Source organism: Streptomyces sp. NPDC020681 (genome assembly GCF_044334895.1).
In the GTDB taxonomy this organism is placed as follows: domain Bacteria; phylum Actinomycetota; class Actinomycetes; order Streptomycetales; family Streptomycetaceae; genus Streptomyces.
Genome location: NZ_JBIRTX010000020.1, coordinates 1 through 57,671, shown reverse-complemented (window position 1 = coordinate 57,671; position 57,671 = coordinate 1). Strand labels below are relative to the sequence as shown.

50 protein-coding genes (1 of these 50 running past the window's edge) are annotated in these 57,671 nt (G+C 69.6%); 36 read left to right on the top strand and 14 right to left on the bottom strand.

The window, feature by feature from the left end:
- From uvrB to ACH4YL_RS33250, 4 genes are all read left to right on the top strand, one after another.
- Positions 1-1,693, top strand: the 3' portion of a protein-coding gene (uvrB, locus tag ACH4YL_RS33265) for an excinuclease ABC subunit UvrB (protein WP_398511225.1). It extends 428 nt beyond the left edge of the window; only the last 1,693 of its 2,121 coding nucleotides appear in the window; its start codon lies off the left edge, out of view; the stop codon is at positions 1,691-1,693.
- Positions 1,694-1,829: 136 nt separating this feature from the next.
- Positions 1,830-2,408, top strand: coding sequence for a TerD family protein (locus ACH4YL_RS33260; RefSeq protein ID WP_398511224.1), 579 nt, complete (start codon positions 1,830-1,832; stop codon positions 2,406-2,408).
- Between the two features lie 109 nt (positions 2,409-2,517).
- On the top strand, positions 2,518-4,491 hold the full coding sequence (locus tag ACH4YL_RS33255) for a TerD family protein (RefSeq protein WP_398511223.1): 1,974 nt from the start codon (positions 2,518-2,520) through the stop codon (positions 4,489-4,491).
- A gap of 221 nt (positions 4,492-4,712) precedes the next feature.
- Positions 4,713-5,762 (top strand): TerC/Alx family metal homeostasis membrane protein, encoded by a 1,050-nt coding sequence (locus tag ACH4YL_RS33250; RefSeq protein ID WP_398511286.1) that lies wholly within the window; start codon positions 4,713-4,715, stop codon positions 5,760-5,762.
- Between the two features lie 64 nt (positions 5,763-5,826).
- Here the strand turns inward: ACH4YL_RS33250 and ACH4YL_RS33245 are convergent, their stop codons facing one another.
- Positions 5,827-6,873, bottom strand: coding sequence for a S66 peptidase family protein (locus ACH4YL_RS33245; RefSeq protein WP_398511222.1), 1,047 nt, complete (start codon positions 6,871-6,873; stop codon positions 5,827-5,829).
- A gap of 71 nt (positions 6,874-6,944) precedes the next feature.
- On the opposite strand from ACH4YL_RS33245, the gene ACH4YL_RS33240 reads away from it, so the two are divergent.
- Positions 6,945-7,694, top strand: coding sequence for an alpha/beta hydrolase (locus tag ACH4YL_RS33240; protein ID WP_398511221.1), 750 nt, complete (start codon positions 6,945-6,947; stop codon positions 7,692-7,694).
- Between the two features lie 29 nt (positions 7,695-7,723).
- On the opposite strand, the gene ACH4YL_RS33235 is transcribed toward ACH4YL_RS33240, so the two are convergent.
- Both ACH4YL_RS33235 and ACH4YL_RS33230 read right to left on the bottom strand, forming a co-directional pair.
- Entirely contained in the window at positions 7,724-8,380 is a 657-nt protein-coding gene (locus ACH4YL_RS33235; RefSeq protein ID WP_398511220.1) for an MBL fold metallo-hydrolase, read from the bottom strand.
- A gap of 9 nt (positions 8,381-8,389) precedes the next feature.
- Positions 8,390-9,097: a maleylpyruvate isomerase family mycothiol-dependent enzyme gene (locus ACH4YL_RS33230; RefSeq protein ID WP_398511219.1), complete on the bottom strand. Its 708-nt coding sequence runs from the start codon at positions 9,095-9,097 to the stop codon at positions 8,390-8,392.
- Positions 9,098-9,345: 248 nt separating this feature from the next.
- Between ACH4YL_RS33230 and uvrA the strand changes: the two genes are divergently transcribed.
- Positions 9,346-12,342: an excinuclease ABC subunit UvrA gene (gene uvrA, locus ACH4YL_RS33225; protein WP_398511218.1), complete on the top strand. Its 2,997-nt coding sequence runs from the start codon at positions 9,346-9,348 to the stop codon at positions 12,340-12,342.
- 12 nt (positions 12,343-12,354) lie between these two features.
- On the opposite strand, the gene ACH4YL_RS33220 is transcribed toward uvrA, so the two are convergent.
- Positions 12,355-13,299, bottom strand: a complete 945-nt coding sequence (locus ACH4YL_RS33220; RefSeq protein ID WP_398511285.1) for a carbohydrate kinase — start codon at positions 13,297-13,299, stop codon at positions 12,355-12,357.
- A gap of 151 nt (positions 13,300-13,450) precedes the next feature.
- Here ACH4YL_RS33220 and ACH4YL_RS33215 point away from each other — a divergent pair, with 151 nt between their 5' ends.
- The gene (locus ACH4YL_RS33215; RefSeq protein ID WP_398511217.1) at positions 13,451-13,882 is read left to right on the top strand and encodes a Rieske (2Fe-2S) protein; all 432 of its coding nucleotides are present in this window, start codon (positions 13,451-13,453) and stop codon (positions 13,880-13,882) included.
- Between the two features lie 29 nt (positions 13,883-13,911).
- On the opposite strand, the gene ACH4YL_RS33210 is transcribed toward ACH4YL_RS33215, so the two are convergent.
- On the bottom strand, positions 13,912-14,841 hold the full coding sequence (locus ACH4YL_RS33210) for a hypothetical protein (RefSeq protein ID WP_398511216.1): 930 nt from the start codon (positions 14,839-14,841) through the stop codon (positions 13,912-13,914).
- Positions 14,842-15,112: 271 nt separating this feature from the next.
- Here ACH4YL_RS33210 and ACH4YL_RS33205 point away from each other — a divergent pair, with 271 nt between their 5' ends.
- The 16 genes from ACH4YL_RS33205 (at position 15,113) to ACH4YL_RS33130 (ending at position 33,094) form a co-directional block, all read left to right on the top strand.
- Positions 15,113-15,703 carry a papain-like cysteine protease family protein gene (locus ACH4YL_RS33205; RefSeq protein WP_398511215.1) on the top strand — a complete coding sequence of 197 codons (591 nt, stop codon included), beginning with the start codon at positions 15,113-15,115 and terminating at the stop codon, positions 15,701-15,703.
- 5 nt (positions 15,704-15,708) lie between these two features.
- Positions 15,709-16,509: a hypothetical protein gene (locus tag ACH4YL_RS33200; protein ID WP_398511284.1), complete on the top strand. Its 801-nt coding sequence runs from the start codon at positions 15,709-15,711 to the stop codon at positions 16,507-16,509.
- Between the two features lie 98 nt (positions 16,510-16,607).
- Entirely contained in the window at positions 16,608-18,578 is a 1,971-nt protein-coding gene (uvrC, locus tag ACH4YL_RS33195; protein WP_398511214.1) for an excinuclease ABC subunit UvrC, read from the top strand.
- Entirely contained in the window at positions 18,575-19,513 is a 939-nt protein-coding gene (rapZ, locus tag ACH4YL_RS33190; protein WP_398511213.1) for an RNase adapter RapZ, read from the top strand. Before uvrC ends, rapZ begins: the two co-directional genes overlap by 4 nt.
- Entirely contained in the window at positions 19,510-20,544 is a 1,035-nt protein-coding gene (gene yvcK / locus ACH4YL_RS33185) for a uridine diphosphate-N-acetylglucosamine-binding protein YvcK (protein ID WP_398511212.1), read from the top strand. Before rapZ ends, yvcK begins: the two co-directional genes overlap by 4 nt.
- Positions 20,535-21,524, top strand: a complete 990-nt coding sequence (whiA, locus tag ACH4YL_RS33180) for a DNA-binding protein WhiA (RefSeq protein ID WP_398511211.1) — start codon at positions 20,535-20,537, stop codon at positions 21,522-21,524. The genes yvcK and whiA overlap by 10 nt, the downstream gene beginning before the upstream one ends.
- Before the next feature lie 166 nt (positions 21,525-21,690).
- Positions 21,691-24,636 (top strand): M14 family zinc carboxypeptidase, encoded by a 2,946-nt coding sequence (locus ACH4YL_RS33175; RefSeq protein ID WP_398511210.1) that lies wholly within the window; start codon positions 21,691-21,693, stop codon positions 24,634-24,636.
- A gap of 181 nt (positions 24,637-24,817) precedes the next feature.
- Positions 24,818-25,825, top strand: coding sequence for a type I glyceraldehyde-3-phosphate dehydrogenase (gene gap, locus ACH4YL_RS33170; protein WP_398511209.1), 1,008 nt, complete (start codon positions 24,818-24,820; stop codon positions 25,823-25,825).
- Between the two features lie 113 nt (positions 25,826-25,938).
- Entirely contained in the window at positions 25,939-27,150 is a 1,212-nt protein-coding gene (locus ACH4YL_RS33165; protein WP_398511208.1) for a phosphoglycerate kinase, read from the top strand.
- A 7-nt stretch (positions 27,151-27,157) separates the two neighbouring features.
- Positions 27,158-27,946, top strand: coding sequence for a triose-phosphate isomerase (gene tpiA, locus ACH4YL_RS33160; RefSeq protein ID WP_398511207.1), 789 nt, complete (start codon positions 27,158-27,160; stop codon positions 27,944-27,946).
- A gap of 131 nt (positions 27,947-28,077) precedes the next feature.
- Complete coding sequence (gene secG, locus ACH4YL_RS33155; RefSeq protein WP_398511283.1) at positions 28,078-28,308, top strand: preprotein translocase subunit SecG; 231 nt, start codon at positions 28,078-28,080, stop codon at positions 28,306-28,308.
- 134 nt (positions 28,309-28,442) lie between these two features.
- Positions 28,443-28,778, top strand: coding sequence for an RNA polymerase-binding protein RbpA (locus tag ACH4YL_RS33150; protein WP_078947476.1), 336 nt, complete (start codon positions 28,443-28,445; stop codon positions 28,776-28,778).
- A gap of 162 nt (positions 28,779-28,940) precedes the next feature.
- A complete protein-coding gene (gene pgi, locus ACH4YL_RS33145; protein WP_398511282.1) occupies positions 28,941-30,617 on the top strand; it encodes a glucose-6-phosphate isomerase in 1,677 nt (558 codons plus the stop codon).
- Positions 30,618-30,621: 4 nt separating this feature from the next.
- Positions 30,622-31,143, top strand: coding sequence for a PH domain-containing protein (locus tag ACH4YL_RS33140; protein WP_398511206.1), 522 nt, complete (start codon positions 30,622-30,624; stop codon positions 31,141-31,143).
- Positions 31,140-32,678, top strand: a complete 1,539-nt coding sequence (locus ACH4YL_RS33135) for a PH domain-containing protein (RefSeq protein WP_398511205.1) — start codon at positions 31,140-31,142, stop codon at positions 32,676-32,678. The genes ACH4YL_RS33140 and ACH4YL_RS33135 overlap by 4 nt, the downstream gene beginning before the upstream one ends.
- Positions 32,675-33,094 carry a DUF3052 domain-containing protein gene (locus ACH4YL_RS33130; RefSeq protein WP_398511204.1) on the top strand — a complete coding sequence of 140 codons (420 nt, stop codon included), beginning with the start codon at positions 32,675-32,677 and terminating at the stop codon, positions 33,092-33,094. The genes ACH4YL_RS33135 and ACH4YL_RS33130 overlap by 4 nt, the downstream gene beginning before the upstream one ends.
- Positions 33,095-33,178: 84 nt before the next feature.
- On the opposite strand, the gene pgl is transcribed toward ACH4YL_RS33130, so the two are convergent.
- From pgl to tkt, 5 genes are read right to left on the bottom strand one after another with little or no spacing between them, the layout of a single operon-like run.
- Complete coding sequence (gene pgl, locus ACH4YL_RS33125) at positions 33,179-33,961, bottom strand: 6-phosphogluconolactonase (protein WP_398511203.1); 783 nt, start codon at positions 33,959-33,961, stop codon at positions 33,179-33,181.
- Complete coding sequence (gene opcA, locus ACH4YL_RS33120; protein WP_398511202.1) at positions 33,958-34,983, bottom strand: glucose-6-phosphate dehydrogenase assembly protein OpcA; 1,026 nt, start codon at positions 34,981-34,983, stop codon at positions 33,958-33,960. The genes pgl and opcA overlap by 4 nt, the downstream gene beginning before the upstream one ends.
- A complete protein-coding gene (zwf, locus tag ACH4YL_RS33115) occupies positions 34,980-36,503 on the bottom strand; it encodes a glucose-6-phosphate dehydrogenase (protein ID WP_398511281.1) in 1,524 nt (507 codons plus the stop codon). Before zwf ends, opcA begins: the two co-directional genes overlap by 4 nt.
- Before the next feature lie 14 nt (positions 36,504-36,517).
- Positions 36,518-37,636 (bottom strand): transaldolase, encoded by a 1,119-nt coding sequence (gene tal / locus ACH4YL_RS33110; protein ID WP_398511201.1) that lies wholly within the window; start codon positions 37,634-37,636, stop codon positions 36,518-36,520.
- A gap of 34 nt (positions 37,637-37,670) precedes the next feature.
- Positions 37,671-39,758: a transketolase gene (gene tkt, locus ACH4YL_RS33105; RefSeq protein ID WP_398511200.1), complete on the bottom strand. Its 2,088-nt coding sequence runs from the start codon at positions 39,756-39,758 to the stop codon at positions 37,671-37,673.
- A 374-nt stretch (positions 39,759-40,132) separates the two neighbouring features.
- Here tkt and ACH4YL_RS33100 point away from each other — a divergent pair, with 374 nt between their 5' ends.
- From ACH4YL_RS33100 to ACH4YL_RS33090, 3 genes are all read left to right on the top strand, one after another.
- The gene (locus ACH4YL_RS33100; RefSeq protein ID WP_398511199.1) at positions 40,133-41,080 is read left to right on the top strand and encodes a heme o synthase; all 948 of its coding nucleotides are present in this window, start codon (positions 40,133-40,135) and stop codon (positions 41,078-41,080) included.
- A 44-nt stretch (positions 41,081-41,124) separates the two neighbouring features.
- Positions 41,125-41,463: a hypothetical protein gene (locus tag ACH4YL_RS33095; RefSeq protein WP_398511198.1), complete on the top strand. Its 339-nt coding sequence runs from the start codon at positions 41,125-41,127 to the stop codon at positions 41,461-41,463.
- 65 nt (positions 41,464-41,528) lie between these two features.
- Positions 41,529-42,632 (top strand): amidohydrolase family protein, encoded by a 1,104-nt coding sequence (locus ACH4YL_RS33090; RefSeq protein WP_398511197.1) that lies wholly within the window; start codon positions 41,529-41,531, stop codon positions 42,630-42,632.
- Here the strand turns inward: ACH4YL_RS33090 and ACH4YL_RS33085 are convergent.
- The 4 genes from ACH4YL_RS33085 to ACH4YL_RS33070 all read right to left on the bottom strand — a co-directional run bounded on the left by ACH4YL_RS33085 (position 42,618) and on the right by ACH4YL_RS33070 (position 46,637).
- Positions 42,618-43,607 (bottom strand): heme A synthase, encoded by a 990-nt coding sequence (locus ACH4YL_RS33085; protein WP_398511196.1) that lies wholly within the window; start codon positions 43,605-43,607, stop codon positions 42,618-42,620. The genes ACH4YL_RS33090 and ACH4YL_RS33085 overlap by 15 nt on opposite strands.
- A 51-nt stretch (positions 43,608-43,658) precedes the next feature.
- The gene (locus ACH4YL_RS33080) at positions 43,659-44,780 is read right to left on the bottom strand and encodes a hypothetical protein (protein ID WP_398511195.1); all 1,122 of its coding nucleotides are present in this window, start codon (positions 44,778-44,780) and stop codon (positions 43,659-43,661) included.
- Positions 44,781-44,928: 148 nt separating this feature from the next.
- Entirely contained in the window at positions 44,929-45,714 is a 786-nt protein-coding gene (locus ACH4YL_RS33075; protein ID WP_398511194.1) for an ABC transporter permease, read from the bottom strand.
- Positions 45,714-46,637, bottom strand: coding sequence for an ABC transporter ATP-binding protein (locus ACH4YL_RS33070; protein ID WP_398511193.1), 924 nt, complete (start codon positions 46,635-46,637; stop codon positions 45,714-45,716). The genes ACH4YL_RS33075 and ACH4YL_RS33070 overlap by 1 nt, the downstream gene beginning before the upstream one ends.
- A gap of 191 nt (positions 46,638-46,828) precedes the next feature.
- On the opposite strand from ACH4YL_RS33070, the gene ACH4YL_RS33065 reads away from it, so the two are divergent.
- From ACH4YL_RS33065 to ACH4YL_RS33020, 10 genes are all read left to right on the top strand, one after another.
- On the top strand, positions 46,829-50,380 hold the full coding sequence (locus ACH4YL_RS33065; RefSeq protein ID WP_398511192.1) for a S8 family serine peptidase: 3,552 nt from the start codon (positions 46,829-46,831) through the stop codon (positions 50,378-50,380).
- 142 nt (positions 50,381-50,522) lie between these two features.
- The gene (locus ACH4YL_RS33060) at positions 50,523-51,263 is read left to right on the top strand and encodes a helix-turn-helix transcriptional regulator (RefSeq protein WP_398511191.1); all 741 of its coding nucleotides are present in this window, start codon (positions 50,523-50,525) and stop codon (positions 51,261-51,263) included.
- Positions 51,260-52,681 (top strand): Fe-S cluster assembly protein SufB, encoded by a 1,422-nt coding sequence (sufB, locus tag ACH4YL_RS33055; RefSeq protein WP_398511190.1) that lies wholly within the window; start codon positions 51,260-51,262, stop codon positions 52,679-52,681. The genes ACH4YL_RS33060 and sufB overlap by 4 nt, the downstream gene beginning before the upstream one ends.
- A 95-nt stretch (positions 52,682-52,776) precedes the next feature.
- Positions 52,777-53,955, top strand: a complete 1,179-nt coding sequence (gene sufD / locus ACH4YL_RS33050) for a Fe-S cluster assembly protein SufD (RefSeq protein ID WP_398511189.1) — start codon at positions 52,777-52,779, stop codon at positions 53,953-53,955.
- Positions 53,955-54,272, top strand: a complete 318-nt coding sequence (locus ACH4YL_RS33045) for a bifunctional 3-phenylpropionate/cinnamic acid dioxygenase ferredoxin subunit (protein ID WP_398511188.1) — start codon at positions 53,955-53,957, stop codon at positions 54,270-54,272. The genes sufD and ACH4YL_RS33045 overlap by 1 nt, the downstream gene beginning before the upstream one ends.
- 7 nt (positions 54,273-54,279) lie before the next feature.
- Positions 54,280-55,044 carry a Fe-S cluster assembly ATPase SufC gene (gene sufC, locus ACH4YL_RS33040; protein ID WP_398511187.1) on the top strand — a complete coding sequence of 255 codons (765 nt, stop codon included), beginning with the start codon at positions 54,280-54,282 and terminating at the stop codon, positions 55,042-55,044.
- A complete protein-coding gene (locus ACH4YL_RS33035) occupies positions 55,041-56,312 on the top strand; it encodes a cysteine desulfurase (RefSeq protein WP_398511186.1) in 1,272 nt (423 codons plus the stop codon). Before sufC ends, ACH4YL_RS33035 begins: the two co-directional genes overlap by 4 nt.
- Before the next feature lie 9 nt (positions 56,313-56,321).
- Entirely contained in the window at positions 56,322-56,777 is a 456-nt protein-coding gene (gene sufU / locus ACH4YL_RS33030) for a Fe-S cluster assembly sulfur transfer protein SufU (RefSeq protein WP_398511185.1), read from the top strand.
- Positions 56,774-57,112, top strand: coding sequence for a metal-sulfur cluster assembly factor (locus tag ACH4YL_RS33025; RefSeq protein WP_398511184.1), 339 nt, complete (start codon positions 56,774-56,776; stop codon positions 57,110-57,112). The genes sufU and ACH4YL_RS33025 overlap by 4 nt, the downstream gene beginning before the upstream one ends.
- A 50-nt stretch (positions 57,113-57,162) precedes the next feature.
- Complete coding sequence (locus ACH4YL_RS33020) at positions 57,163-57,528, top strand: VOC family protein (RefSeq protein ID WP_398511183.1); 366 nt, start codon at positions 57,163-57,165, stop codon at positions 57,526-57,528.
- Positions 57,529-57,671 lie beyond the last annotated feature (143 nt).

Below are 57,671 nucleotides of genomic sequence, written 5' to 3'. Positions count from 1 at the left end.
CGACGTGATCGTGGTCGCCTCCGTCTCGTGTATCTACGGCCTCGGCACGCCGCAGGAGTACGTCGACCGGATGGTCCCGCTCAAGGTCGGCGACGAGATCGACCGCGACCAGTTGCTGCGCCGCTTCGTCGACATCCAGTACACGCGCAACGACGTGGCGTTCGCCCGCGGCACCTTCCGGGTCCGCGGCGACACCATCGAGATCTTCCCGGTCTACGAGGAACTCGCCGTCCGCATCGAGATGTTCGGCGACGAGATCGAGGCGCTGTCCACCCTGCACCCGCTCACCGGCGAGATCATCAGCGACGACCAGTCGCTGTACGTCTTCCCGGCCAGCCACTATGTGGCAGGCCCCGAGCGCATGGAGAAGGCGGTCAACGGCATCGAGGCGGAGCTGGAGCAGCGCCTCGCCGAGCTCGACAAGCAGGGCAAGCTGCTGGAGTCGCAGCGGCTGCGCATGCGCACGACGTACGACATCGAGATGATGCGCCAGATCGGCTCCTGCTCCGGCATCGAGAACTACTCGATGCACTTCGACGACCGCGAGCCCGGCTCTCCGCCCAACACACTCCTCGACTACTTCCCCGAGGACTTCCTCCTCGTCATCGACGAGTCGCATGTCACCGTCCCGCAGATCGGCGCGATGTACGAGGGCGACGCATCGCGCAAGCGGACCCTGGTCGAGCACGGCTTCCGGCTGCCGTCCGCACTCGACAACCGCCCGCTGAAGTGGGAGGAGTTCAAGGAGCGCATCGGCCAGAGTGTCTATCTGTCGGCGACCCCGGGTACGTACGAACTCTCCCGCGGCGACGGTTTCGTGGAGCAGATCATCCGCCCGACCGGCCTGGTCGACCCGGAGGTCGTCGTCAAGCCCACCGAGGGCCAGATCGACGACCTGGTGCACGAGATCCGGCTGCGCGCCGAGAAGGACGAGCGGGTCCTGGTCACCACGCTCACCAAGAAGATGGCCGAGGACCTGACGGACTACTTCCTCGAACTGGGCATCCAGGTGCGGTATCTGCACAGCGACGTCGACACACTGCGCCGGGTCGAGCTGCTGCGGGAACTGCGCGCCGGCGAGTACGACGTGCTGGTCGGCATCAACCTTCTGCGGGAAGGCCTCGACCTTCCCGAGGTGTCCCTGGTGGCGATCCTCGACGCCGACAAGGAAGGCTTCCTGCGCTCCGGCACCTCGCTGATCCAGACCATCGGCCGGGCGGCGCGCAATGTCTCCGGTCAGGTCCATATGTACGCGGACAAGATCACCGCGGCGATGGAGAAGGCCATCGAGGAGACCAACCGCCGCCGTGAGAAGCAGATTGCGTACAACACGGAGAAGGGCATCGACCCGCAGCCGCTCCGTAAGAAGATCAACGACATCGTCGCCACCATCGCGCGCGAGGAGGTCGACACCGAGGAGCTGCTCGGCAGCGGCTACCGGCAGACGAAGGCGGAGAAACCGGGCAAGGGCGCGAAGGCGCCGGTCCCCGCGCTAGGCGGCAAGGCGGGCAAGAAGGGCGAGGTGCTGACCGACCGGCCCGCCGCCCAACTGGCCGGAATCATCGAGGAGATGACCGACCGGATGCGGGCGGCGGCCGCCGACCTCCAGTTCGAGGTGGCTGCGCGCTTGCGTGACGAGGTGAGCGAACTGAAGAAGGAGTTGCGCCAGATGAAAGAGGCGGGTCTCGCCTGAGGCCCCCTCCCACCTGGTGTGTGTCTCAAGACCGACACAAAAACGAGCCAATTGTGCTGCATCGTTGACGCAACTGCGTAGGGTGCAGGGCAGCCGCACACATGGGCGGTGGCACTCAGGGAGAAGGGGACAGCGCGTGACGGTCAACATGACCAAGGGTCAGGCCATCAGCCTGCAGAAGAGCGACGGGGGCACCCTCACGTCGGTGCGGATGGGCCTCGGCTGGCAGGCCGCACCGCGCCGCGGTCTGTTCGGCTCGCGCACCAAGGAGATCGACCTGGACGCCTCGGCGGTGCTGTTCGCCGACAAGCAGCCGGTGGACGTGGTCTTCTTCCGTCACCTCGTCAGCGACGACGGCTCTGTGAAGCACACCGGCGACAACCTGGTCGGCGGGGCGGGCTCGGGCGGTGACGACGAGGCGATCCTCGTCGACCTGCAGCGCGTGCCGGTCCACATCGACCAGATCGTCTTCACGGTGAACTCCTTCACGGGCCAGACGTTCCAGGAAGTGCAGAACGCCTTCTGCCGCATCGTCGACGAGGCCAACGGCCAGGAGCTCGCCCGCTACACGCTCGACGGCGGCGGCCAGTACACCGCGCAGATCATGGCGAAGGTGCACCGCGTCGGCGGCGGCTGGAACATGACGGCCCTCGGCAACCCGGCCAACGGCCGTACGTTCCAGGACCTGATGCCGTCGATCCTGCCGCACCTGTAGGCACGGCTCGACCGATGGACACGCAGCTCCCGGAAGGCAACAGGCCGCCGGGAGCTGCACCGCTTACCACCACCGCAAGCACCGAGCAGAGCACCGAGGGGACAAGGCGATGACGGCCGAGCTGGTCCGGGGGCAGAACCATCCGCTGCCCCACACCCGTCTGGAGATACGGGTGTCGGCCGGCCATCCGGTCGTGGCCTGCGCCACCTGCTCCGACGAGCAGGGGTCCGTACGCGACGAATGGATCGCACACCCCGGCGCACCCGCCCTGCCCGGCCTCGAGGTGCCCCCGCGCGCCACCGAGGGGCCATGGTTCGCCGTCGATCTGGACGCGGTGCCCGCGGCGGTCCAGCAGGTGAATGTGCTGCTCGCGCTCCCCGAAGGCACCGGCGGCCCGGCCCACTTCGGCGCCACGGCCGCGCCGTTCGTCGCGGTGGTCGGCGAGGGCGACGCCGAGCTCGCCAGTTTCACCATCACGGGCCTGGAGGCCGAGACGGCGCTCGTCGCGGTCGAGCTGTACCGCCGCCAGGGCGCCTGGAAGGTGCGGGCCGTGGGCCAGGGGTACGCGGGCGGGCTCGCCCAGCTGCTCGGTGACCAGGGTCTTGCGAAGGCCCGTGAGAGGGCCGCGGAGATCCAGCAGACGGCAGCGCAGCGCACGCCGCGCGCGGAGCCGGCTCAGCTGCGGACGACCGGCGGGAACGGGGCCTATGTACGGCCGGCCGTGCAACGGCCGAACCAGACACCCGCGTCCGGGCCGGACGGGACGGTTCCGGACGGCCTCACATCGGCGGACGCGCAGGCCGGCACCGGGTCCTCGTCCGGGGATTCCGCCGCCACACCCGACGCGCCGCCCGGATCGGGCGGCCCCATCGACTACTCGCACCCGCGCCGCCGCTCGGCCCCTCCGCCGCCTCCACCGGCCACGCAGCCGGCCCAGCCGGGACAGCCGGCCACGCCCGTCGCGGGCGACGCCACCGGCTGGTCGATGGAGGAGCGGCTCTACAACCAGATCTGGGGCATGTTCGAGGACCTGGCCCGTACCGTCGCCGCGTACCGCAGCGCGGTGGACTTCGCCGAGACGCGGATGGACCAGGAGCTCGACCAGGTCCTGTCCGACCCGCGCAGCCGCATCGGCGGAGCCGGAGACGCCGCCCGCGAGGCGGCGCGCGCCAAGTGCGAGCAACTCACCGGACAGGCCCGCCAGGTGCTCGACCGCGACCTGGCCCAGCTCGCCGCCGAGTCCGATGTCGTCGAGCCCGCGCTGCCGCCCGCCTTCGCCCGCTGGGACAACCCCGTCTGGCATGGGTACCGGGTGCCCATGGAGATCCCGATGGCGCTCCGACTCGGCGACCTCCAGCTGCCGGAGACTCCGGAGCTGCGCATTCCGTTCCTGGTCCGGCTGCCGCTGGAGCGCGGTCTTTGGGTGGACAGCGGACGCACCGGCTCCGAGGCCGCGTTGATGCTCGACGAGGCCCAGCTGCGAAAGCTCGCCATGGACAGCGCGGTCAGCCACGCGGCCCGGCTGCTCGCGGTCTATCCGCCGGGCGAGTTCACCGTCCATGTCATCGACCCGGCGGGCACGGCTGCCACCTCGCTGGCGCCGCTCGTCGAATCCGAGGCGCTCGCGGCTCCGCCGGCGGCCGGCGCCCAGGGTGTGAGCGACACGCTCGCAAAGCTCACGCAGCGGGTGGACCTGGTGACGATGGCGGTGCGCGGCGGGGCCGCCGACGCGCTCCCGCCGGACCTGGACACCGCCGAACAGCTGCTGATCGTCAATGACTTCCCGCACGGCTTCGACGACCGCGCGGTCACTCAGCTGCGTTATCTCGCCGACGAGGGCCCCGCGGTCGGCGTCCATCTGATGATGGTCGCGGACCGCGAGGACGCCAGCGCGTACGGACCGGTGCTCGACCCGCTGTGGCGCTCACTGCTGCGCATCACGCCGGTCCCGGACGACCACCTCGCCGATCCGTGGGTCCGGCACGCCTGGACCTACCAGCCGCTCACGGTGCCGCCGGGCAGCGGCGTGCTGCGCCAGGTGCTGGACCAGGTGACCATCGCCCGCCGGTCCTGGGGCCGCTGAGCTGCACACTTGGGGCTGCCTTTACCAAGCCCTTTACCTTCCCTTGGGTATTCCTGTACTCTGCCTTGAGCGGAGGGGAGTACTCCCGGATGCGGCGTGCCCGTCAGTACGGACCGAATTGAGTCCCGGGGCGCCGGCCCGCGGCGGCAGGGACCGCCCGGGTGGAGGAGACCTCCGGCAGCGACGACGCTGATCAGTTGCCGTACGACGCCGGAGGCGCAGTGGACGTTTCAATGACCCTTTGGGTGCTCACCATTCTTGGTCTGGGTGCCCTGATCGCTGTCGACTTCTTCATCGGGCGCAAGCCCCATGATGTGTCGATCAAGGAAGCCGGAATCTGGACCGTCGTCTGGGTCGTGCTGGCCGCACTCTTCGGCCTCGGCCTGCTGGTGTTCGGTGAGAGCCAGGCATCCGGCGAGTTCTTCGCGGGCTTCATCACCGAGAAGTCGCTCAGCGTCGACAATCTCTTCGTCTTCGTCCTGATCATGGCGAAGTTCTCGGTGCCGTCGCACCTCCAGCAGCGTGTGCTGCTCGTCGGCGTGCTGATAGCCCTGGTCCTGCGGGGCATCTTCATCGCGGCAGGCGCCGCGATCATCGCCAGCTTCGCCTGGGTCTTCTTCATCTTCGGCGCGTTCCTGATCTACACGGCCTGGAAGCTCATCCAGGAGGCGCGCTCGGACGACGAGGAGGAGGAGTTCGAGGAGAACCGCCTGCTGAAGTCCATCGAGAAGAAGTACGGCGTCGCCGACAGGTACCACGGCACCAAGCTCTTCATACGCAACAACGGCAAGCGCATGATGACCCCGCTCATGGTGGTCATGCTCGCCATCGGCACCACCGATGTGCTGTTCGCGCTGGACTCCATCCCGGCGATCTTCGGCCTGACGCAGGACCCGTACATCGTCTTCACCGCCAACGCCTTCGCGTTGATGGGTCTGCGCCAGCTGTACTTCCTCATCGGCGGACTGCTGAAGAAGCTGGTCCACCTCAGCTACGGCCTGTCGGCGATCCTCGGCTTCATCGGCGTCAAGCTGGTGCTGCACGCGCTGCATGAGAGCGGGGTGCATGTCCCCGAGATCTCGATCCCGTTCTCGCTGACGGTCATCTGTGGCGTGCTGATCATCACGACGATCACCAGCCTCATCGCGTCCAAGAGGCAGGCGGAGCGGGAGGCGGCGGCCGAGCCGGTTGCGTTCGGCGAAGAGCCGTCCGGTGAAGTGTCGTCCGGCGAAGAGCCCGAGAAGGAAAGCGTCGAGGCCCGGCAGCCGTAACGCGCAGGGGATTTCACGCAGAGGCCGGAGCGGTCGTCGAGAGACGACCGCTCCGGCCGGTTTCTCAGTACGTGACGGTGATCCGGCGGCCCGGACCGTCCACCCGGACCACGCCGCCGTACGGGATGACGAGCTGCGGGTCGGTGTGCCCGAGGTCCACGTCGAGGACGGCCATCGTCCGAGGGGCGTACGCGGCCAGCGCCCGCAGCACCGCCTCGCGCTGCTCGGTGGCGTAACGCGCGGCCGTGGCAGGGTCATTGGGCTGGTCGAGCGACCAGGTCTTGGGGCGGCCCATCAGCAGCGCGGCGAACTGCCCCAGCAGTCCGCGCTCGCCCATGTTCCGCAGGATGCGGAACACCTCCTCGGCGCGCGGCAGTTCCTCGGAGGTCTCCAGGAACAGCACACGGCCCTCGTACGCAGAAGGGCCTGCCAGGATCTCGCGGTCCGCCATCAGCATCCAGGAGAGAATCTCCAGATTGCCGCCCCAGCTCCGGCCCTCCACGACCCGCTGCGGCCCGTGCCAGCTCCAGCCGTCGCCCGGACGGGTCTCGGGCTCCGCGGTGAAGGTCGCCGGATCGGCCCAGTCGCGGTCCATGTCGCGGAACCGTTCGGCGGGGCGCAGCTCGTAGGGCCCGGACGTGAACAGCGCGGCCCGCAGCGACTCGGCCGTGAGCGGATCCATGGCCCCGGGCCGCCCGAGCTCGGTCATCACGCTCGCACCGTGGTAGCCCACGATCCCGATGTTCGACAGCCAGACCAGCAGATTGGTGTTGTCGCTGTAGCCGAAGAAGGGTTTGGGGTTGTCGCGGATCAACTCCCGGTCCAGCAGCGGCAGCACGGTGATCTGATCGTCGCCGCCGATGGACGCCATGACCGCCCGGATGGACGGGTCCTTGAAGGCGGCGTGGAGGTCGTCGGCCCGTTCCTGCGGAGTCGAACCCATCTTCCGGCTCGCGGGAAACTCCACCGGTACGAGCCCGAAGTCCTTCTCCAGCCGCTGGAGTCCGAGCTCGTACGGCAGGGGCAGCAGCCCGGGCAGACCGCTGGACGGCGAGATCACGGCGATCCGGTCACCGGGGCGGGGTTTCGGGGGGCATACGGGCTCCGTCATGATCGGAGAGTAGCTGGGCGCATTAGCCCCACGACATCGCTTTACGGACCACCACGACCGACGAGGACCATGTGAGACCCACAGGCGTACGCCCAGAGCCGTCACCCGCGCCCGCGCTGCGGCTCGACCGAGCAGCGGAGCCCCCGTCGGCCGCAGTTCTGCTCCTGCACGGCGGCCGGGCCGACGGCCTGGAGCCGCCGCCGACGTGGAATCCGCCGGGCGCTCGGCTGCGCCCCATCGCCCGTTCGGTCGCGCGTGCCACCACCGAGCACGACGTCGTGCTCGGACGGGTCCGCTACCGCTGTCGCGGCTGGAACGGCACGCGCGCCGACGCGGCGAGTGACGCACTGCGCGCCCTGGACGAACTGGCCTTCCTGACCGGGCCCGTGCCCGTCGTCCTGGTCGGCCACTCGATGGGCGGCCGAGCCGCACTGCGCGCCGCGGCTCACCCGCTGGTCGAAGCTGTGGTCGGCCTCGCGCCGTGGTGTCCCGAGGGCGAGCCGGTGGACCACCTGGCGGGCAAGCGGATCGTCCTGGTCCACGGTGACCGTGACCGGGTGACCGACCCGCGCGGCTCACGGGCGCTGTCGGAACGGGCCCGGGCCGTCGGAGCGCAGTCCTGCTGGCTCCGGATGCCCGGCGGAGACCACGCGATGCTCCGTCGGGCCGTCGCCTGGCACGCACTCACCACGCGCCTGGTCACCGGCCTGCTGGGGGTGGCCGCGCTGCCGCCGGCGGTGACGGAGAGCTTCGGCGATCTGCGGGCGCCGTCGATGAACGGCGACCGGCCGGACGACCTGCCGTCGCCGGAATTCGGCTGACGGAAGCCGCTCGGGGCGACCCCGGCCGACTACCAGCCGCGTCCGCGCCAGTCCGCCAGGTGCGGGCGCTCGTCGCCCAGCGTGGTGTCCTTGCCGTGGCCCGGGTAGACCCAGGTCTCGTCCGGCAGCCGGTCGAAGAGCTTGGCCTCGACGTCGTTGATCAGGCTGGTGAAAGCCTCGGGGTCCTGCTGCGTGTTGCCGACGCCGCCCGGGAAGAGGCAGTCGCCGGTGAAGACGTGCGGGTGGCCGTGCGGGTCGTCGTAGACCAGGGCGATCGAGCCCGGGGTGTGGCCGACCAGGTGACGGGCAGTCAGCTCGACCCGGCCGACCCGGATCGTGTCCCCGTCCTCGACCGGTACGTCCGTCGGGACGGGGATCCCCTCCACGTCGTAGCGGCCGGCGTACGTGCGGGCGCCGGTCGACTCGACGACCTCCGCCAGCGCCTGCCAGTGGTCGCCGTGACGGTGCGTGGTGACGACGGACGCGATGGAGTCGTCGCCGATCAGCCGGAGCAGCGTCGCGGGTTCGTTCGCCGCGTCGATCAGCAGCTGCTCGCCGGTCGCCCGGCAGCGCAGCAGATAGGCGTTGTTGTCCATCGGGCCGACGGCGACCTTGGAGATCATCAGGTCCGTCAACTCGTGTACGTCCGCAGGGCCGCCGACCTTCACCACTCCGCTGTACGTCATGGAGTCAGCCTATAGCGGGGGCAGCTTCGGCAGCAGCGCGCCCGCGGTGTCCAGGGCCGACCCGTCGCGGCGGCCCGAGAGCCAGCCGACGAGGTCCGGTGCGGGGCCGGAGACCGTCACCGGTGCGCCCTCCGTGCCGCCGGTGTGCCACTCGCCGAGGTCCTTGGGCTCCGCGGAGTCGCCCGTCGCGACGATCCGGGTCGGCGGCACGTCCGGCCGGCCCGAGAAGCGCTGCGCCAGGAAGTCGATCTCCCGCGCGGTGAACTCCTCCGGCAGGTCCTCCAGCTCGTAGCCGATGTCCAGATCGACATGGTGCAGCTCCACCTCGACAAGGCGGCGGAACGGGAGCCTGGCGGCGGCGTCCGTGATGCCGTTGCGCAGCTCGACCGTCCGCTTCCAGTCGGCGACCTCGGCGCCCGCGGCCTGGATACGCGCGTCCGATTCGCGCACATCGGCGAGCTGGAGGTCGAGCGGCCGCGGGGCGTCCCGCTCGATGTCCTCCTCGCGCGCCACGGCGCTGACATACATCGGGCGGCCTTCGAGAACATTTACGAGCGCGTCGGCGTTACGGGAGATGTGGGCCAGCACATGGCCGCGGCTCCAGCCCGGAAGCCGGGACGGACCGGCGACGGCTTCGTCGTCGAGTTTGGCGGCTGCGGAGAGGAGTCGGTCGGTGGCTTCGCGCAGAGAGGCCAGGTCACGTAGTGGATCGATCATGGGGCCGACGATAGCTCGGCCACACGATCGGGTGAAGGTGTCCGGTCGCGGCCGGAAATCGAATGCGCGTGCTATAGGCTCGGCCCAGGCATCCTTGGTTGTCAGGCGTTCATCGTCAGCATCCATTCTCAGCAGGCATTCATCGTTAGGCAGTCATCGATCTGGCGGCCCCCATAGGCTGGAACAGTCTGGGAGGGGGCTGTGCTCCCGCTTCTTCAAGACCTCACTCAAGAAAGGTGCGGACCGGCGTGGCCGACCGTCTCATCGTCCGTGGCGCTCGCGAGCACAATCTCAAGAACGTCTCGCTCGACCTCCCGCGTGACTCACTCATCGTCTTCACCGGGCTCTCCGGGTCGGGCAAGTCGTCGCTCGCGTTCGACACGATCTTCGCCGAGGGACAGCGCCGGTACGTCGAATCGCTCTCCTCGTACGCCCGGCAGTTCCTCGGTCAGATGGACAAGCCGGACGTCGACTTCATCGAGGGTCTCTCTCCCGCTGTCTCCATCGACCAGAAGTCGACCTCGCGCAACCCGCGCTCGACCGTCGGCACGATCACGGAGGTGTACGACTACCTCCGGCTGCTCTTCGCCCGTATCGGCAAGCCGCACTGCCCCGAGTGCGGCCGGCCCATCTCGCGCCAGTCGCCGCAGGCCATCGTCGACAGGGTGCTGGAGCTGCCGGAGGGCAGCCGTTTCCAGGTGCTCTCGCCGCTGGTGCGCGAGCGCAAGGGCGAGTTCGTCGACCTCTTCGCCGATCTGCAGACCAAGGGCTACAGCAGGGCGCGGGTCGACGGACAGACCATCCAGCTCGCCGAGCCGCCGACCCTGAAGAAGCAGGAGAAGCACACCATCGAGGTTGTCGTCGACCGTCTCACGGTGAAGGACTCCGCCAAGCGCCGCCTGACCGACTCCGTCGAGACGGCGCTCGGCCTCTCCGGCGGCATGATCGTGCTGGACTTCGTCGACCTCCCCGAGGACGACCCCGAGCGTGAGCGGATGTTCTCGGAGCATCTGTACTGCCCGTACGACGACCTGTCCTTCGAGGAGCTGGAACCCCGCTCCTTCTCGTTCAACTCGCCCTTCGGCGCCTGCCCGGACTGCACCGGCATCGGCACGCGCATGGAGGTGGACCCGGAGCTGATCATCCCGGACGAGGAGCGGTCGCTCGACGACGGCGCGATCCACCCCTGGTCGCACGGCCACACCAAGGAGTACTTCGGCCGGCTGATCGGCGGACTCTCGCAGGCCCTCGGCTTCTCCACGGACATGCCTTGGGCCGGGCTGCCGCAGCGCGCCAAGAAGGCCCTGCTTTACGGCCACAAGACCCAGGTCGAGGTCCGTTACCGCAACAGGTACGGGCGGGAGCGTGCGTACACCACGCCGGCCTTCGAAGGAGCCGTGCAGTTCGTCAAGCGGCGGCACCAGGAGGCCGAGAGCGACTCCAGCCGTGAGCGCTTCGAGGGCTATATGCGCGAGGTGCCCTGCCCGACCTGTGAGGGCACCCGGCTCAAGCCGATCGTCCTGGCGGTCACGGTGATGGACAGGTCCATCGCCGACATCTCCGCGATGTCCATCAGCGAATGCGCCGACTTCCTCGGCCGGCTGACGCTGAACGCGCGCGACAAGAAGATCGCCGAGCGCGTGCTGAAGGAGGTCAACGAACGGCTGAGGTTCCTCGTCGACGTCGGCCTCGACTACCTCTCGCTGAACCGCGCGGCGGGCACGCTCTCCGGCGGCGAGGCCCAGCGCATCCGGCTCGCCACCCAGATCGGCTCCGGCCTGGTCGGCGTGCTGTACGTACTGGACGAGCCGTCCATCGGCCTGCACCAGCGCGACAACCACCGGCTCATCGAGACCCTCGTCCGGCTCCGGGACATGGGCAACACTCTCATCGTCGTCGAGCACGACGAGGACACCATCAAGGTGGCCGACTGGGTCGTCGACATCGGCCCCGGCGCGGGCGAGCACGGCGGCAAGGTCGTGCACTCCGGCCCCTTGCGCGAGCTGCTCACCAACAAGGAGTCGATGACCGGCCAGTACCTCGCCGGGAAGAAGTCCATCGCGACGCCCGACATCCGCCGGCCGGCGGACCCGGCACGGCAGCTCACCGTCCACGGCGCCCGCGAGAACAATCTGCGCGACATCGACGTCTCGTTCCCGCTCGGCGTGCTCACCGCCGTCACCGGCGTCTCGGGCTCCGGCAAGTCGACGCTGGTCAACGACATCCTCTACACGCACCTGGCCCGCGAGCTGAACGGCGCGAAGTCGGTGCCCGGCCGCCACACCCGGGTCGACGGCGACGACCTGGTCGACAAGGTGGTCCATGTCGACCAGTCGCCCATCGGCCGTACGCCGCGGTCCAACCCGGCGACGTACACCGGAGTCTTCGACCATGTGCGCAAGCTCTTCGCGGAGACGATGGAGGCCAAGGTCCGCGGCTATCTGCCCGGCCGGTTCTCCTTCAACGTCAAGGGCGGCCGCTGCGAGAACTGCTCCGGCGACGGCACCATCAAGATCGAGATGAACTTCCTGCCGGACGTCTATGTCCCGTGCGAGGTCTGCCACGGAGCGCGCTACAACCGCGAGACGCTGGAGGTCCACTACAAGGGCAAGTCCATCGCCGAGGTGCTGGACATGCCGATCGAGGAGGCCCTGCACTTCTTCGAGGCCGTCCCGACGATCTCCCGCCATCTGAAGACGCTGCACGAGGTGGGCCTGGGCTATGTGCGTCTTGGCCAGTCGGCGCCGACGCTCTCCGGCGGCGAGGCGCAGCGCGTGAAGCTGGCGAGCGAGCTCCAGAAGCGTTCCACCGGCCGCACGGTCTATGTCCTGGACGAGCCGACGACCGGTCTGCACTTCGACGACATCAGCAAGCTGATCAAGGTGCTGTCCGGTCTGGTCGACAAGGGCAACACCGTGATCGTCATCGAGCACAACCTCGATGTGATCAAGACGGCGGACTGGGTGGTCGACATGGGCCCGGAGGGTGGCAACGGCGGCGGTCTGGTGATCGCCGAAGGCACTCCGGAAGCGGTCGCGGGAGTCCCGGCCAGCCACACCGGAAAGTTCCTGCGGGACATCCTGGACGCGGACCGGATCAGCGACGCGGTGGTTCCGCGGGCGCGGAGAGCGACGAACAAGACCGCCGCGAAGAAGCCGGCGGTGGCGAAGAAGACGGTCGCCGCGAAGGCGACCCCGACGAAGAAGGCGGCGACGGCCCGCACGAGCCGGGCCCGTAAGGCCTGACCTGTTCCGTCTTCAGGCACCGGGCGGGCCGACGTCGGCCCGCCCGGTCAGCTCGTACGCGTACGGCGGCTCGGCGCCCGTGCGCGAGCAGGTCACCGCCGCCGCGCGCGCGGCGAAGTGCAGGACCTCGCGCCAGCCCGCCTCGCCGAGGTCCGCGAGCGCGTCCTCGGTCAGGGCGTCCCGTTCGGCCAGCCCGTGCAGCAGCGCAGCGTTCACCGTGTCGCCCGCGCCGATCGTGTCCGCGATCGTCACCGGCGTGGCCGGGACCGAGACCTCGGTGCCACCTCGCGTCCGTACCGTCAGACCTTCCGAGCCCCGGGTCAGCACCACCGCCGCCGGGCCCTGAGGCACGCCGCCCAGCCACCGTGCGTCGTCCTCGGAGAGCTTCAGCAGCGACACATACGGCAGCCAGCCGCGGAAGCGCGCCCGATAGGCGTCCGCGTCCGGGATCAGGCCCGGCCTGATGTTCGGGTCGAGCAGCGTGAAGAGCCCGCGCTGCGACTCGCGCCGCAGCAGCGCCTCGTAGGCACTCGCGCCCGGCTCCAGCACCAGCGAGCAGGTGCCGAAGGCGAGCGCCCGCACCGTCTCCGGCAGCTCGGGCGGAAGCTCGAAGAGCCGGTCCGCGCTGCCTTCCACATAGAAGCCGTATCCGGCGGAGCCGTCCGCGCCGATGGACGCGACCGCCAGCGTCGTCGGCTCAGGACCGCGTTCGACGAGCGAGATGTCGACCCCGGCCGTACGCAGCCCGTCCAGCAGCGCCTCGCCGAAGCCGTCCGTCGAGACCCGCGAACAGAAGGCGGTCCGCGCGCCGAGCCGGCCCAGCGCGACAGCGGTGTTGTACGGCCCGCCGCCGAGGCGCGGCAACAGTAGGGGCAGGGGCTCGCCGTCCGCCGGGTCCGGTCGGTCAGGACCTTGCGGGACCAGGTCGATCAGGGATTCTCCGGCGACGACGATCACGGCCAGAACGTAGCCCATTACCCCCGGACACCTCACGCAGCCCGCAGTCGGCCCGCCCTCAGGGCCGTGGAACTGGGCCGGTATGGTCGGGTCTGTCGCCCGATCCGCCGTGACCCTCCGTACGACCGACGCTCTGACCAGTGGAGTCTTCATGTCCGGCCACCCCGCCGCCCGCCGCACCGTGCTGAAAGGCGCCGCTCTCGCCGGGGCCGCCGGTCTCGGGGTCGCCGCCTGCTCCACCGAGTCCAAGCTCGGTCACGCCGAGGTCCCGACACCGACCGCGCCCGTCGACCTCGGTGCCGCCGACGCCGTCCCGGTCGGCGGCGCCAAGCTCTACCGCGAGCAGCGGCTGGTCGTCAGCTGCCCGGCCGTGGGCCAGTACAAGGCCTTCAGCGCCCAGTGCACACACGCGGGCTGTGTCCTCGACAAGCTCGAAGGCACCGAGGGCAACTGCCCGTGCCACGGCAGCCGCTTCGACGTCACCACCGGCAAGGCGATCGTCGGTCCGGCGACCGTGCCGCTGCCCGAGGTCCCGATCACGGCGGAGGGCGGCAAGCTCGTCGCCGGCCCCAAGAAGGCCTGACCTCCGGGACCCGATCCAGACGAACGGTCCTAGTCCCAGTCCCAGTCGATCCCGAGAATCCCGGGCCGTACGCCCTGCTCCACCAGGTGGACCGTACGATGCCTGCCGCTCAGCGTCAGATTGTTCCGAGCTCCGCGCGGCGCACCGGTCGTGGCCTGTGCGAACCTCCGGCAGCGCACCGGCAGCGCGCCCTCGTCGAACCGCACCTGCAGTACGTACTGCCCGCCCGCGAAGCTGAAGCCGCGTACATACTCACTGCTCGGCCCGCCCGTCCCGTCCTCGAAGCCATAGCCGAAGAGGTAGGTCTCACCGGCGCGCAGCCGTGCGTCGAAGAGCAGCTCGGCGACGAGCACCCCGGTCTCGCGGTGCCAGCGGACCCGTCCCGTACGGCAGTTCTCCAGCGCGCTCACCTCCACGCGTCCCGGGTCGCAGCCGGGGTCTCCGAGGTGGATGGCCAGATAGCGGTCGACGCCGTCCCGATGGGCCCGTACGACATGCTGCGAGTCCCGGCCCATCAGCTCGCGGCCTGCTCCGATGCGTACCCGCTCGTGGTGCCCGACGGTGTGCAGGCCGCCGTCGGCCGGCGACTCCAGATCGGCGAGCAGCCGTTCCACCGTGCCGGAGACGTCCACCAGCGAGCGGTACGAGCGCGCGGCGGGCCGCTCGAAGTCGACCGGCGCGCCCTCGCCGACGCCGAGCAGCCGGATCAGTGAATTGCCGGGCAGCTGAAGTACGTCCTCCAGCGCGCGCACGGCGCGCAGCGACTCGGGGCGCTGCGGCCGGCGAGCACCCTGCTGCCAGTAACTGAGGCTGGTCACACCGACCTTGATGCCGCGGTGCGCGAGATGGTGCTGGACCCGCTGGAGCGGCAGCCCGCGCACCGCGAGGGCCGCGCGCAGCGCCAGATGGAACGGCCCGGTGTGCAGCACCTGCGCCAGATCGGCTTCGGTGTGGCCCATGGAACCCTCCAGCGGCTTCTCAGGCTTCGACGGCTTCAGCGGCTTTCCAAGAATTGGCGTGAACGTTCACGACTGGGTCGAGCCGCTGTGGGTGGGCGGCGACGGGCGTCCAGGTGGAGTGGGACGGAAGTGTTCACATCCCGACCGCAGCGTTCACAGCGCCCTGTCACCCCGCATTGAAGCGTGTTGACCTGCCCTCGACAAGGACTGATGCTCATCCGCAGCGTCCGGACGCGCTCCTCCATCCCCACACCCCAACGGGAGGAACGCGATGCGCAACACCAAGAGACGGCTCGCAGCCGCAGCCGCCGTCCTTGCCGCACTTGTCACCCTGCCCCTGTCGACGGCGACCGCCGCGCCGCACGACGACTCCTCCGTCCTCGCCTGGAAACGGCTGGACATCACCATGCAGGCGCAGCAGAAGACCAACTGGTGCTGGGCCGCGGGCGGCAACACCATCGCCGCGTACCTCGGCAGGAACTACTCGCAGAACCAGTTCTGCAATGCCGCCTTCAACCGCCAGCAGGGCACCGAATGCCCCAACTCCCAGGCCACGCTGGGCAATGTGCAAACCGGCCTGCGCTGGGCCGGCATCAATCCCGGCTCGTATGTCACCGGCTGGCTGCGCTACCCGACCGTGCAGAGCGAGATCGACGCAGACCGCCCGGTCGAGACCCGGATCCAGTGGTCGAGCGGCGGCGGGCACATGCATGTCATCTACGGCTACGACACCGCCAGCAGCTGGGTGTACTGGGGAGATCCCTGGCCCTCCAGCGACCGGTACAACTGGGCGTCGCACGCCTGGTACGTCGACAACGACTCCTTCTCCTGGACCCACTCGCTGTACCGGATCGGGGCGTGAGCGCGATGAAGCGGACCTCTCGGATCCCCGTCTCCGCGGCCGCCGCTCTGACGGCCTGCCTCTCGCTCGGCGCGATCGGCACGGCCACGGCCGCGGGTGCCGTCGACGGGCCCTCCGCGGCGGACCGGGCCGCGGCCAGGCGCGCCGCCACCGCGCCCGCCACCATCGAAACGCTGTCCCGCTTCTTCGCCCGCGACGGAGCGGTCACGAAGGCCGCGGCCGCTCCTCGCGTCGAAGGCGAGACGGTCCCGGTCCATCTGCTGGCGCCGGACTTCGTCGCCGGGAAGGCGGGCGTGCCCGTCGCCCGTCTGGAGTTCCTGGCGACACCGGCGGTCTCCTCGGACGGCCAACGGGCGTCGCTGTGGACGGCCCGCCGGGGCGCGCAGTGGCAGGTGGTCAACATCGCCACCGGCGACGACGAGTTCCGGTACGCACAACTCGGCGCGCGAAAGCTCCCCGGCGGCACGGTGTTCCGTGAACCGCAGATCGACGCGTGGTACGTCAGCGGCGGTACGAAGGTGCTTCCGCTGGACGAGGACGCGGTCCGGGCGGTTGGTGCCCGCGGCACGAGCCTTGCCGCGTACCGCGCGCGGGTCACGAAGGCGTACGCCGACAAGCTCCCCGGTTCGCCGTACGCGAAGGGGGGCCGGGCGGGCGGCTACGCCTCGTCGGCCCCGGCCCCGGCGCCGCACGACGACCCGGCGGTCACGGCCGCCTCGTGGACGGCGGCGGCGGGCGCGCTGGCGGCGCTCGGCCTGCTCGCCACGGCGGCGGTCCGCCGTCGGCGAGCGGCTGCGCCGCACTGATCCGGTGCTCGGCCCCGGGCCTCTGCGGGCCCGGGGCCGGGCCCCGACGAGAGCCGCCCGCACCCGCGCTGTCACTGGCCGCCAGTAGGGTGGTCGGCATGGCAGACCCCTCCAGCTACCGTCCCAAGCCGGGAGAGATCCCCGACTCTCCGGGGGTCTACAAATTCCGCGACGAGCACCGCCGGGTGATCTACGTCGGGAAGGCAAAAAGCCTGCGCCAGCGCGTCGCCAGCTACTTCCAGGACCTGGCGAATCTGCACCCGCGCACCGCCACCATGGTCACCACGGCCGCCTCCGTCGAGTGGACGGTCGTCTCCACCGAGGTCGAGGCGCTGCAGCTGGAGTACTCCTGGATCAAGGAGTTCGACCCGCGGTTCAACGTCAAGTACCGCGACGACAAGTCCTATCCGTATCTCGCCGTCACCCTCAACGAGGACTTCCCGCGGGTCCAGGTGATGCGCGGCGCCAAGCGCAAGGGCGTGCGCTACTTCGGTCCGTACGGGCACGCGTGGGCCATCCGCGAGACCGTCGACCTGATGCTCCGTGTCTTTCCCGTACGCACCTGCTCCGCAGGCGTGTTCAAGAACCACGCCCAGAAGGGCCGCCCCTGTCTCCTCGGCTACATCGGCAAGTGCTCCGCGCCCTGCGTCGGCCGGGTGACACCCGAGGAGCACCGCGAACTGGCCGAGGAGTTCTGCGACTTCATGGCCGGCCGGACCGGTACGTACATCCGCCGTCTGGAGAAGCAGATGACGGCGGCCGCCGACGAGCTGGAGTACGAGCGGGCGGCCAGGCTGCGCGACGACATAGAGGCGCTCAAGCGCGCGCTGGAGAAGAACGCGGTGGTGCTCGCGGACGCCACCGACGCCGATCTCATCGCGCTCGCCGAGGACGAGCTCGAAGCCGCGGTGCAGATCTTCCATGTCCGCGGCGGCCGGGTGCGCGGCCAGCGCGGCTGGGTCACCGACAAGGTCGAGGCCGTCGACACCGCCGGCCTTGTCGAGCACGCGCTGCAGCAGCTGTACGGGGAGGAGAGCGGCGACTCCGTCCCCAAGGAGGTCCTCGTACCGGCGCTGCCGGAGGACTCCGGCGCGGTCAGCCAGTGGCTGACCGGCCGCCGAGGCTCGAACGTCTCGCTGCGCATTCCTCAGCGCGGAGACAAGAAGGACCTGATGGAAACGGTCCAGCGCAACGCGCAGCAGGCGCTGGGCCTGCACAAGACCAAGCGCGCGAGCGATCTCACCACCCGCTCCCGCGCACTGGAGGAGATCGCCGAGGCCCTCGGCCTGGACTCGGCGCCGCTGCGGATCGAGTGCTTCGACATCTCGCACCTCCAGGGCGAGGACGTCGTGGCGTCCATGGTCGTCTTCGAGGACGGCCTCGCGCGCAAGAGCGAGTACCGCCGCTTCCAGATCAAGGGCTTCGAGGGCCAGGACGACGTCCGCTCGATGCACGAGGTGATCAGCCGCCGCTTCAAGCGGTATCTGGCCGAGAAGGACAGGACGGGGGAGTGGATCGGCGAGGATCCTCCCGAGGACGACGGAAGGCCCAAGCGCTTCGCCTATCCGCCGCAGCTCGTCGTCGTCGACGGCGGGCAGCCTCAGGTCGCCGCCGCCCAGCGCGCACTCGACGAGCTCGGCATCGACGACGTCGCCGTCTGCGGCCTGGCCAAGCGTCTGGAAGAGGTCTGGCTGCCGCAGGAGAACGACCCGGTGGTCCTGCCGCGCTCCAGCGAGGGGCTGTATCTCCTGCAGCGGGTGCGTGACACGGCTCACGACTTCGCGATCCGCTATCAGCGCGCCAAGCGGACCAAGCGCATCAGGACCAGCCCGCTGGACACGGTGCCCGGTCTCGGCGAGACCCGCAAACAGGCGTTGATCAAGCATTTCGGCTCGGTGAAGCGGCTGAAGCAGGCGACAATCGAGCAGATCTGCGAGGTTCCCGGCATGGGACGCAAGACGGCGGAGTCCGTGGTCGCGGCCCTCGCCCAGGCGGCTCCGGCCGCCCCTGCCGTGAATACGGCAACAGGAGAGATCATTGAAGAGAACGACGGGGGCAGCACGACATGAATGAGCACGACGGAGACGGAGCAGCAGACGTGAGTACGGGCACTACGAACGAGCCCGGCGGAGCCGCTGACGCGGCGATCCCCGAGCTGGTGATCATCTCCGGTATGTCCGGCGCCGGGCGCAGCACGGCGGCCAAGTGTCTGGAGGACCTCGGCTGGTTCGTCGTCGACAACCTGCCGCCCGCGCTGATTCCCACCATGGTGGAGCTCGGCGCCCGCTCGCAGGGCAATGTCGCGCGGATCGCCGTCGTCGTCGACGTACGAGGCCGACGGTTCTTCGACAACCTCCGCGAATCCCTCGCCGACCTGGACGCCAAGCAGGTCACGCGGCGGATCGTCTTCCTCGAATCCTCCGACGAGGCGCTGGTGCGCCGCTTCGAGTCGGTCCGCCGGCCGCATCCGCTGCAGGGCGACGGCCGGATCACCGACGGCATCGCGGCCGAGCGTGATCTGCTGCGCGAGCTGCGCGGCGACGCCGACCTGGTGATCGACACCTCCAGCCTGAACGTGCACGAGCTGCGCGCCAAGATGGACGCCTCGTTCGCCGGCGACGAGGAGCCGGAGCTGCGGGCCACGGTGATGTCGTTCGGCTTCAAGTACGGGCTGCCGGTCGACGCGGACCTCGTCGTCGACATGCGCTTCCTGCCGAACCCGCACTGGGTCCCGGAGCTGCGCCCGTTCACCGGCCTCAATGAAGAGGTCTCGAACTACGTCTTCAACCAGCCCGGCGCCAAGGAGTTCCTCGACCGCTACACCGAGCTGCTCCAGATGATCGCCGCGGGCTACCGCCGCGAGGGCAAGCGGTATGTGACCATCGCCGTCGGCTGCACCGGCGGCAAGCACCGCTCCGTCGCCACGTCCGAGAAGCTGGCCGCCCGGCTCTCCTCCGCGGGGATCGAGACCGTCATCGTCCACCGGGACATGGGGCGCGAGTGACCGGACGCAATCTCCGTCTGCGGCGGCTGAGCCGGACCAGCCACACGCTCACCGGACGGAAGCGCGGCGCGCAGCCCAAGGTCGTCGCACTCGGCGGCGGCATGGGCCTGTCCGCGTCGCTGACGGCGCTGCGCCGGATCACCGGTGACCTCACCGCGGTCGTCACGGTCGCCGACGACGGCGGCTCCAGCGGCCGGCTCCGCGACGAGCTCGGTGTGCTGCCCCCCGGCGATCTGCGCAAGGCCCTGGCGGCCCTGTGCGGCGACGACGACTGGGGCCAGACCTGGGCCAGGGTCATCCAGCACCGCTTCCAGTCGCAGGGCGATCTGCACGAGCACGCGGTCGGCAATCTGCTGATCGTGGCCCTGTGGGAGCAGCTCGGCGACCATGTCCTCGCGCTGGACCTGGTCGGCAAGCTGCTGGGCGCGCACGGCCGCGTGCTGCCGATGTCCGCCGTCCCGCTGGAGCTCCAGGCGCTGGTACGGGGCCACGACCCGGCCCGTCCGGACGAAGTGGACACGGTCCGCGGCCAGGCCACCGTCGCGCTCACCCCGGGCGAGGTGCAGTCCGTGCACCTCGTCCCGCACGACCCGCCCGCCGTCCCGGAGGCCGTCGACGCGGTCCTGGACGCCGACTGGGTGGTGCTGGGTCCCGGCTCCTGGTTCTCCTCGGTGATTCCGCATCTGCTGGTGCCCGAGCTGCGCGACGCGCTGATCGAGACGAAGGCCCGCCGGGTCCTCTCGCTGAACCTCGCGCCGCAGCCCGGCGAAACAGAAGGCTTCTCACCGCAGCGTCATTTGGAGGTTTTGGGACGACACGCGCCTAAACTCGCCCTGGACGTGGTGCTGGCCGACGAGGCCGCCGTGCCCGACCGCGAATCTCTCGCCGATGCCGCAAAACGGCTCGGCGCCGCGGTCGAGCTGGCCCCCGTTGCCTCGCCCACAGGAGTTCCGAAGCACGACCCGGAGCTGTTGGCCGCCGCGTACGACCGTATTTTTCGGATGCATGGAAGGATCGGCCCATGGCGATGACGGCTGCGGTGAAGGACGAAATTTCCCGGCTCCCCGTCACCCGGACCTGCTGCAGAAAGGCGGAGGTCTCGGCGATCCTGCGGTTCGCGGGCGGGCTGCACCTGGTGAGCGGCCGCATCGTGATCGAGGCGGAGCTGGACACCGGGATCGCGGCGCGCCGGCTGAAGCGGGACATCCTGGAGATCTTCGGGCACAGCTCCGAGCTCATGGTGATGGCGCCCGGCGGACTGCGCCGCGGCTCGCGCTATGTCGTACGGGTCGTGGCGGGCGGCGACCAGTTGGCCCGGCAGACCGGTCTGGTCGACGGCCGCGGCCGTCCGATCCGGGGACTGCCGCCGCAGGTCGTCTCCGGCGCCACCTGTGACGCGGAGGCCGCCTGGCGCGGCGCGTTCCTGGCGCACGGCTCGCTGACCGAGCCCGGCCGGTCCTCCTCGCTGGAGGTCACCTGCCCGGGACCGGAGGCCGCGCTGGCCCTGGTGGGCGCGGCCCGCAGGCTCTCCATCGCCGCCAAGGCGCGCGAGGTGCGCGGCGTGGACCGCGTGGTCGTACGCGACGGTGACGCCATCGGCGCCCTGCTGACCCGGCTCGGTGCGCACGAGTCGGTGCTGGCCTGGGAGGAGCGGCGGATGCGGCGCGAGGTGCGCGCCACCGCCAACCGCCTGGCCAACTTCGACGACGCCAATCTGCGCCGCTCCGCGCGGGCCGCGGTGGCCGCCGGCGCTCGCGTCCAGCGGGCGCTGGAGATCCTGGGCGAAGAGGTGCCCGAGCATCTCGCGGCGGCAGGCCGGCTGCGGATGGAGCACAAGCAGGCGTCCCTGGAGGAGTTGGGCGCGCTCGCCGACCCGCCGCTGACCAAGGACGCGGTCGCCGGACGGATCCGCCGGCTGCTGGCGATGGCCGACAAGCGGGCCCAGGACCTCGGCATCCCGGGTACGGAGTCCAACCTCTCCGAGGAGCTGGCCGACGGCCTCGTCGGCTGACCCACCGTCACCATCCAGTCCTCTCACCGCTGCCGGCGTTCACACGAACGTCGGCAGCGGTGTGATGTGCACCCGTTCGGCACGCGTGGCCACCTTGACATGGCCATGGGGTGTGATGAGTCTGGCGTCTGTTCACTTTCCTGGCAGACACCAGCAAGGGGGGCCAATGAGACGAAGAGCGAGATCGATCCTCGCCGCCGTATCACTCCTGACAGCCGGACTCGCGGCTGCACCGCTCGCCCAGGCACAAACCGGCGGCGAGGACGAAGGACTGTCCGTATGGCATGCGAAAGTCACCAAGGCGCAGGTCCCGCTGCTCCTCGCGGCGGGCACCGACGGTCATGAACTGACCGAGCAGGTGCCCGACAAGGGCACCGCCACCGTGGAGCTCCATCTGACCGACCAGCAGGCCGGGGAACTGCGCGAGCAGGGCGTGCCGGTCACCGAGCACACCATCTCGGCATCGGCCGAGAAGCGCGTCGCGGCCGCGGGCGACGGCGTCTTCCGCCCGTACAGCGGCGAGAACGGACTGCAGCGCGAGATCGTCGCCGCGGCCCAGGCGAACCCGCAGATCACCAAGGTCGTCAGCATCGGCAGGAGCGTCAAGGGCCAGGACATCCTCGCGCTCAAGCTCAGCAAGGGCGCGAAGAAGTACAAGGACGGCACCAAGCCCGCGACGCTGTATCTGTCCAACCAGCACGCGTGCGAGTGGATCACCCCGGAGATGACCCGGCGGCTGATGCACTACTACCTCGCCAACTACGGCAAGGACCCCCGGGTCACCAGGATCGTGGACTCCACCGAACTGTGGTTCGTCCTCTCCGCCAACCCCGACGGCTACGACTACACCTTCACCGGCACGGCCGCACGGCAGTGGCGCAAGAACCTGCGCGACAACAACGGCGACGGCACGATCGCCGCCGGCGACGGCGTGGACCTCAACCGCAACTTCTCCTACAAGTGGGGCTACGACAACGAGGGCTCGTCACCCGACCCGTTCGACGAGACCTATCGCGGCACCGGTCCGGTCTCCGAGCCCGAGACCAAGGCTCTGGACGCCTTCCAGAAGCGCATCGGCTTCGAGTACGGCATCAACTACCACTCCGCGGCCGAGCTGTTGCTGTACGGAGTCGGCTGGCAGGTCGCGACCCCGACACCGGACGACGTCCTCTACGAAGCCCTCGCCGGCACACCGGAGAACTCCGCGATCCCCGGCTACCGTCCGCAGGTCTCCTCCGAGCTCTACACCACCAACGGTGAGGCCGACGGCCACGCGGCCAATGTCAACGGGATGATGATGTACACCCCGGAGATGTCGACCTGCGCCACCGTCTCCAGGATCGACCCCAACGATCCCTGGAACGCCGCGGACTGCGCATCCGTCTTCACCTTCCCGGACGACGAGAAGCTGATCCAGCAGGAGTTCGCCAAGAACATCCCGTTCGCGCTCTCCGTCGCCGAGACCGCGGTCCACCCCGACCAGCCGTCCTCCTCGATCGGTCTGAAGGCCGCGGACTTCACGCCCGACCCCTTCACCGTCTCCTACGCCCGCGGCGGAGACCAGGAAGTCGCCGTCACCGTCCGCAAGTCCGTACGCGACAAGGAACTCAAGTACCGCGTCAACGGCGGCCGCGTCCACGACCAGGCGCTCAGGCCCTGGAAGGGCGGCGAGACCTACGGCGGCGAGGACAGCATCCGCTTCGACGAGTACCGCGCCAAGGTGCAGGACGGCGACGTCGGCGACAAGGTCGAGGTCTGGTTCACCGGTGAGACCAGAGCCGGAAAGCCCACCTCCAGCGAGCACTTCACGTACACGATCGCCGAAAGGCCCCGCGGGGACACGCTGGTGATCGCCGAGGAAGGCGGCACCACCCCGGCCAAGAACACCGCCGCGTACACCAAGGCACTCGCCGACAACCACCGGCGCAGCGCCGTCTGGGACGTCGCCACCCAGGGCGTCCCGCACCCGCTCGGCGTGCTCGGCCACTTCGACACGGCCGTCTGGTACACCGGCGCCGCCGCACCGTCCTGGGCCACCACGCAGGCCGTCCGCGAGTTCGTCAACGAGGGCGGGAAGCTCATCACCACCGGTGAACGGGCCGGCGGAAACGCCAACCTCGGCGGTGCACTGAGCGACGACTTCGCCCAGTACTACCTCGGCGCCTCCGGCCGCGCCTCACTCGCCGGAACGGGAGACTTCCTCGGCACGGGACGACTTACGGGCGCCGCCGCGGCCCTCGCGGACGCACCCGGCAACCCGCTGGACGCGGCAGGCGCGTACACCATCACCTCGGACACGCTGCCGCCCGAGCAGTTCCCGCAGTTCCGCAGCGCGGCCGCCGGTGACTATCCGGGCGTCAAGATGCCCTTCTCGCCGTACGACGGCGACTGGTACGCGGCGGCCACCCACAGCAACGCCTCCTGGATGCGGCTGTCCCGACCGCTCGACCTCAGTGCTGCCACCGCGGCCGACAGGCCCGCGCTGAATCTCCGGCTCAGCTTCAACACCGAGCCCGGCTACGACAACGCGGTCGTCGAGGTCCACACGGTCGGCCAGGACGACTGGACCACGCTGCCGGACGTGAACGGCGGCACGAGGACCACCGTCCCGACCCAGTGCGACCAGGGCTTCTACGTCAACCAGCATCCCTTCCTGAAGCACTACCTCACCGTCGGATCCGGCGGCTGCACCGCGAGCGGCACCAGCGGCAGCTGGAACAGCTTCACCGGCGCGTCCGACGGCTGGCGGGCCGCCTCGTTCGATCTGAGCGCCTACGCGGGCAAGCAGATCGAGGTGTCCGTCTCGTACATCACCGACCCCGGCGACGGCGGCCGCGGCGTCTTCGTCGACAACGCCGCGCTGGCGCTCGGCGGCGTGGAGCAGGCGGCCGAGGGCTTCGAGACCGACCTCGGGCCCTGGACGGTGGCCGGGCCGCCGGCCGGCAGTCCGCCACTGCGCGGGAACTGGGCGCGGAGCCAGGACCTGTATCCGTCGGCCGGTGCGATCACCACCCGCGACACCGTTCTGATCGGCTTCGGCCTGGAGCACGTGCCCGCGGCGGCCGACCGCAAACAGCTCATCGGCAAGGCGCTCAGCGCGCTGAGGCGCTGACGCTGCGTAGCCCGGACGGCGGTCTGTACCCCTACTCATGGGTACAGACCGCCGTTGGTCCGCACGGACCCACTCGATGTCACTCCGGGGCAGTCAGGGGGGTAGGGTCGTAGGCGGTCGGGGACATCCCATACAACTCGCCGGCGTCTAAAACCGGCGTACCTAACGAGGAGATCGGTTCGTGACGATCCGCGTAGGCATCAACGGCTTTGGCCGCATCGGTCGTAACTACTTCCGCGCGCTGCTGGAGCAGGGTGCAGACATCGAGATCGTGGCTGTCAACGACCTGGGTGACACTGCGACCACGGCCCACTTGCTGAAGTACGACACCATCCTGGGCCGCCTCAAGGCCGAGGTGACTCACACCGCCGACACCATCACGGTCGACGGCCACACCATCAAGGTGCTCTCCGAGCGCAACCCCTCCGACATCCCGTGGGGCAAGCTGGGCGTCGACATCGTCATCGAGTCGACCGGCATCTTCACCAAGAAGGCCGACGCCGAGAAGCACATCGCGGGCGGCGCCAAGAAGGTCCTCATCTCGGCTCCGGCCAAGGACGAGGACATCACCATCGTGATGGGCGTCAACGAGAACAAGTACGACGCGGCCAAGCACCACGTCATCTCCAACGCCTCCTGCACCACCAACTGTGTGGCGCCGATGGCCAAGGTTCTCGACGAGAACTTCGGCATCGTCAAGGGCCTGATGACCACGGTCCACGCGTACACGAACGACCAGCGCATCCTCGACTTCCCGCACTCGGACCTGCGCCGCGCCCGCGCCGCCGCCGAGAACATCATCCCGACCACGACCGGTGCCGCGAAGGCCACCGCGCTGGTCCTCCCGAAGCTCAAGGGCAAGCTGGACGGCATCGCCATGCGCGTCCCGGTCCCGACCGGCTCGGCCACCGACCTCGTCGTCGAGCTCGAGCGCGAGGTCACCAAGGACGAGGTCAACGCCGCGTTCAAGAAGGCCTCCGAGGGCGAGCTGCAGGGCTACCTGTCGTACACCGAGGACCCGATCGTCTCCTCGGACATCGTCGGCGACCCGGCGTCCTGCACCTTCGACTCCTCCCTGACCATGGTCCAGGAGGGCAAGTCGGTGAAGATCCTCGGCTGGTACGACAACGAGTGGGGCTACTCCAACCGTCTCGTGGACCTCACGGTCTTCGTCGGCAGCCAGCTCTGACAGCTCTGATCTTCAACGAGAGCATCACGATGTGAGCGACAGGGCTCGGACAGCGCAATGTGGCGCTGCCCGAGCCCTGCCGCACGTCCAGCCCTTCCAGGAGCCGCAATTTCATGAAGACGATCGACCAGCTTCTTGCCGAAGGGGTCGCGGGCAAGCGGGTATTCGTCCGCGCCGACCTCAACGTGCCGCTCGACGGCACGACCATCACCGACGACGGCCGCATCCGGGCCGTCCAGCCGACCGTCGCCGCGCTCGCCGGTGCGGGCGCGCGCGTCATCGTCGCCTCGCACCTCGGCCGCCCCAAGGGCGCGCCGGACCCGGCGTTCTCGCTCGCCCCCGCGGCCGCGCGGCTCGGTGAACTCCTCGGCGCCGACGTGGCGTTCGCGACCGACACCGTGGGCGAGTCCGCGCGGGCCGTCGTCGACGGCCTGGCCGACGGCCGGGTCGCGGTGATCGAGAACCTCCGCTTCAACGCCGGCGAGACCAGCAAGGACGACGCCGAGCGCGCCGCCTTCGCCGACCAGCTCGCCGCACTGGCCGATGTGTACGTCGGCGACGGCTTCGGCGCCGTGCACCGCAAGCACGCCTCGGTGTACGACCTGCCGGCCCGCCTGCCGCACGTCGCCGGCTACCTCATCGCCACCGAGGTCGGCGTCCTGAAGAAGCTCACCGAGGACGTGCAGCGTCCCTACGCGGTCGTGCTCGGCGGCGCCAAGGTCTCCGACAAGCTGGGCGTCATCGACCATCTGCTGGAGAAGGCCGACCGCATCCTGATCGGCGGCGGCATGGCGTACACCTTCCTCAAGGCCCAGGGCCACGAGGTCGGCATCTCGCTGCTCCAGGAGGACCAGATCCCGGCGGTGCAGGAGTATCTGGAGCGGGCCAAGGCCAAGGGCGTGGAGTTCGTGCTCCCCGTCGACGTGCTGGTCGCGCCGGAGTTCCCGGACCTGAAGACCAAGGCCCCGGCCAACCCGACCACCGTCGCCGCGGACGCGATCCCGGCCGACGAAGAGGGTCTGGACATCGGTCCCGAGACCCGCAAGCTGTACGCATCGAAGCTCGCCGACGCGGCCACCGTCTTCTGGAACGGCCCGATGGGCGTCTTCGAGCACCCCGACTACGCCGAGGGCACCAAGGCCGTGGCCCAGGCGCTCGCCGAATCCGAGGCATTCTCGGTCGTCGGCGGCGGAGACTCCGCCGCGGCCGTGCGGATCCTGGGTTTCGACGAGAAGGCATTCGGCCACATTTCGACCGGTGGCGGCGCGAGCCTCGAGTATCTCGAGGGCAAGACGCTTCCCGGCCTCGCCGCACTGGAGGACTGACCCCCTGATGACTACTGCTTCCCAAGGGCGCACCCCGCTGATGGCGGGCAACTGGAAGATGAACCTCAACCACCTCGAGGCCATCGCCCACGTTCAGAAGCTCGCCTTCGCCCTGGCGGACAAGGACTACGAGGCCGTCGAGGTCGCCGTACTCCCGCCCTTCACCGATCTCCGGTCCGTACAGACCCTGGTCGACGGCGACAAGCTCAAGATCAAGTACGGCGCCCAGGACATCTCGGCGCACGACTCCGGTGCGTACACCGGTGAGATCTCGGGCCCCATGCTGTCCAAGCTGAAGTGCACCTATGTCGCCGTCGGCCACTCCGAGCGGCGGCAGTACCACGCCGAGACGGACGAGCTGTGCAACGCCAAGGTGAAGGCCGCCTTCAAGCACGGCCTGACCCCGATCCTCTGCGTCGGCGAGGGCCTGGACGTCCGCAAGGCCGGCCAGCAGGTCGAGTACACGATCACGCAGCTCGACGGCGGTCTCAAGGACGTTCCGGCCGAGCAGGCCGAGTCCATCGTGATCGCGTACGAGCCGGTGTGGGCCATCGGCACCGGCGAGGTCGCCACTCCGGAGGACGCCCAGGAGGTCTGCGGGGCGATCCGGGCGCGGCTCGCCGAGCTCTACTCGCAGGAGCTGGCCGACAAGGTCCGCATCCAGTACGGCGGCTCGGTGAAGTCCGGGAACGTCGCAGCGATCATGAAGCAGCCCGATGTCGACGGCGCCCTGGTGGGCGGCGCGGCGCTGGACGCCGAGGAGTTTGTCAAGATCGTCCGGTTCCGCGACCAGTGAGTATGCGCTAGCGCGGATCCGGCGTACCCTTGCGGGGGCCTGAGGCTTTCCGAGCCCGGGCCCCCGTTCGTTCGTAAAGTCCGTTCGTATAGTCCGAGAGTTTTGCCAGGAAGTAGGGTCCAGCCGTGGTTATGGGGTTCTCGATCGCCCTGCTCATCTTCAGCGGGCTGCTGATGCTGCTCGTACTGATGCACAAGGGGAAGGGCGGCGGCCTCTCCGACATGTTCGGCGGTGGCATGCAGTCGTCGGTCGGCGGCTCCTCGGTCGCCGAGCGCAACCTCGACCGGATCACCGTCGTGGTCGGTCTGTTGTGGTTTGCGTGCATTGTCGTACTTGGCCTTCTGGTGAAGCTGGACAGCTGACCTCGGCGTTCCGAGTCCCGGTGTGGGGTGTAACTCCAATCACTGGACGAGCGTTGGGCCTTACGTAGACTGGGCCACCGCGGCGCAGCCGCTGTGAGACGCTGTGCAGCACCATCACGCAGGGAGTTACGACCGTGGCAAGTGGCAACGCGATCCGGGGAAGCCGGGTCGGAGCGGGGCCGATGGGCGAGGCCGAGCGGGGCGAGTCCGCGCCGCGCCTGCGCATCTCCTTCTGGTGCTCGAACGGGCACGAGACGCAGCCGAGCTTCGCCAGCGACGCACAGGTCCCGGACAACTGGGACTGCCCGCGCTGCGGGTTCCCGGCCGGTCAGGACCGGGACAATCCGCCGGACCCGCCGCGTACGGAGCCGTACAAGACGCATCTCGCGTATGTGCGTGAGCGGCGCAGCGACGCGGACGGCGAGGCGATCCTCGCCGAGGCGCTTGCCAAACTGCGCGGCGAAATCTAGAACTCACGGTCCGGCCGGACACCTCCACGGTGCCCGGCCGGACTTTTTCGTCGGCCTCTTCGCCTTCCGCATGCTCTGCGCCGTCCGCCTCCCAGATCAATTAGGTTGGTCAGGCAGCGGGGCACTCAGGCAGGTACGAGAAGAAGTGGGCTGATGTCCAGGATGAACGCAGAAGGCCGTACCAGGCTCAACCAGACGCCCGAATGGCACGCTCTCGGCAAACACCGCGAGCAGCTGGGACAGACGCATCTGCGGGAGCTCTTCGCGGCCGACGCGGAGCGCGGCGGCCGGTACACCCTGCAGGTCGGCGACCTCCACCTCGACTACTCCAAGCACCTGGTGACGGACGAGACGCTGACGCTGCTGCGCGAGCTGGCGGCGGCGACGGACGTGACCGGGCTGCGGGACGCGATGTTCCGCGGCGAGAAGATCAACACCACCGAGGACCGCGCCGTACTGCACACGGCGCTGCGCGCCCCGCGGGACGCCGTCGTCGAGGTGGACGGCGAGAACGTGGTGCCGGGCGTGCACGCGGTGCTCGACAAGATGACCGCCTTCTCGGACCGGATCCGCTCCGGCGAATGGACCGGCCACACCGGCAGGCGCATCAAGAACGTCGTCAACATCGGCATCGGAGGCTCGGACCTCGGTCCGGCGATGGCGTACGAGGCGCTGCGCTCCTTCACCGCGCGCGATCTGACGTTCCACTTCGTGTCGAACGTCGACGGGGCCGATCTGCACGAGGCCGTACGGGATTTGGACGCGGCCGAGACGCTGTTCATCATCGCCTCCAAGACCTTCACCACCATCGAGACCATCACCAATGCCACCTCCGCGCGCGACTGGCTGCTGACCGAGCTGAAGGCGGATCAGGACGCCGTCGCCAAGCACTTTGTGGCGCTGTCGACGAACGGCGAGAAGGTCGCCGACTTCGGCATCGACACGGCGAACATGTTCGAGTTCTGGGACTGGGTCGGCGGACGGTACTCGTACGACTCGGCCATCGGTCTCTCGCTGATGATCGCGATCGGCCCGGACCGCTTCCGCGAGATGCTCGACGGCTTCCACCTGGTCGACGAGCACTTCCGTACGGCACCGGCGGAGGCCAACGCACCGCTGCTGCTCGGCCTGCTGGGCCTCTGGTACGGCGCGTTCTTCGACGCGCAGTCGCACGCGGTGCTGCCGTACTCGCACTACCTGAGCAAGTTCACCGCCTATCTCCAGCAGCTCGACATGGAGTCCAACGGCAAGTCCGTGGACCGCGACGGCAACCCGGTGGACTGGCAGACCGGCCCGGTCGTCTGGGGCACGCCCGGCACCAACGGGCAGCATGCCTACTACCAGTTGATCCACCAGGGCACCAAGGTCATCCCGGCGGACTTCATCGGCTTCGCCAAGCCGGTCGACGATCTGCTGCCCGGCCTGGTCGCCCAGCACGACCTGCTGATGGCCAACTTCTTCGCGCAGACGCAGGCGCTCGCCTTCGGCAAGACACCGGACGAGGTGCGGGCGGAGGGCGTGGCCGAGGAGCTGGTCGCGCACAAGACGTTCCAGGGCAACCACCCGACGACCACGATCCTCGCGGACGAGCTCACGCCGTCCGTGCTGGGCCAACTGATCGCGCTGTACGAGCACAAGGTGTTCGTCCAGGGCGCGGTGTGGAACATTGACTCCTTCGACCAGTGGGGCGTCGAGCTCGGCAAGGTGCTCGCGAAGAAGATCGAGCCGGTGCTCACCGAAGCTGTGACATCAGCCGCTGCCGCGGCGAGGGGCGGCGGGCAGCTGGACAGCTCCACCGCCGCACTCGTTGCCAAGTACCGCACACTGCGGGGTCGTTGAGCCGATGACGGTGGGGGAGAGGGCGGGGGAGGAGCGGTTGGCGGTGCGGCTGCGGCCGCCGAACAACACGCTCAATGAGCGGGTCGTGGGCTGGTGGCGGGTGCAGTGCCTGTTGACGACCGCGGTGCCGGTGGCCGTACTGGCCGTGCTGGGCGCACTCATCGCGCCCGGGCGCGCATGGCTGCTGACCGTCGCCGCGGCACTGGCGGTGCTGGGTCTCGCAGGCACCGCCTTCTTCCCCGCCTGGTGGTTCCGGGTGCACCGCTGGGAGGTCACGGACGAGGCGGTCTATGTCCGTACCGGCGCGCTCTGGCAGGAGTGGCGGATCGCGCCGATGTCCCGGATCCAGACGGTGGACACGCTGCGCGGGCCGCTGGAGCAGGCGTTCCGGCTGGCCACGGTGATCGTGACGACGGCCTCGTCCAAGGGCGCGATCAGGATCCAGGGGCTGGACCACGAGCTGGCGGCGGAGCTCGCGGAGCAGTTGACGCGGATCACCCAGGCGACGCCCGGGGACGCGACATGAGCACCCCGCACGCGGACTGGCAGCGGCTCGACCGGCGTACGGTCCTGGTCACCGCGCTCGTCCTGGCCGGTGTGGCGGCCGGCGCCGGGCTGCCCACCGCGCTCGGGCTCGCGGGCGGCATGCCGCTGTGGCAGGCGTTCGGCTGGGTGCTGGCCGGTGCCGTCGTACTGATCTCGGTCGGTTCGGGCGCGGACTACATGCGCTGGCGCCGGACCCGCTACCGCATCGGGCCGGACCGCGCCGAGCTCCACACCGGACTGCTGCTGGTCAAACGGCGCTCGCTGGCCCGCGAAAGGATCCGCAGCGTCGACCTGACCGCCAACCCGGTGCTGCGGGTCCTCGGCCTGGTGAAGGTCCGGATCGGCACCGGCGAGCACAGCGCGGGCGGCGAGTCCACGCTGGAGCTCGACCCCGTCAGCAAGGCGGAGGGCGAACGGCTGCGCAGAGTGCTGCTGGCCCGGGCCGCCGACACCACGCCCGGCACGCACCGGGAGGGCGCGCTCGCGGGCTTCGACCCGACCTGGATCCGCTACGCACCGGTCTCGTTCGTCGCTCCGCTGCTCGGCGGTGCGGCGGCCGGCGGTGTCATGCAGGTCAGCGAGTGGTTCGGGGCGCAGAGCGAGGTGATCGACTGGGTCGGCGACCGCTTCGAGGACACCTCCATAGTCCTGATGGTCGTGGTGCTCGTGGCGGCGGCCGTCACCGCGGGAATCGTCGGCGCGCTCGGCCTGTGGATCGAGATGTGGTGGAACTACCGCCTGGAGCGGGAGCCCGGCGGCACGCTGCGGGTGCGCCGCGGACTGTTCACCGCGCGCTCGATCTCCATGGAGGAGCGCAGACTGCGCGGGGTCGAGCTGGTCGAGCCGCTCGGTGTGCGGCTGTTCGGCGCGGCCCGGGTGGACGCGGTCGCGACCGGCCTGGTCGACGACGAGCAGGACAAACACGCCGACCTGAAGGTGCTGCTGCCGCCGGCGCCGCGGATGCTGGCGGACGAGGTGGCCGGGCAGGTGCTGCGCGAGCCGGAGACGCCGACGAACGCGCCGCTCACGCCGCACCCGCCGGCGGCCCGCACGCGCCGGCTGCGCTGGGCGCTCACGACCGCGCTCGTCCCGCTCGGCGTCCTCACCGCGATGGGCCTCTGGCTCACTTCCGTCCTGCTGTACGTCGCGGCGGCGTGCGCGGTGGTGGCGCTGCCGGTGGCGGTGATCCTGGCGCTGGACGCGTACCGCAGTCTGGGGCACGGCGTGAGCGGCGGCTATCTGCTGGCCCGTTCCGGCACGATCCGCCGCGCGACCGTGGCGCTCCAGCGCGGCGGGGTCATCGGCTGGACGGTGAAGCAGTCCGTCTTCCAGCGCCGGGCGGGTGTACTGACGCTGACGGCGACGACGGCGGCCGGGGCGGGAGCGTATTCGGTGTACGACGCGGACGAGAGTGAGGGCCTGGCGTTCGCGGCGGACGCCGTGCCGGGGCTGCTGGAGCCGTTCCTGATACGGGAGGACGGAATACGGGAGGAGCGAGCGAGAATTCCGGTATGACGGCTTCTTCGACGGCATCCGGATACTCGGGCACACCGCTGGCCAAGAAGCTCGGCGTCAAGCCGGGCCACCGAGTGGTGTTCCGCCACCGGCCCCGCGGCTGGACGATCCCCGACCTGCCGGAGGACGTCACGGTCGGCGACCGGGGCTCGCGGGAGGCGGATGTGACGCTGGCGTTCTACCGCACGCACAGGGACCTGTCGGCGGACGCGGAGAGGCTGGTCGAGCACCTCGCGGACCGTTCGATGCTGTGGATCGCCTGGCCGCGGAAGGCGGCCGGGCACACCAGCGACATCGACGGGAACGGGCTGCGGGACCTGTTCCTCCCGCTCGGGATCGTCGACGTGAAGGTCGCGCAACTGGACGAGGACTGGTCGGGCCTGAAGTTCGTACGCCGTGTCGAGAACCGGGCCTGAGTCACTGGGCGCGACCGTGGAAACAGCCCGGCCCGGCCGCTGGGAACACAGCGAACCGGGCCGGGGAGCAAGGCAGTTGGGGTGTCAGGCCGACGCCGGGGGATACAGGTCCCTCGGCAGGCCGGACGCCGCCGCCGCGTCCAGGAGCCACAGGGTGCGCGAGCGGCCGCGCGCGCCGGCCGCCGGTGCCTGGACCTCGCCCGCGCCCGACAGCGCTATGGTCGCCGCCTTCGCCTTGTCCGCGCCCGCCGCCAGGAGCCAGACCTCGCGTGCCGCCCGGATCGCCGGGAGCGTGAGCGAGATCCGCGTGGGCGGCGGTTTCGGTGCGCCGTGCACGCCGACCACCGTGCGTTCGGTCTCCCGGACACCGGGGAGTTCGGGGAACAGCGACGCGACATGCGTGTCCGGGCCGACGCCGAGCATCAGGACGTCGAAGGTCGGCACCGGACCGTGGTCCTCCGGGCCCGCAGCCGCGGCCAGTTCCGCCGCGTACGCAGCGGCAGCCGCGTCCGCGTCGCCGCCGTGCGGCCCGTCCGAGGCCGGCATGGGATGCACCCGCGCCGGGTCCACCGGAACGCGGTCCAGCAGCGCCTCACGGGCCTGCGTGGCATTGCGCTCCGGATCGCCCTCCGGAAGGAACCGCTCGTCGCCCCACCACAGGTCGAGGTGGCCCCAGTCGACCGCGTCCCGGGCCGGTGAGGCCCCGAGGGCGGCCAGCAGCGCGTTGCCATTGCGACCGCCCGTCAGGACCACCGACGCCGAGCCGCGCGCGGCCTGGGCGTCCACGATCTTTGTGATCAGCCGGGCCGCCGCGGCCTGCGCCATCAGCTCTTTGTCGCGATGGACGACGAGCTGCGGGGCACTCACTTCGCTGCCGCCTTCTTGGCCGGTGCGGCCTTCTTCGCCGGTGCGGACTTGGTGTCGGCCTTGGCTTGAGAGCCCGCCTGCGAACCGCCCTCCGTACCGTCGGCCAGCCGGTGAACGCCGTACCGCAGGGCCGACGCGTACGTGTCGTCCGGGTCCAGCCGCCGCAGCTCCTCCGCGATCAGCTCGGCCGTCTCACGCCGCTTGAGCGCCACCGCACGGTCCGGCTGCCCCTCGATGGAGAGCGTCGCCAGCGAGCCGTCGGCCCGGTCCAGCACGATGGGGCCGCAGTTGGTCTCCATCCGTACGGCCGTGAGACCGGGGCCGGACGACCGCGAGCGCGTCACCGGCACCTTCAGCCGGTCCGCGAGCCACATGCCGAGCAGCTCGCAGCTCGGGTTGAACTCCTCGCCCTCCACCTCCACCGAGGTGACCTCGCAGACCACCTGGTCCAGAGCGGCCGCGAGCATCGAGCGCCACGGCGTGATCCGGGTCCAGGCCAGATCGGTGTCGCCCGGCGTGTAGGCCTCGGCGCGCGCCGTCAGCTCCTGCACCGGCTGCTCCGAGGCGTATGTGTCCGTCACCCGGCGCTGCGCCAGCGCGCCCAGCGGGTCGCTGGCCGGATCGGTCGGCGAGCTCACCGGCCACCAGACCACCACCGGGGCGTCGGGCAGCAGCAGCGGCAGCACCACCGACTGGGCGTGGTTGATGACCTCGCCGTACAGCCGCAGCACGACCGTCTCGCCGGTGCCCGCGTCCGCGCCCACCCGCACCTCGGCGTCCAGGCGCGCCTTCGCGCGGTCGCGCGGCGAACGCGAGACCCGCTTGATGACGACGAGCGTGCGCGACGGGTGCTCGCGGGACGCCTCGCTGGCGGCCTTCAGCGCGTCGTACGCGTTCTCCTCGTCGGTGACGATGACCAGGGTGAGGACCATGCCGACGGCCGGCGTGCCGATCGCCCGCCGTCCTTGCACCAGCGCCTTGTTGATCTTGCTCGACGTGGTGTCCGTAAGGTCGATCTTCATGGCCGACGCCAGCTCCGTCCGTCTCGTGCGAGCATTTCGTCCGCCTCGACCGGACCCCAGGTTCCGGACTCGTACTGCGCGGGCTTGCCGTGCCTGTCCCAGAACTCCTCGATCGGGTCGAGGATCGTCCAGGACAGCTCGACCTCCTCGACCCTCGGGAAGAGGTTCGAGTCGCCGAGCAGGACGTCGAGGATGAGCCGTTCGTACGCCTCGGGGCTGGACTCCGTGAAGGACTCGCCGTACGCGAAGTCCATCGAGACGTCCCGCACCTCCATCGATGTGCCCGGCACCTTCGAGCCGAACCGCATGGTCACGCCCTCGTCCGGCTGGACGCGGATGACCAGGGCGTTCTGCCCCAGCTCTTCCGTGGCCGTGTGGTCGAACGGCGAGTGCGGGGCGCGCTGGAAGATCACCGCGATCTCCGTGACGCGGCGGCCGAGCCGCTTGCCCGTACGGAGATAGAACGGCACGCCCGCCCAGCGGCGGTTGTCGATCTCCAGCTTTATGGCCGCGTAGGTGTCGGTCTTCGACTTGGCGTTGATGCCGTCTTCCTGGAGGTAGCCGACGGCCTGCTCGCCGCCCTGCCAGCCCGCGGCGTACTGCCCGCGCACCGTGCTCTTGGCGAGGTCCTGTGGCACCTTCACCGCGCCGAGCACCTTGGTCTTCTCGGCTGCGAGTGCGTCCGCGTCGAAGGAGGCCGGCTCCTCCATCGCGGTCAGCGCGAGCAGCTGGAGGAGGTGGTTCTGGATGACGTCACGGGCGGCGCCGATGCCGTCGTAGTAGCCGGCGCGGCCGCCGATGCCGATGTCCTCGGCCATGGTGATCTGCACATGGTCGACGTACGACCGGTTCCAGATCGGCTCGAAGAGCGTGTTGGCGAAGCGCAGCGCCAGAATGTTCTGGACGGTCTCCTTGCCCAGGTAGTGGTCGATCCGGAAGACCTCGTTGGGCGGGAAGACCTCGTGCACCACCTGGTTGAGCTCCTTGGCGGAGACCAGGTCGTGGCCGAACGGCTTCTCGATGACCGCGCGGCGCCAGGAGCCTTCCTTCTGGTCCGCCAGGCCGTGCTTCTTGAGCTGCTGGACGACCTTGGGGAAGAACTTCGGCGGCACGGACAGATAGAAGGCGAAGTTGCCGCCGGTGCCCTGCTTCTTGTCGAGGTCCTCGATGGTGGCCTTCAGCTGCTCGAAGGCGTCGTCGTCGTCGAAGTTGCCCTGGACGAAGCGCATCCCCTGGATCAGCTGCTGCCAGACCTCCTCGCGGAAGGCGGTGCGGGCGTGCGCCTTGACGGCGTCGTGGACCTCCTGTGCGAAGTCCTCGTCCTTCCATTCGCGGCGGGCGAATCCGATCAGGGAGAAACCCGGCGGCAGCAGTCCGCGATTGGCCAGGTCATAGATCGCGGGCATCAGCTTTTTGCGTGACAAATCGCCCGTGACGCCGAAGATCACCAGGCCCGACGGCCCCGCGATGCGCGGGAGCCGTCGGTCTGCGGCGTCACGAAGCGGATTGGCTTCGCCAATACCGGACAAGGTGGTCAGCCCTCCGAAGGAGCGAGGCGCTTGAGCTCGGCCTCGGTCGACTTGAGCAGGTCGTTCCAGGACACGGCGAACTTCTCGACGCCCTCGTCCTCGAGGACCTGAACAACATCGTCGTAGGAGATCCCGAGCTTCGCGACCGCGTCGAGGTCGGCACGCGCCTGCTCGTAGGTGCCGCGAACGGCGTCACCGGTGATCTCGCCGTGGTCGGCGGTGGCGTCGAGGGTGGCCTCCGGCATGGTGTTCACCGTGCCGGGCGCGACCAGGTCGTCGACGTACAGCGTGTCCTTGTACGCCGGGTCCTTGACGCCGGTCGAGGCCCACAGCGGACGCTGCTTGTTGGCCTGCGCCTTGTCGAGCGCGGCCCAGCGGTCCGAGGAGAAGACTTCTTCGTACGCCTCGTACGCCAGACGGGCGTTGGCCACGGCCGCCTTGCCGCGGGCCTCCTTGGCCTCCGGAGTGCCCAGCGCGTCGAGCCGCTTGTCGATCTCGGTGTCCACCCGGGACACGAAGAAGGACGCCACCGACTGGATCTTGGACAGGTCCAGGCCCGCGGCCTTCGCCTTCTCCAGGCCCGCCAGATAGGCGTCCATGACCTCGCGGTAGCGCTCCAGCGAGAAGATCAGCGTGACATTGACGCTGATGCCCTTGCCGATGACCTCGGTGATCGCCGGCAGGCCGGCCTTGGTCGCCGGGATCTTGATCAGGGTGTTCGGGCGGTCCACCAGCCAGGCCAGCTGCTTGGCCTCGGCGATGGTCGGCTCGGTCTCGTGGGCCAGGCGCGGGTCGACCTCGATGGAGACCCGGCCGTCCTGACCGCCGGTGGCGTCGAAGACCGGCCGCAGGATGTCGGCGGCGTCGCGGACGTCCGCCGTCGTGATCATGCGTACGGCTTCCTCGACGGTCACCTTCCGTACGGCGAGGTCGGCGAGCTGCTGCTCGTAACCGTCGCCGCTGCTGATGGCCTTCTGGAAGATCGACGGGTTGGTCGTGACGCCCACGATGTGCTGCTGGTCGATCAGTTCGGCGAGATTGCCGGACGTGATCCGCTTGCGCGACAGGTCGTCGAGCCAGATCGCGACGCCTTCGTCGGAGAGGCGCTTGAGTGCGTCTGTCATGAGAGTTGCATCTCCTACTTGTCGTGTACTGGCGTCAGCGCGCAGCGGCTTCGATGGATTCCCGCGCGGCCGCGACGACCGCCTCGGCAGTGAAGCCGAACTCGCGGAAGAGGACCTTGCCGTCGGCCGAAGCGCCGAAGTGTTCCAGCGAAACGATGCGTCCGGCTTCGCCGACGAAGCGGTGCCAGGTCAGACCGATACCGGCCTCGACGGCCACACGCGCCTTCACGGCGGGCGGCAGCACCGAGTCCCGGTACCCCTGGTCCTGCTCCAGGAACCACTCCACCGACGGCATCGAGACAACGCGGGTCGGCACGCCCTCGGCCTGCAGCTGCTCGCGCGCCGCGACGGCCAGCTGGACCTCGGAGCCGGTGCCGATCAGCACCACCTGCGGCTCGCCACCCTCGGCGTCGAACAGGACGTAACCGCCCTTCGCCGCAGCCTCGTTGCGCTCGTACGTCGGCACGCCCTGGCGGGTCAGCGCCAGACCGTGCGGGGCGCCGACGCCGAACTCCTTGGTGTAGCGCTTGAGGATCTCGCGCCAGGCGATCGCGGTCTCGTTCGCGTCGGCGGGCCGGACGATGTTCAGGCCCGGGATGGCGCGCAGCGAGGCCAGGTGCTCCACCGGCTGGTGGGTCGGGCCGTCCTCGCCGAGACCGATCGAGTCGTGCGTCCACACATGCGTCACGGGCAGGTGCATCAGCGCCGACAGCCGCACCGCGTTGCGCATGTAGTCGGAGAACACCAGGAACGTGCCGCCGTAGATACGGGTGTTGCCGTGCAGCGCGATGCCGTTCATCACCGCGGCCATGGCGTGCTCGCGGATGCCGAAGTGGATCGTGCGGCCGTACTTCTTCGCACCCGGCAGGGGGTTGCCGTCGGGCAGGAACGAGGACGTCTTGTCGATCGTCGTGTTGTTCGAGCCCGCCAGGTCGGCGGAGCCGCCCCACAGTTCGGGAATGACCGCGCCCAGCGCCTGCAGGATCTTGCCGGAGGCGGCACGGGTGGCGACGCCCTTGCCGGTCTCGAAGTCGGGAAGGTGGTCCTCCCAGCCCGCCGGCAGCTCACCGGAGCGGATCCGGTCGAACTCCTTGGCGCGCTCCGGGTTGGCGGTGCGCCACGCGGCGAAGGTCTTCTCCCACTCGCCGCGGGCCTCACGGCCGCGGTCCAGCGCCTCACGGGTGTGCGCGAGGACCTCGTCGGACACCTCGAAGTCCTTCTCGGGGTCGAAGCCGAGGACGCGCTTGGTGGCCGCGACCTCCTCCTCGCCCAGCGCCGAGCCGTGCGCCGCCTCGGTGTTCTGCGCGTGCGGCGCGGGCCAGGCGATGATCGAGCGGGCCGCGATGAAGGACGGCCGCGAGGTCTCGGCCTGCGCCGCCTTCAGGGCGTGGAACAGGCCCACCGGGTCGAGGTCGCCGTTCTCCAGCTGCTCGACGCGCTGCACGTGCCAGCCGTACGCCTCGTACCGCTTGAGGGTGTCCTCGGAGACGGCCGTCTCCGTGTCGCCCTCGATCGAGATGTGGTTGTCGTCCCACAGCAGGACCAGGTTGCCCAGCTTCTGGTGCCCGGCCAGCGCGGACGCCTCGTGGGAGATGCCCTCCTGGAGGCAGCCGTCACCGGCGATCGCCCAGATCGTGTGGTCGAACGGGGAGGTGCCCTCGGCCGCGTCCGGGTCGAACAGACCGCGCTCGTAACGGGAGGCCATGGCCATGCCCACCGCGTTGGCGACACCCTGGCCGAGCGGACCGGTCGTCGTCTCGACACCGGTGGTGTGCCCGTACTCGGGGTGGCCCGGCGTCTGGGAGCCCCAGGTCCTGAAGGCCCTCAGATCATCGAGCTCCAGGCCGTAACCGGCCAGGTAGAGCTCGATGTAGAGGGTCAGGGAGGAGTGGCCGGCGGAGAGCACGAACCGGTCGCGGCCGGTCCAGTCCGCATCGGCGGGGTCGTGCCGCATCAGCTTCTGGAACAGCACGTACGCGGCGGGCGCGAGGCTCATGGCCGTACCGGGGTGGCCGTTGCCGACCTTCTGTACGGAATCCATGGCCAGGACGCGGACGGTATCGACGGCCCGCTGGTCCAGATCGGTCCACTCGAGGTCTGTGGTGGTCGGCTTGGTGCTCACCCTGAGTCAGGGCTCCTCTCCACATGTTGAATCCCGGTGACGACGGAAGCACCGGCGTTGTCGAGCCTACCCCCGGAGCCACGCCCATCTTTTCGACTGTTCGCCCTTCGGAAGAAATCGCGGACGGACAGAAGTCAGACACTGTCAGGGTGCCGTCAGCCCGCCGACTTCGCCTCCTGACGAGGCGCCGATGACGTACCGGCTGACGTACCGACTGACGTACCGACGAGCTATACGCAGCGGCCGGGCCGGCTGCTCAACACGACCCCACCCCCGTGCGGGGCGACGTATGGGCAACGTCTAGAGTGGCGTGGTACGCGCAAGTCTTTACCGGGCCTTCACGCCCCGGGCTTGCTGGAAGTTCTCTGTCAGGGGTGTGCGTGACGGCCGTCGAATCCCGTCCAGCGGGGGTGCTCGGGACGAGCCCCAGCCACCGGCCGTTCGGGGCCCGCGTCAAGGCGTTTGCGGCGCTGACCAAGCCGCGGATCATCGAGCTGTTGCTGATCACCACTGTCCCGGTGATGTTCCTCGCGGCGCAAGACGTTCCCGACCTGTGGCTGGTGCTCGCCACCTGTGTCGGCGGCTATCTCTCCGCGGGCGGCGCCAACGCGCTCAACATGTACATCGACCGCGACATCGACGCCCTGATGGACCGCACGTCGCAGCGTCCGCTGGTCACCGGCATGGTGTCGCCGCGCGAGGGCCTGGTCTTCGGCATCACGCTCGCGGTCGTCTCCACGCTCTGGTTCGGCCTGCTCGTCAACTGGCTGTCCGCGGCGCTCGCGCTGGGCGCGCTCCTCTTCTACGTCATCGTCTACACGATGATCCTGAAGCGGCGCACCGCGCAGAACATCGTGTGGGGCGGCATCGCCGGCTGTATGCCGGTGCTGATCGGCTGGTCGGCCGTCACCAACTCGATGTCGTGGGCCGCCGTCATCCTCTTCCTTGTCATCTTCTTCTGGACGCCGCCGCACTACTGGCCGCTGTCGATGAAGGTCAAGGAGGACTACGCCCGCGTCGGAGTCCCGATGCTGCCGGTCGTCGCCTCCAACACGGTCGTCGCCCGTCAGATCGTCCTCTACAGCTGGGTGATGGTCGCGGTCTCGCTGCTGCTCACGCCGCTCGGCTACACCGGCTGGTTCTACACGGCGGTGGCGCTGGCGGCCGGCGGCTGGTGGCTGTGGGAGGCGCACTCGCTGCAGAACCGCGCGAAGTCGGGCGTCACGGGCGGCAAGCTCAAGGAGATGCGGCTGTTCCACTGGTCCATCACCTATGTGTCGCTGCTCTTCGTCGCCGTCGCGGTGGACCCCTTCCTGAGCTAGGCACTGCCTTGGCCCAGCGCCGTACCGGCGAGTAGCATCGCGGTATGGCAGACACCAAGGACACGGCAGACACCAAGCAGGCGGAGCGCAGGGCCGCGAAGCTCGCCAAGCAGATTTCCGCGTTCGCCAAGGCGCACGGCGGGGCCGAGGGCCAGCTCGCGTACATCGGGCAGATGGGCACGCGCATCGTCCTCGTCGGCGAGGACGGCGGCTGGGGCGACCTCGTGGCGCCGAGCCACTCCGTCGCCGAGGCCGCGGCCGAGAAGGCCGGGATCACGCTCCACGAGTCCTTCGACGGCGATTTCGCCGCGAAGGTCCGCACCGGCCCGTACGAGTGGACCCGCATGGCAGGCATCCAGCTCGGCGGTCCTTCCAACGGCTGAGCAACACCAAGTCGGGGTGTCACCCGTTAGGACTGTGGAAGCACAGTCCATGACTGGGAGCCCGGATGATCGACACACCGACCCTCGTGGACCAGTACTGCCACGGAGTGCTCCGTACCGAACTCGGCCTCGGCACCTTCGAGGCGCACCTCGGGCGCACGGCCGGGCCGCCCGCGCCCGGCACCACCTTCTTCGACACCCAGACCGGTTTCGCGGTACGCCGCTGGTGCCCGCCGCTGCTCGGGCTCGAGCCGCACTGTCCGCCCGCCCGCTATCTGGCCCGCCGCCGTGAGCTCGGCGTGCTGGAGTCGGGCAAGCGGCTGCTGAGAGGCAGCGGGATCTCCACCTATCTGGTGGACACCGGGCTGCCCGGCGATCTCACCGGACCGCCGGAGATCGCCGCGGCGGGCGCGGCCGAGGCCCGCGAGATCGTACGGCTGGAACTGCTCGCCGAGCAGGTCGCCGACACCTCGGGCACCGTCGAGGGCTTCCTCGCCAACCTCGCCGAGGCCGTGCACGGAGCCGCCGCGTCCGCGGTCGCCTTCACCTCCGTCGCCGCCGTGGGCCACGGCCTCGCCCTCGCCCCGGAGCCGCCGGGCCCCGGCGAGGTGCGCGGTGCCGTCGGCCGCTGGATGGCCGGGCGCCAGGTCGGCGGCGGGCTCACCGATCCCGTGCTGGTGCGGCATCTGCTGTGGGTCGCGGTCGCGTCCGGGCTGCCGCTCCAGCTCCATGTCGGCGTCGAGGACCCCATGCTGCTGGCGAGTTTCGCGGCGGCCACCGCCGGGCTCGGCACCGATCTGGTGCTGCTGCACGGCTATCCGTACCACCGCCACGCGGCACATCTGGCGAGCGTCTATCCGCATGTGTACGCCGATCTCGGGCCCGCGCTGGTGCATACGGGAGCTCGGGCCGCGGCCGTGCTCGCCGAGATCCTGGAGCTCGCGCCGTTCGGCAAGCTGCTGTTCTCCAGCGGCGCGCGGGGGCTGCCGGAGCTGCATGTGGTGGGCGCGCGGATCTTCCGCGAGGCGCTCGCGCGGGTGCTCGGCGGCTGGGTGGGCGACGGCGCATGGGCCCGCGCGGACGCGGACCGGGTCGCGCAGATGATCGCGGCGGGCAATGCGCGCCGGGTGTACGGACTGTCGGACCGTCTGCTGTCAGACGCTCGATAGAGCCGCGTCGCTCTGGGCCGGGATCTCCGCCGTTGTTCCCGGGCGCTCGCGCAGGCTCAGCGCGAGCCGCACTACCGCGATCCACATCAGTGCGGAGCCGAGCATATGGGCAGCCACCAGGGCCTCGGGGACCTGGGTGAAGTACTGCACATATCCCACCGCCCCCTGCGCCAGCAGCACGAGCAGCAGGTCGCGGGCGCGCGCCCGGGTGTCGTCGGGGGCGTCGACGACGCGCAGCACCAGCCACATCGCGAGCGCCAGCGCGCAGACCACCCAGGCGGCGGCCGCGTGCAGATGTGCGGCGTCCACCCAGTCCCACGGCATGCGCGGCACATCGCTGCTGTCGCCCGCGTGCTTGCCCGAACCGGTCACCGACGTGCCGAGCACGATCAGCAGACCCGAGGTGACGACGATCGACCAGGACAGCTTGCGCACCGGACGCGGGACGCGCGGACGCGAAGTGCCGTCGCCCTCGCCGGCCCGGTGCCAGGTGATCACGGCGACCGTGAGCAGCCCGTTGGCGGCGATGAAGTGCCCGGCCACCGTCCACGGGTTGAGGCCCGCCCAGACGGTGATGCCACCGAGTACGGCGTTGCTCGCCACGATCCAGAACTGTGCCCAGGCGAGCCGGGACAGTCCGCGCCGCCGCGGCTTCACGGCCCGCGCCGCGATGATCGCCCAGCCGACCGCGGCCGACAGGACGTATGTCAGCATGCGGTTGCCGAACTCGATCGCGCCGTGGAGGCCCTGCTCGGGTGTGGCGAAGAGGCTGTCGTCCGTGCACTTGGGCCAGGTGTCGCAGCCGAGACCGGATCCGGTCAGCCGGACCGCGCCGCCGGTGACGATGATGACCACGCTCATCACAACTGCGGAGAGCGCGGCGCGCCGGAGGGTCCTCGGAGTGGGCGTCCAGCGCTGGGCGATGTAGGCGATGGGGGTCTGCACGGGCCCTATCGTAGGCGGACGATTGTGCATGATTTCACGAGGGGTCCGGTCGCGAGGAGTGGGCTCACGCCTCGGGCGCGGTCAGGACGCGTCCGGCGGTGGCTCGTACGTGCGGCGGAACCGCGCGCCGTCGAGGTGGTCCTCCTCCTCCCACCACACCGCGATCCGCCAAGCCACCCCCGGCGGCGGGCAGTCGGGCGAGTCCAGCAGCGCGTCGGCCAGCTCGGCGGCGACCGCCTCCGCGCTGCGGTCCGTGACCGCGTCCATGCCGTGCCACGGAAAGGCCATGGCCGACCACCGTGCGCTCTGCGCGTCCCGTACGTCGAACCGCCACACCGCCCGCCAGGACCGCGCCCGCAGGATCCGCCGCACCTCCTCGCCGTCCAGCCGCAGCCCCTCCGCTATGGCGTCCGGCTCCGCGCCTTCGATGCGCGCGGCCACCACCACGAGCGGCAGCAGCCGATCCGGAACCAGCCCTTCGGACCGCAGCCGGGTCAGCCCGTCGTCGAACGGGCAGCGCCGCAGCCTGCGTTCGAGCTGGTCGCCGAGGTGCTCCAGGGTCGCGGCCTGCAGCGTCTCGCGCGGGACGGTGTCCGCCCACAGGTCGTGGAACTCACGCTCGGCCCTTACGGCCCAGGCCGCCGCGTCCACCGCAAGTCCCAGCTCCTCCAGCCGGTCGCCGAGGAAGGCATGGGCCTGCGCGAGACCTTCGCGGTTGCGGGAGTCCGCGGAGTCCAGGCCCTCCCAGACCTCGATGGCGCGGCGGGTGGCCGCGAGCGCCGCCAGGCCGTCCTGGTGGTTGGCGGGCGACGGCCGGTCGCCGTTCCGCTGGAACGCGTACCGCGGCAGACCGAGCTCGTCGCTGAGCGGTTCGGCGAGATAGACGGCCTGACTGATGAGCGCCCTGGCGTACCAGCGGGCGTGCTCCGGATCGTGTTCGGCGGGCTCCGCGCACCGGCGGACCGCCTCGTCGACGGAGGTCAGGGCGTCCGCGCGCCGTCCGTTGTCGAAGTGGTGCCGCGCCAGATCGCCGTAGCGCAGGCTGAGCCGGGCCGCGAGCGTGAGATCGTCCGCGGCGTGCGGAGTGAGGGCGGCGATCAGATCCGTCAGCATGCGCTCGCGTTCCTGGGGCGAGACGCCGGCCCGGCCGGATCTGACCTTCGCCCACTCCGCGTCGAGCCGCAGTGCGGCAGTCCGCTCCATCGGCGCCTCCCAGGTGCGGATGGCCTGCCCCAGGCAGGCTCATACTGGCGCGTCGGTCAGTACCAGCGAAAGATACTGGTCACTACCCGGAGAACACGCGGATCACGCACGCCACAGGTAACGGCACACAAAGCTCACGGGCGGCGGGTCACTCCCAGCGGAAGAAGCGGGCGGCCGCGCCGAGTCCGAGCACCGCCCAGACGCCGAGGACGCCCAGGTCTCCCCACGGCATCGAAGCGCCGTGCTGGAGCACGTCGCGCAGTCCGTCCGACAGCGCCGAGATCGGCAGCAGCGCGAGCACCGACTCGACGCCGGCCGGGAACTTGTCCAGCGGCACGATCACTCCGCCGCCGACCAGGAGCAGCAGAAAGACCAGGTTGGCCGCGGCGAGTGTGGCCTCGGCCCGCAGCGTTCCGGCCATCAGCAGGCCGAGGCCGGAGAACGCGGCGGTGCCGACCACGAGCAGCAGCAGTACGGCGAGAGGGTTGCCGTGCGGCGACCAGCCGAGCGCGAGGGCGATCACCGTGAGCAGCGCCACCTGAAGGACCTCGGTGACCAGTACCGAGAGCGTCTTGGCGCACATCAGGGCCCAGCGGGGGAGCGGTGACGCGCCGAGCCGCTTGAGGACTCCGTATCTCCGCTCGAAACCGGTGGCGATGGCCTGGCCGGTGAAGGCGGTGGACATCACGGCGAGAGCGAGGATGCCGGGGGCCAGGAAGTCGACGGCCCTGCCGCTGCCCCCCGCCGTTTCAGTAGGCACAGTGACGACGTCGACGGTGGAGAACAGCACCAGCAGCAGCGACGGGATGATGACCGTGAGCAGCAGCTGTTCGCCGTTGCGCAGCAGCATCCTCGTCTCGAAGACGGCCTGCGCCCCGATCATCCGCCCGACCGGGGCCGCGCCCGGACTCGGTGTGTACGTACCGGCGCTCATCAACGCAGCTCCCTGCCCGTCAGCTCCAAGAACACGTCCTCCAAGGTGTGGCGCTCCACCGAGATGCCGTCCGGCATCACCCCGTGCTGCGCGCACCAGGACGTGACCGTCGCCAGCAGCTGAGGATCGACCTGGCCCGTTATCCGGTACGCGCCCGGTGTCAGCTCGGCCGCCTCCGTGCCGTCCGGCAGCGCCTTGAGCAGCGATCCGACGTCGAGTCCCGGCCGGCCCGTGAAGCGCAGGGTGTTCTCCGCGCCGCCGCGGCACAGCTGTTCCGGGCTGCCCTGGGCGATGACCCTGCCCGCGTCGACGATGGCGACAAAGTCCGCGAGCTCCTCGGCCTCGTCCATGAAGTGGGTGGTGAGGACGGCGGAGACGCCGTCCGCGCGGAGTTCGCGCACCAGCTCCCAGGTCGAGCGGCGGGCCTGCGGGTCGAGGCCCGCGGTCGGTTCGTCGAGGAAGATCAGTTCGGGACGGCCGACGACGGCCATCGCCAGTGCGAGCCGCTGCTGCTGGCCGCCGGAGAGCCGCCGGTAGGTCGTACGGCCGCAGTTGCCGAGGCCGAGGCGCTCGATCAGCGCGTCCACGTCCAGCGGGTGGGCGTGCAGTCTGGCCACGTGGCGCAGCATCTCATCGGCGCGTGCGCCGGAGTACACGCCGCCGGACTGGAGCATCACGCCGATCCTGGGGCGCAGCTTCGCGGCGTCGGCGACCGGGTCGAGACCGAGGACGCGTACCGTGCCGGCGTCGGCGCGGCGGTAGCCCTCGCAGGTCTCGATCGTGGTGGTCTTGCCGGCTCCGTTGGGGCCGAGGACGGCGGTCACCGAGCCCTGGGGGACCTCGAGGTCGAGGCCGTCCACGGCCGTCTTTGATCCGTACCGCTTGACCAGGCCTCGGATCTGGACGACGGACTCGCTTCGCATGGCGGGAAGTCTAGGCGGGCTGACAAGACCGCCGGGGCGCGGGGCCCGGACGGGGGCATGGACCGGGCCCGGACCAGCGGGGCGGCAGCGGCCTGGTTGGCCTGAACTGACTCCTGAGGCGTTCTTCACATGAACCTGTCAATTCCTTCACGATCGAGTCTTGGTACGAACCCACTGACGAAGGAGAGTTCGTGGCTAGACGCAGAACGGGGCGGCGGCGCACAGCCTTAGCCGCCCTGACCGCCGTGGCCGTGGCCCTGCCCATCGCCATCGGAGCAGCCCCCGCCCAGGCACAGGATCCCGATGCCGCCGCGGCATCCCCGTACCGGACCAAGACCGAGGCAGGCGTCCGCACTCAGCTCGACGCCAAGGACAGGGCGACCTTCTGGGTCGCCCTGAAGCATGAGGCCGACACCTCCGCCGCCCGCAGGGCCAAGGGCAAGACCGCCAAGGCACGCACTCTCCTCGACACGAAGACGGCGTACGCGAAGACGTCACAGGCTCCGCTGAAGGCCCTGCTGGAGCGCGCGGGCGTGCGCCACCAGTCCTTCTGGATCGCCAACACGATCAAGGTCACCGCCGGCAAGGCGCTCGCCGAGCAGATCGCGGCCCGCCCCGAAGTCGCCGCGCTGGAGGCCGACGACCCGATCACCATTCCCGACCCGCTGCCCGGCACCGACGAACCGCGGCTGGACGCCGTCGAGTGGAACGTCGACCGGATCAATGCTCCCAAGGTCTGGTCCGAACTCGGCGTGCGCGGCGACGGTGTGGTCGTCGCCAGCATCGACTCCGGTGTCCAGTTCGACCATCCGGCCGTCAAGGCGAAGTACCGGGGACTGAAGTCCGACGGCAGCTACGACCACGCCTACAACTGGTTCGACCCGGCCAAGGTCTGCACCGGCACCGCCCCCTGCGACAACAACGGTCACGGCACCCACACCATGGGCACGATGGTCGGCGACGACGGCGCGGGCAACCAGATCGGCGTCGCGCCCGGCGCCCAGTGGATCGCCGCCAAGGGCTGCGAGTCCAGCTCCTGCTCGCGCGCCTCGCTGCTCGCCGCAGGTCAGTGGATCGTCGCCCCGACCGACGCGAGCGGAGCCAATCCGCGGCCCGAGCTCGCGCCCGACGTGGTGAACAACTCGTGGGGCAGCGGCATCATCGACACCTGGTACAAGACGGTCGTCCAGTCGTGGCGGGACGCGGGCGTCTTCCCGGCGTTCTCCAACGGCAACTCCGGCCCCGGCTGCAACACTTCCGGATCGCCCGGCGCGTACGACAACTCGTACTCCTCCGGCGCCTTCGACATCAACAACACCATCGCGTCCTTCTCCTCGCGCGGCACCGGCGAGAGCGGCGGTATCAAGCCGAATCTCGCCGCGCCCGGTGTCAACGTCCGCTCCTCCTGGACGGGCGGCGGCTACAACTCGATCTCCGGTACGTCGATGGCCTCACCGCACACCGCCGCCACCGTGGCGCTGATGTGGTCCGCGTCCCCGGCGATCCGCGGCAATGTCGCCGAGACCGAGAAGCTGCTCGACGCCACCGCGGTCGACGTCGACAACACGAGCTGCGGCGGCACCGCGGCCGACAACAACGTGTTCGGCGAGGGCCGGCTCGACGCCTTCGCGGCCGTCTCCGCGGCCCCGCGCGGCCCGCTCGGCGCGGTCAGCGGCAAGGTCACCTCGGGCACCGCCCCGGTCGCCGACGCCACACTCCGCTTCGACGGCCCGATGAGGACGACCGTCGTCAGCGGGCCGGACGGCGGCTATGCGCTGCCGAAGCTGATGGTCGGCGACTACACCGTCAGCGTCGCCAAGTTCGGTTACGTCACCGCAGCCGGCGCCGTCACCGTCGTGGAGAACGGCAGCGCGGTCAAGGACTTCGCGCTCGACGAGGCGGCGTCCGCCGAGGTCACCGGCAGGATCACCAGCCACGCCGGAGCCGAGGCGAACGCCGTCGTCACCGCCCAGGGCACCCCGGTCTCCGCCAAGTCCGCCGCCGACGGCAGCTACACGCTGCGCCTCCCGGTCGGCGTCTACGACCTCGCCGTCACCCCCGCACACCGCTGCGCCTCGGCCACCAGCGTCCGCGTCGAACTCGCCGCGAACACCGCCAAGGACATCGCCCTGCCCGACCGGACGGACACCTTCGGCACCGCCTGCACCACGGGCGGCGGCGACTTCCCGTCCGGCGGGACCAAGCTGGCGTACACCAGCACCACCTTCGGCACGGCCGCCTTCGAGCTGCCGTTCCCGGTGGCCTTCTACGGCCGCACCTACCGGACGGCGACCGCGTCCATCGACGGAGTGCTCTCCTTCGGCACCGCGTCCACCTCCAGCAGCAACACCACCCTGCCCACCACCTTCACGCCCAACGGCTCGCTCTATCCGTTCTGGGACAACCTCACCGTGGACGCCGAAGCGGGCGTGTACTGGTCGGCGACCGGCAGCGCACCGCACCGGAAGATCGTCGTCGAGTGGCGCAACGCGCTGATCGCCGCGACCACCTCCGAGCGCGTCTCCTTCGCCGCCGTGCTCGGCGAGGACGGCTCGGCGTCCTTCCACTACAAGGACTTCTCCGGCACCGGCTTCGAGAACGGCTCCGGCGCCACCGTCGGCGCCGAGAACGCGACAGGCACCGACGCCCTGCTCTACTCCTTCAACGAGGGCACCGTCCGCGACGGGATGAGCATCGGATTCCGTACGACCAGAACCGCCGTCCTCGCGGGCACGGTCACCGACGCCAACGACGGGAAGCCGATCGCGGGCGCCGCCGTCGCCGTGACCGGCGGCGCCGACACCACGGGCGCCGACGGCGGCTATCTCCTCCAGCTCGCCGCGGACACCCCGTACGACATCGCCGTCTCCGCGCCCGCCTACACACCGGCGAGCGCGCAGCGGACACCGAAGCCCGGTGAGATCGCGCTCGCCGACGCGGCGCTGAAGACCGGCCGGGTCGCCGCCGACAGCACCGCGCTGACCGTCGTCGCCCCGGCGGCACAGCAGCGCGCCCGCACGATCACGCTCGTCAACACCGGATCGGCCACCGCCTTCACGGTCGCCGAGAAGGACGGCAAGAGCTGGATCAAGGCGGATCCCGGCACCGGTCAGCTGACCGCCGGAGCCCAGCAGAAGATCGCGCTGACCCTGGACACCACCGGAGCGGCCCCGGGCTCGGTGCTCACCGGAACACTTCAGGTGAAGTCCGAGAGCGGCCGCCGGCCGGTGATCGACATTCCGGTGAAGCTGGTCGTGCCCGCCTACCAGACGGCGATCGACGCCGGCGTCGGCACAGCCTCGGTGGACGCGCTCGGCGACACCTGGTCGCCGGACCGCAAGCACGCCACCGGCGGCTACGGCTATCTGGGCAGCGCCACCACCCTCTCCACCAGCAGGGCGATCGCGGGCGCGGCCGACCCGAAGCTCTACCGGACCGCCCGGCAGGGCATGTACGAATACCGCTTCGACGCGCTCCCGGCGGGCACCTACCGGATCGAACTGGGCTTCGCGGAGCTGAGCTCCAAGGACCCGACCGACCGGGTCTTCGACGTGATGGCCGAGGGGACGCAGTACGTGCCGAACCTCGATCTGGCGCTGGAGGCGGGCGTCCGCACCGCCCATGACCGCTCCTTCACGGTGCAGGTCACGGACGGCCAGCTCAACCTGCGGTTCGTGGCAAATGACGGCAAGACTCTGGTGAATTCGATCAGAGTCACCGACCGGCCCGATCTGGCCGGCTGAATTTCCGCGAATTACCTGATCAAGGCCCGTCCGGCAGCCACCGGACGGGCCTTGCCTTAGGTAACCCTTAGTGACGTAGCGCACCGGTTCACGCCTTGGACGGCAGTTGTCACGGTCAGAGGAATTACGCAACAATGGCGTTGTGAAAAACGTCGGCGAGGCTCCGCAGGAGGAACTCGCGACTGGTGTGCGCTCGGACCACTCGACGCGCAACCGGGTCGCGCGGTCCATCCTGGACCACGGCCCGTCCACCGTCGCCGACCTTGCCACCCGCCTCGGTCTCACCCAGGCAGCCGTACGCCGCCACCTCGACACGCTCGTCACCGATAACGTCGTCGAACCCCGTGAGCAGCGGATCTACGGCGCCCGCACCCGGGGCAGGCCCGCCAAGGTTTTCGCGCTGACCGACTGCGGCCGGGACGCCTTCGACCAGTCCTACGACGCACTGGCCGTGGACGCCCTCCGCTGGATCGAGCAGAACGCCGGTGGAGAGGCGGCCGTCACTGCCTTCGCGCGGGCCCGGCTCGAGGCGCAGGCTGAGACCTACCGCAAGGCGGTCGACGCCGCGGCCCCCGAGGACCGCACCGAAGCCCTGGCCAAGGCCCTGAGTGTTGACGGGTACGCTGCTACGGCGCGTAGCGCACCGGTCGGCGAGCAGCTCTGCCAGCACCACTGCCCGGTCGCCCATGTCGCCGAGCAGTACCCCCAGCTGTGCGAGGCGGAGACGGAAGTCTTCTCCCGCCTCTTGGGAACGCATGTGCAGCGTCTGGCCACCATCGCCCACGGCGACGGCGTCTGCACCACGTTCATCCCGCACAGCGCACCACCACAGACCACGACACCATCAGCATCCACCAGCACGGCCGGGAGGAACCCCGCATGACTCTCCCCACGGAGACTGCCCACCCCGAACTCGAGGGTCTGGGTACGTACGAATTCGGCTGGGCCGACTCCGACGCGGCAGGCGCCGCGGCCAAGCGCGGCCTCTCCGAAGATGTCGTCCGCGACATTTCGGCCAAGAAGAACGAGCCGGAGTGGATGCTGAAGCTGCGCCTCAAGGGCCTTCGGCTGTTCGGCAAGAAGCCCATGCCGAGCTGGGGCTCGGACCTTTCCGGCATCGACTTCGACAACATCAAGTACTTCGTGCGGTCCACCGAGAAGCAGGCGGAGTCCTGGGAGGACCTGCCCGAGGACATCAAGAACACGTACGACAAGCTCGGCATCCCCGAGGCGGAGAAGCAGCGCCTCGTCGCCGGTGTCGCGGCCCAGTACGAGTCCGAGGTCGTCTACCACCAGATCCGTGAGGACCTGGAGGAGCAGGGCGTCATCTTCCTGGACACCGACACCGCGCTGAAGCAGCACCCGGAGCTCTTCCAGGAGTACTTCGGCACGGTCATCCCGGTCGGCGACAACAAGTTCGCCTCGCTGAACTCCGCGGTGTGGTCCGGCGGATCGTTCATCTACGTGCCGAAGGGCGTGCACGTCGAGATCCCGCTGCAGGCCTACTTCCGTATCAACACGGAGAACATGGGCCAGTTCGAGCGGACGCTGATCATCGTCGACGAGGACGCCTACGTCCACTACGTCGAGGGCTGCACCGCCCCGATCTACTCCTCGGACTCGCTGCACTCCGCGGTCGTCGAGATCATCGTCAAGAAGGGCGGCCGCTGCCGCTACACGACGATCCAGAACTGGTCGAACAACGTCTACAACCTGGTCACCAAGCGCGCCGTGGCGTACGAGGGCGCGACCATGGAGTGGGTCGACGGCAACATCGGCTCCAAGGTCACCATGAAGTACCCGGCCGTCTACCTGATGGGCGAGCACGCCAAGGGCGAGACGCTTTCCATCGCCTTCGCGGGCGAGGGCCAGCACCAGGACGCCGGCGCCAAGATGGTCCACATGGCGCCGAACACCTCCTCCAACATCGTCTCCAAGTCGGTGGCGCGAGGCGGCGGCCGCACCTCCTACCGCGGTCTGATCGAGATCGGCGAGGGCGCGCCGGGCGCGAAGTCCAATGTGCTCTGTGACGCGCTGCTGGTCGACACCATCTCCCGCTCCGACACCTACCCCTACGTGGACGTCCGCGAGGACGACGTGTCCATGGGTCACGAGGCGACCGTCTCCAAGGTCTCCGAGGACCAGCTGTTCTACCTGATGAGCCGCGGCATGACCGAGTTCGAGGCGATGGCGATGATCGTGCGCGGCTTCGTCGAGCCGATCGCCAAGGAACTGCCCATGGAGTACGCGCTGGAGCTCAACCGGCTGATCGAGCTGCAGATGGAGGGGTCGGTCGGCTGACGCCGCACCGCTCCCAGGCAGCTGAGCATCCGGGGCAGCCCGGGGCTGCCCCCAGCAAACACAGTCTGACGTAGGAAGAGAGCAACACGACAGCCATGGCTGAGGCTCAGAACATTCCGGCGGGGTCCACCACCGCCGGCTCGATCGCGGTGGCCGCCGAGTCGACCGTCGCCACCCGCATGAGTGCGCCCCCGTCGTTCGACGTGGCGGACTTCCCGGTACCGCACGGCCGCGAGGAGGAGTGGCGCTTCACTCCGCTGGAGCGCCTTGCCGGTCTGCACGACGGCACGGCTGTCGCGACCGGCGGTATCAAGGTCGCCGTCGAGGCCCCCGAGGGCGTCATCGTCGAGACCGTCGGTCGCGACGACGCGCGGCTCGGCAGGGCGGGCACGCCGGTGGACCGCGTCGCCGCGCAGGCGTACTCCTCCTTCGAGCAGGCCTCGGTCGTCACCGTGCCCAAGGAGACCGTGCTCAGCGAGCCGATCCGGATCGCGGTGCACGGCGAGGGCGGCACCGCCTTCGCGCACCAGGTCGTCGAGCTCGGCGCGTTCGCCGAGGCCGTCGTGGTCATCGACCACACCGGTGACGCGGTGCTCGCCGCCAATGTCGACTATCTGCTGGGCGACGGCGCGAAGCTCACCGTCGTCTCCGTCCAGGACTGGGACGACAAGGCCGTCCATGTCTCCCAGCACAATGCGCTGATCGGCCGCGACGCCTCGTTCAAGTCGGTCGTCGTCACCTTCGGCGGCGATGTCGTACGGCTCCACCCGCGCGTCTCCTACGCGGGCACCGGTGGCGAGGCCGAGCTCTTCGGCCTCTACTTCACCGATGCCGGCCAGCACCAGGAGCACCGCCTCCTGGTCACCCACAACGCCCCGCACTGCAAGTCCAACGCCGCCTACAAGGGCGCGCTGCAGGGCGAGGCCGCGCACGCGGTGTGGATCGGCGACGTCCTCATCGAGGCCAGCGCCGAAGGCACGGACACGTACGAGATGAACCGCAACCTCGTCCTCACGGACGGCGCGCGGGTCGACTCGGTGCCGAACCTGGAGATCGAGACCGGCGAGATCGTCGGCGCCGGTCACGCCTCCGCCACCGGCCGCTTCGACGACGAGCAGCTCTTCTACCTGCAGTCCCGTGGCATCCCCGCCGACGAGGCCCGCCGACTGGTGGTCCGCGGCTTCTTCGCCGAGCTGGTCCAGAAGATCGGCCTGCCGGACGTCGAGGAGCGGCTTCTCACCAAGATCGACGCCGAGCTGGAGGCGTCCGTCTGATGGCCTTCGTACGAGTCTGCGGGCTGAGCGAGCTGGCCGAGGACACCCCGAAGCGGGTGGAACTCGACGGCACGCCGGTCTCCGTCGTCCGCACCGACGGCGAGGTGTTCGCGATCAACGACATCTGCTCGCACGCCAACGTCTCGCTCTCCGAGGGCGAGGTGGAGGACTGCCAGATCGAGTGCTGGCTGCACGGCTCCAGCTTCGACCTCCGCACCGGCAAGCCGTCCGGTCTTCCCGCGACGCGCCCCGTCCCCGTATACCCCGTAAAGATCGAAGGGGACGATGTGCTCGTCTCCGTCACACAGGAGTCCTGAGGCACCCATGGCAACGCTTGAAATCCACGACCTGCACGTCTCCGTCGAGGTCGACAACGGCACCAAGGAAATCCTGCGCGGCGTCGACCTGACGGTGAAGCAGGGCGAGACGCACGCCATCATGGGCCCCAACGGCTCCGGCAAGTCGACCCTCGCGTACTCCCTGGCGGGCCACCCCAAGTACACGATCACCAGTGGCACCGTGACGCTCGACGGCGAAGACGTCCTGGAGATGTCCGTCGACGAGCGCTCCCGCGCCGGCGTCTTCCTCGCCATGCAGTACCCGGTCGAGATCCCCGGCGTCTCGGTCTCCAACTTCCTTCGCACCTCCGCCACCGCGATCCGCGGCGAGGCCCCCAAGCTGCGCACCTGGGTGAAGGAGGTCAAGGAGGCCATGGAGCACCTGAACATGGACCCTGCCTTCGCCGAGCGCAACGTCAACGAGGGCTTCTCCGGCGGTGAGAAGAAGCGCCACGAGATCCTCCAGCTCGAGCTGCTCAAGCCGAAGATCGCGATCCTCGACGAGACCGACTCCGGTCTCGACGTCGACGCGCTGCGCATCGTCTCCGAGGGCGTCAACCGCGTCCGCGAGAGCGGCGAGGTCGGCACCCTGCTGATCACGCACTACACGCGGATTCTCCGCTACATCAAGCCCGACCGCGTGCATGTCTTCGCGAACGGACGGATCGCCGAGTCCGGCGGCCCCGAGCTCGCGGACAAGCTGGAGGCCGAGGGCTACGAGGCATATGTGAAGGGTGGCGTATCCGCGTGACACAGCTGCCGGGCCTCCTCACCGGATCCGGCCTCCTCGACGAGGCCATCCGCAAGGACTTCCCGATCCTCGACCGGGTGCTCCACGACGGCAAGAAGCTCGTGTACCTGGACAACGCGGCGACCTCGCAGAAGCCGCGCCAGGTACTCGACGCCCTCAACGAGTACTACGAGCGCTACAACGCCAACGTCCACCGCGGTGTGCATGTGCTTGCCGAGGAGGCCACGGCGCTGTACGAGGGCGCGCGCGACAAGGTCGCCGCGTTCATCAACGCGCCGAGCCGCGACGAGGTGATATTCACCAAGAACGCCTCGGAGTCGCTGAACCTCGTGGCGAACATGCTCGGCTGGGCCGACGAGCCCTACCGGGTGGACCGCGAGACCGAGATCGTCATCACGGAGATGGAGCACCACTCCAACATCGTTCCGTGGCAGCTGCTGTCGCAGCGCACCGGCGCGAAGCTGAAGTGGTTCGGCCTCACCGACGACGGCCGCCTCGACCTGTCCAACATCGACGAGATCATCACCGAGAAGACGAAGATCGTCTCCTTCACGCTGGTCTCCAACATCATGGGCACCATCAACCCGGTCGAGGCCATCGTCCGGCGCGCGCAGGACGTCGGCGCGCTCGTCCTCATCGACGCCTCGCAGGCCGCCCCGCACATGCCGCTCGACGTGCAGGCGCTGGGCGCGGACTTTGTGGCCTTCACTGGCCACAAGATGTGCGGCCCGACCGGCATCGGCGTGCTCTGGGGCCGGCAGGAGCTGCTCGAGGACCTGCCGCCGTTCCTCGGCGGCGGCGAGATGATCGAGACGGTTTCGATGCACTCGTCGACGTACGCCCCCGCGCCGCACAAGTTCGAGGCCGGTACGCCGCCGATCGCACAGGCCGTCGGCCTCGGCGCGGCGGTGGACTACCTGAGCGCCATCGGCATGGACAAGATCGCGGCGCACGAGCACGCGATCACCGAGTACGCGGTCAAGCGCCTCCTCGAGGTCCCGGACCTGAAGATCATCGGCCCGGTCACGGCCGAGGACCGCGGTGCCGCGATCTCCTTCGTGCTCGGCGACATCCACCCGCACGACGTGGGCCAGGTGCTGGACGAACAGGGCATCGCTGTCCGGGTCGGCCACCACTGCGCACGGCCCGTCTGCCTGCGGTACGGAATTCCTGCGACCACGCGGGCGTCTTTCTATCTGTACTCCACGCCCGCCGAGGTCGACGCGCTCATCGACGGCCTGGAGCACGTCCGTAACTTCTTCGGATGAGAGGCCGCTGTGAAGCTTGATTCGATGTACCAGGAAGTCATCCTGGACCACTACAAGCACCCGCACGGGCGTGGTCTGAGGGATGGCGACGCCGAGGTGCACCATGTCAATCCGACCTGCGGCGACGAGATCACACTGCGGGTGAAGTACGACGGCACGCGCATCGCCGACGTCAGCTACGAGGGCCAGGGCTGCTCCATCAGCCAGGCCAGCGCATCAGTGCTCAACGAGCTCCTGGTCGGCAAGGAGCTCGCCGAGGCGCAGAAGATCCAGGCGACCTTCCTGGAGCTGATGCAGTCCAAGGGCCGGCTGGAGCCGGACGAGGCGATGGAGGAGGTGCTGGAGGACGCGGTCGCGTTCGCCGGCGTCTCGAAGTACCCGGCGCGCGTGAAGTGCGCCCTCCTGAGCTGGATGGCATGGAAGGACGCGACGGCCCAGGCGCTGTCCGAAAGGAAGACCGCATGAGTGAGAACGCCGAGGCCACGCTGACGCCGGCCTCCGAGGAAGAAGTCCGCGAGGCGCTGTACGACGTCGTCGACCCCGAGCTGGGTATCGACGTGGTCAACCTCGGTCTGATCTACGGCATCCACATCGACGACTCCAATGTCGCGACCCTGGACATGACGCTGACGTCGGCGGCCTGCCCGCTGACGGATGTCATCGAGGACCAGGCGAAGGCGGCGACGGACGGCCTCGTCAACGAGCTGAAGATCAACTGGGTCTGGATGCCGCCGTGGGGCCCGGACAAGATCACGGACGACGGGCGCGAGCAGCTGCGCGCGCTGGGCTTCAACGTCTGACCCGTGCCGCAGACGCGCGACGGCCATGCCCGCCAGGCAGACTGGCGGGCATGGCCGTTTCTCTGTACACCCTCACCGTCGACACGCACGATCTGCCGCTGCTCGCCCGGTTCTGGAGTCAGGTACTCGGCTGGCGGACGGTCTTCGAGGCGGACGACGAGATCGTCATCGGCGCCGACGAGTCCGCACTGCCGGGGATGTGCTTTGTGCCCGTGCCGGACCGTAAGACCGCCAAGAACCGCCTGCACATTGATCTGACCCCCGACGACCAGGCCGCCGAGGTCGACCGGATCATCGGGCTCGGGGCGACGCGGGCCGACGTGGGGCAGGGCCCCGAGGTGACGTGGGTGGTGCTGGCCGATCCCGAAGGCAACGAATTCTGCGTGCTGCGGCCGAAGAAGACGCTGCTCGACTAGGGCCTGTCGTCTGGATCGGGCCGGGCAGCCTTCTTCCGGATCGGGTCCCTAGTGTCCTGAGTCGGGAATTCGGTTCAGATATCCGGCGAGGCGTTCAAGGATCTCGTCTGCGGTCTTCGTCCAGACGAAGGGTTTCGGGTCCT

Bases quoted from the DNA above. Each gene is read 5' to 3' on its own strand.
- ACH4YL_RS33255 (WP_398511223.1), top strand. From the start codon at position 2,518: ATGACGGCCGAGCTGGTCCGGGGGCAGAACCATCCGCTGCCCCACACC.
- ACH4YL_RS33245 (WP_398511222.1), bottom strand. From the start codon at position 6,873: ATGACGGAGCCCGTATGCCCCCCGAAACCCCGCCCCGGTGACCGGATC.
- ACH4YL_RS33235 (WP_398511220.1), bottom strand. From the start codon at position 8,380: ATGACGTACAGCGGAGTGGTGAAGGTCGGCGGCCCTGCGGACGTACAC.
- ACH4YL_RS33230 (WP_398511219.1), bottom strand. From the start codon at position 9,097: ATGATCGATCCACTACGTGACCTGGCCTCTCTGCGCGAAGCCACCGAC.
- ACH4YL_RS33215 (WP_398511217.1), top strand. From the start codon at position 13,451: ATGTCCGGCCACCCCGCCGCCCGCCGCACCGTGCTGAAAGGCGCCGCT.
- ACH4YL_RS33210 (WP_398511216.1), bottom strand. From the start codon at position 14,841: ATGGGCCACACCGAAGCCGATCTGGCGCAGGTGCTGCACACCGGGCCG.
- ACH4YL_RS33205 (WP_398511215.1), top strand. From the start codon at position 15,113: ATGCGCAACACCAAGAGACGGCTCGCAGCCGCAGCCGCCGTCCTTGCC.
- ACH4YL_RS33200 (WP_398511284.1), top strand. From the start codon at position 15,709: ATGAAGCGGACCTCTCGGATCCCCGTCTCCGCGGCCGCCGCTCTGACG.
- uvrC (WP_398511214.1), top strand. From the start codon at position 16,608: ATGGCAGACCCCTCCAGCTACCGTCCCAAGCCGGGAGAGATCCCCGAC.
- rapZ (WP_398511213.1), top strand. From the start codon at position 18,575: ATGAATGAGCACGACGGAGACGGAGCAGCAGACGTGAGTACGGGCACT.
- whiA (WP_398511211.1), top strand. From the start codon at position 20,535: ATGGCGATGACGGCTGCGGTGAAGGACGAAATTTCCCGGCTCCCCGTC.
- ACH4YL_RS33175 (WP_398511210.1), top strand. From the start codon at position 21,691: ATGAGACGAAGAGCGAGATCGATCCTCGCCGCCGTATCACTCCTGACA.
- ACH4YL_RS33165 (WP_398511208.1), top strand. From the start codon at position 25,939: ATGAAGACGATCGACCAGCTTCTTGCCGAAGGGGTCGCGGGCAAGCGG.
- tpiA (WP_398511207.1), top strand. From the start codon at position 27,158: ATGACTACTGCTTCCCAAGGGCGCACCCCGCTGATGGCGGGCAACTGG.
- secG (WP_398511283.1), top strand. From the start codon at position 28,078: ATGGGGTTCTCGATCGCCCTGCTCATCTTCAGCGGGCTGCTGATGCTG.
- pgi (WP_398511282.1), top strand. From the start codon at position 28,941: ATGAACGCAGAAGGCCGTACCAGGCTCAACCAGACGCCCGAATGGCAC.
- ACH4YL_RS33140 (WP_398511206.1), top strand. From the start codon at position 30,622: ATGACGGTGGGGGAGAGGGCGGGGGAGGAGCGGTTGGCGGTGCGGCTG.
- ACH4YL_RS33135 (WP_398511205.1), top strand. From the start codon at position 31,140: ATGAGCACCCCGCACGCGGACTGGCAGCGGCTCGACCGGCGTACGGTC.
- ACH4YL_RS33130 (WP_398511204.1), top strand. From the start codon at position 32,675: ATGACGGCTTCTTCGACGGCATCCGGATACTCGGGCACACCGCTGGCC.
- opcA (WP_398511202.1), bottom strand. From the start codon at position 34,983: ATGAAGATCGACCTTACGGACACCACGTCGAGCAAGATCAACAAGGCG.
- tal (WP_398511201.1), bottom strand. From the start codon at position 37,636: ATGACAGACGCACTCAAGCGCCTCTCCGACGAAGGCGTCGCGATCTGG.
- ACH4YL_RS33095 (WP_398511198.1), top strand. From the start codon at position 41,125: ATGGCAGACACCAAGGACACGGCAGACACCAAGCAGGCGGAGCGCAGG.
- ACH4YL_RS33090 (WP_398511197.1), top strand. From the start codon at position 41,529: ATGATCGACACACCGACCCTCGTGGACCAGTACTGCCACGGAGTGCTC.
- ACH4YL_RS33085 (WP_398511196.1), bottom strand. From the start codon at position 43,607: ATGCACAATCGTCCGCCTACGATAGGGCCCGTGCAGACCCCCATCGCC.
- ACH4YL_RS33080 (WP_398511195.1), bottom strand. From the start codon at position 44,780: ATGGAGCGGACTGCCGCACTGCGGCTCGACGCGGAGTGGGCGAAGGTC.
- ACH4YL_RS33075 (WP_398511194.1), bottom strand. From the start codon at position 45,714: ATGAGCGCCGGTACGTACACACCGAGTCCGGGCGCGGCCCCGGTCGGG.
- ACH4YL_RS33070 (WP_398511193.1), bottom strand. From the start codon at position 46,637: ATGCGAAGCGAGTCCGTCGTCCAGATCCGAGGCCTGGTCAAGCGGTAC.
- sufB (WP_398511190.1), top strand. From the start codon at position 51,260: ATGACTCTCCCCACGGAGACTGCCCACCCCGAACTCGAGGGTCTGGGT.
- sufD (WP_398511189.1), top strand. From the start codon at position 52,777: ATGGCTGAGGCTCAGAACATTCCGGCGGGGTCCACCACCGCCGGCTCG.
- ACH4YL_RS33045 (WP_398511188.1), top strand. From the start codon at position 53,955: ATGGCCTTCGTACGAGTCTGCGGGCTGAGCGAGCTGGCCGAGGACACC.
- sufC (WP_398511187.1), top strand. From the start codon at position 54,280: ATGGCAACGCTTGAAATCCACGACCTGCACGTCTCCGTCGAGGTCGAC.
- ACH4YL_RS33025 (WP_398511184.1), top strand. From the start codon at position 56,774: ATGAGTGAGAACGCCGAGGCCACGCTGACGCCGGCCTCCGAGGAAGAA.
- ACH4YL_RS33020 (WP_398511183.1), top strand. From the start codon at position 57,163: ATGGCCGTTTCTCTGTACACCCTCACCGTCGACACGCACGATCTGCCG.